The sequence below is a fragment of the Caenimonas koreensis DSM 17982 genome (assembly GCF_009646335.1).
GTDB lineage: Bacteria > Pseudomonadota > Gammaproteobacteria > Burkholderiales > Burkholderiaceae_C > Ramlibacter > Ramlibacter koreensis.
Genome location: NZ_WJBU01000001.1, coordinates 170,186 through 227,856, shown reverse-complemented (window position 1 = coordinate 227,856; position 57,671 = coordinate 170,186). Strand labels below are relative to the sequence as shown.

Here is a 57,671-nt window from a genome sequence, read left to right as displayed (position 1 = left end):
CGATGTGCTGCTGGGCGATGGCATCACGCCGGTGATTGCAGGCAACACCTACAGCGTCGCGCAACTGCAGGGCATGCTGTTTCGGCCCGGTGCGGGCGTCGTGAGTGGCACGGCCAGCTTTGCCTTCAACGTGGTTGACAGCGGCGGCACTGCCGATGGCGGCATCGACACGCTGGCGCAGGCGATCAGCGTGACGGTGACGCCAGCCAATGCCGCGCCGGTGTTGACGGGCACGAACGACCTGCCCGCGATTCTCGAGGACGCAGCGAACCCGGCTGGCATGCGAGTGTCAGACCTGATCGCGGGCCACGTGACTGACAGCGATGCAGGCGCACTCGCAGGCATCGCCGTGACAGCAGCGGCTGACCCGCACGGCAGCTGGCAGTTCAGCACCAATGGCGGCGCGAGCTGGAATGCTTTCGGCGCTGTCTCCACAACCAATGCGCGCCTGCTGGCAGCCGATGCCAACACGCGCGTTCGCTTTGTTGCCGACGCCGACTGGAACGGCACCGCCACCGGCCTGCAGTTTCGCGCGTGGGACCAGACACTCGGCACGGCCGGATCCACATTTGCCGACACCACGGCCAACGGCAGTTCCACGGCATTCAGCAGCGCAACGGCGACGGCCAGCATCGAGGTGCAGCCGGTCAACGATGCGCCTGTTCGCACGGCAGGCGCGACAGTGACTGTCGATGTTGCCGAAGGATCGGGGTCTGTCAGCCTCGGTCTCGGCGCGCTAGCTTATGGCCCGGGCGGCGGTGCACTCGAAGCCGCGCAGACGCTAGGCATCGTCGTGACCTCCGTGCCTTCCGCAGCGATTGGCGACGTGCTGCTGGCAGACGGCGTGACAGTGGTGCATGCAGGCGACACGTTCTCGCTTGCCGTGCTGCAGGGTTTGCAGTTCTGCCCGGCTGCGGGCGTTGTCTCGGCCACCACGGCGCTGGCGTGGGATGTGGTGGACAACGGCGGCACCGTGAATGGAGGCGTCGATACGCTCGCGCAGTCTCTGGCGATCACCGTGTTCCCGGCGAACGCTGCGCCCGTGCTGGCCGGTGCCAATGCACTGCCTGCCATTCTCGAAGATGCATTCGCTTCCAGCGGCATGCTTGTCGCCGACCTGGTCGCGGGCCAGGTGACTGATGCAGACGCAGGCGCTTTGGGTGGCATTGCCGTCGTCGCTGCGACAGACCCTTCGGGCAACTGGCAGTACAGCACGGACGACGGCGCGAGCTGGGCGGCCATCGGCGCGGTGTCGGGCAGTGACGCATTGCTGCTTGCTGCCGATAGCGTGACGCGCGTGCGCTTCGTGCCCGATGCGGACTGGAATGGCACGGCAGGCGGCTTGCAGTTCCGCGCCTGGGACCAGACGCGTGGCACCGCCGGCCAGACGCGTGGCGACACCACCGCCAGCGGCGGATCGCGCCCCTACAGCGCACAGACGGCGTCAACCAGTGTCGCGGTGCAAGCCGTGAATGACGCACCCGTGCTCACCACCGGCACGATCAACGACGCCACCGTTGTTGAAGCATCGGGCGCGACAAGCCTGGGCCTGGGCGCGGTGTCGTACGGCACCGGTGGCGGCACGCTCGAGAGCACGCAGACGTTGTCGGTGGTGGTGACGGTCGTACCGTCTGCTGCGACAGGCGATGTGCTGCTCGCCGACGGCACGACCGTGGTTCACGCGGGCGACAGCCTCACGGTGGCCCAATTGCAGGGCGTGCAGTTCCGCCCTGCTGCGGGCGTGGTGAGCGCCACGCAGGGCTTTGACTTCGACATCGTGGACAGCGGCGGCACCGCCAATGGGGGTGTCGACACGCTGTCGCAAAGCCTCGTGATCCATGTGGTGCCCGCCAATGCGGCGCCGGTGTTGAGCGGCACGACTGACCTGCCCTCGATCCTTGAAGACGCTGCGTCGCCGGCCGGCATACGCGTTGCCGACATGCTCGCAGGCCACGTGACGGACGCAGACGCCGGGGCGCTGGGCGGCATTGCCGTGGTGGCGGCGTCGGACCCGAATGGGGTGTGGCAGTTCAGCACGGACGGCGGCGCGACGTGGAGCAGCATGGGTGCAGTGTCCGTGACCAACGCACGGCTGTTGACGGCCGACGCAGACACGCGCGTGCGCTTTGTGGCCAACGCCGACTGGAACGGCGCGCCTGCGGGCCTGCAGTTCCGCGCGTGGGACCAGACGCGGGGCACGGCGGGCCAGACCTTTGCCGATACGACGGCCAATGGCAGCTCGACGGCCTTCAGCGCCGCGGTCGCGACGGCGAACGTGACGGTCGTCGCGGTGAACGATGCGCCCGTGCTGGTCGCAGGATCGCTGGTGGGTGCATCGGCGCAAGAGGGTGGTGCGACGGTGCCGCTGGGCCTGGACGCACTGCAGTATTCGCCCGGCGGTGGCGCCGATGAGGCGGGACAGGCATTGACGATCACCATGACGGCGCTGCCCGATCCGGCGATCGGCTCCGTGGTTCTGGCCGACGGGACGACGGTGGTCGTCGTTGGCAACACCTACACGTTGGCCGAACTGCGCGGCATGCAGTTCAAGCCCACGGCAGACGGACCCGGCGGCACTGTCGTCGTCGCGTGGACGGTGCAGGACGACGGCGGCATTGCGAATGGCGGCGCCGACACTGTCGCGAGCCAGGTGCCCGTGGATGTGGCACCAGCGCCGACGCCCGAGCCGACGCCAGCACCGACGCCAGCACCGACTCCCGAGCCAACGCCAGCGCCGACGCCTGCACCAACGCCAGCGCCGACACCCGAGCCGACGCCTGCGCCTACGCCCGCACCGACACCTGCACCGACTCCCGAGCCGACGCCTGCGCCTACGCCCGCTCCGACTCCCGAGCCAACGCCAGCGCCGACGCCTGCACCGACACCTGCACCGACTCCCGAGCCAACGCCCGCACCGACGCCCGCACCGACGCCCGCACCGACGCCTGCGCCGACGCCAGCGCCGACACCTGCACCGACGCCAGCGCCGACACCCGCACCGACACCTGCACCGACGCCTGCACCGACGCCTGCACCGACGCCAGCGCCGACACCTGCACCGACACCTGCACCGACACCTGCACCGACACCTGCACCGACACCCGCACCGACACCCGCACCGACGCCAGCGCCGACACCTGCACCGACGCCAGCGCCGACACCTGCACCGACACCTGCACCGACGCCAGCGCCGACACCCGCACCGACGCCAGCGCCGACACCCGCACCGACACCAGCGCCGACACCCGCGCCGACACCCGCGCCGACACCCGCACCGACACCCGCACCGACACCCGCACCGACACCCGCGCCGACACCCGCGCCGACACCCGCACCGACACCCGCACCGACGCCAGCGCCGACCCCTGCGCCGACACCTGCGCCGACACCTGCGCCCACGCCCGAACCAACTCCGGCGCCGACACCCGCGCCGGTTGTCGTCGATCTTTTCCCGACTGACCCGGCCGCCCCGGGCACGGGCAGCCCCTCGCCAAATCCTCCAGCGCCGCCTGCAGGCGCAACCACGCCAGACCTCGTGCCCGATGAGGCGCCCGCTGCGCCCGCGCCGCCGGCCAAACCGGCAGTGACCACTGCCAACCTGCAACTGGGCGAGCCTGATGCCCTGGGCAATCCTGCCTTGGGCAGCACCAGCAACCCGGCGCCCGGCACAGACTCGTCACCGGCAGGCCCGCTGTTCGAGCCCGTCAAGGTTGCCACTGGCACGCTGCTTGACCGCCGTGTGTTCACGATCGTGGCGTTCGACCACGCCGTGGACGTTGTCGTCACCGGCTTCAATGCCTTCACCGGCAGTGGCGCGTCCGCCTCGGTCGACGACCTGCAGCGCCACCTGCGCTCGCCCGGCTTCGTCGAGGAACTCGATCGCGCCCGCGAGAAGGTGCGCGAAGAGCTGGATGTGGATCGCTCCACCAGCATCTCGGTCGCCGGTGTGTCGCTCGGCGTCTCGGTCGCGTATGTGTTGTGGCTGATCCGCGGCGGCGTGCTGCTCAGCAGCTACCTGTCGGCCATGCCCGCGTGGCGCCTGCTCGATCCGCTGCCCGTGCTCTCGCGTGCGCAGGACGAGGACGATGACGACGACGACCTGCTCGACGGCCCCGAGCGGCGCCCCGGCGATGCCTTGCGAGGCTTCAGTTGAAACTCATCGGCACACGCACCTACATCGCGCTGGGGCTCGTCTCCATCGTCAGCACGGCGTTGATGGCGGCGTCCCTGCTCGGGCTGGTTCCGGACCGCGCCATTGCCGTGCGCGAGGGCCGCATTGCGCTCGCTGAATCCGTGGCTGCGGGTGCCACGGCCATCCTGTCCGGCTCGGACCAGCGAAAGCTCGAAGACGTGCTGCGCTTCCTGCTCAAGCGCAATGACCAGCTGCGCTCGGTGGGCCTGCGCAGCAAGGATGGTGCGCTGGTGCTCGCGGTGGGCGAACACGCCCGCAACTGGGTGCCCATGGACACCGGCGGCGCCACTGATTCGCAGATGCTGGTGCAGCTGTATGCCGACGGCAGCCCGTGGGGCCAGCTGGAAATGCGGTTCCAGCCGATGGTGTCTGCGGGCTGGCGCGGCGTGCTTGAAACACCGCTGCTGCAGCTGCTCGCTTTTTGCGCGACGCTGTGCTTCGTCGGCTTTGCTGTGTACCTGGGGCGGGTGCTGCGGCACCTGGATCCGTCCAAGGCCGTGCCCGCGCGGGTGCGTTCAGCGCTCGACTCGCTGACCGAAGGCCTGCTGGTGGTGGACCAGAAGCTGCGCGTGGTGCTGGCGAACGAGGCGCTCGTGAAGTTGCTGGGCAAGAGCAACGACCAGCTGATGGGCTCGCCCGTCTTTGCGATCCCGTGGCGCGATGCACAGGGCAACGCCCTGGCCGACACGCAGCAGCCCTGGGTGGTTGCGCTGGAACAGGGCGTCGTGCAGCGTGACTTGCAGCTCAAGCTGCTCGATACGCAGGGGGCGCTGCGCAGCTTCGTGGTGAACTGCTCGCCCGTGCTTGGCTCCTCGGGCAAGGCCGGCGGCGTGCTGATCAGCCTGGAAGACATCACGCAGCTCGAAGAAAGCAAGATCGCGCTGCAAAGCGCCAAGGACGAGGCCGAGGCCGCCAACCTCGCCAAGAGCGAGTTCCTGGCAAACATGAGCCATGAGATCCGCACCCCGATGAATGCCATCCTGGGTTTTGCGGAGCTGCTGCGGCGCGGCTATGGCCGCAACAACGAGCGCGAGTCGTCGCGCTACCTGGAGACGATCCGCCACAGCGGCAAGCACCTGCTGTCCCTCATCAACGACATTCTCGACTTGTCGAAAGTCGAAGCAGGGCAGCTCACGGTGGAGCGTGCGAGTTTTGCACCGCACCTGGTCGTGCTGGGCGCCGTGTCCGAGCTTGACGTCAAGGCCAAAGGAAAAGGCATTGCGCTTGACGTGCGCATTGTGGGCAGCTTGCCCGAAGTGGCCACGTCGGACGGCTCGCGCATCCGCCAGGTGCTGTTGAACCTGCTGAGCAACGCGGTGAAGTTCACTGACCGCGGGGGTGTGACTGTCACGGTCAGTTGCGAGCCGCAGCGCTACACCGTGTCCGTGCGCGACAGCGGTATCGGCATTGCTGCTGACCGCATCGAGTCGATGTTCGATCCGTTCACGCAGGCCGACGCATCGATCAGCCGGCGCTTTGGCGGCACGGGCCTGGGCCTGGCCATCAGCCGCAAGCTGGCGCGTGCGCTGGGCGGTGACATCACGGCGCAGAGCGTGCCGGGCGAGGGCACGACGATGACGTTTGCCTTCGATCCGGGTGACTTGTCGCAGGTTCGCTGGATCACCGCGGATGAGGCGCTTGCGGGCCAGGCCGCGCCGGAGCTCTCGCGCAAGCCGAAGTGGCGCATCCCGGCGTCGCGCGTGCTGGTGGTGGACGACGGCCCCGAGAACCGCGAGCTCGCGTCGCTCGTGCTGGCCGACCAGGGGCTGTGGATCGAGGAGGCCGAGAACGGCAAGGTGGCGCTCGACAAACTCGAAGGCAGCGCCTTCGACCTGGTGCTCATGGACATGCAGATGCCTGTGATGGATGGCTTTGCGGCCACGCGCGAGTTGCGCGCGCGCGGCATGACCGTGCCTGTGATGGCGCTCACGGCCAATGCCATGAAGGGGTTTGAAGAAGAAGTGATGGCAGCGGGCTGCACGGCGTATCTCACCAAGCCGATCGACATCGACCGGCTGCTCGAAGAGACCGCGCGCCTGCTGGGCGGCATCAGGGTGGCAGCAGACGAGGCGGCGGCCGAGACGGCGGCGGGCAGTGCGTCCGATGCTGCGACCGGGGTTGCGACCGGGGTTGCGACTGAGCGCGCAGACGAGGACGGATCACCCCAGGGCGAGATTCGCTCGCGCTTTGCGGACAACATGCGGCTCGTGCCCATTGTGCGCAAGTTTCCGGCGCGGCTGGCGCAGCAGCTCGCCACCGCACGCACTGCCGCGCTGGCGGGCGATATGGATGAGCTGGCGCGCGTCGCTCACGCCGTAGCGGGCGGAGCGGGTACGCTGGGCTACGATGCGTTCACCGACCCGGCGCGGGAGCTGGAGTCGATGGCGAAGGCCGGCGATGTGCAGGCAGCAACTCGCTTGCTGGAGCGGCTGGAGGAGATGTCGGTTCATGTCGTGATACCGGAGCTCGCGCCCACATGAACCGAACACAAAGGACAATTCGCTCATGAGCAGTAAAGCGGGCTACAACGACGCACCGGAGTCCGGCAGCACGCCGAGCAATCCGCCGGCGTATGTGTTTCCGCAGGGCAGCAGCAAGCTGGACGATGACGCGCTGCTGGCGGTGTCGCCGCGCGAGATGGGTGAAACGCACCGGTCGGCCGCGAGCCTGGCCGACTCGCTCATCATGATGGTGGACGACGAAGAGCTGAACATCGAGATGACGCAGGCCTTCCTGCAGGAAGCCGGCTACGTCAACTTCACGAGCCAGAGCGATTCGCGCCGCGCCATCGAGCGCCTGCGCGAACGCCCGCCCGCCGTGCTGCTGCTGGACTTGTCGATGCCGCACGTGAGCGGAATGGACATCCTTGACCAGATGCGTGGCGACAAGCAGTTGCGCCATATTCCGGTGATCGTGCTGACCAGCACCATCGAGCCACACGTCAAGCTGCAGGCGCTCGCGGCGGGCGCGATGGATTTTCTGTCCAAGCCGGTTGACCCGAGCGAGCTGGCGCTGCGGCTGCGCAATACGCTGGCGGCCAGCGCCTACCGCGACTTCCTGGCGCAGCATGACCCGCTCACGGGCCTGCCCAATCGCGTGGCGTATGCAAAGTTTGCTGCAGATGTGCTCCAGGCCAGCTTGCGTGCAAGGCAGTCGGGTGCGCTGGTGCATGTGGGCGTGGACAAGCTGGGCCCGATCAACGATGCGCTGGGCCGGTCGGTGGGCGACCTGATCTTGCAGCGGCTGTCCAAGCGGCTTGCAAGCTCGGTATCGACAGAGGTCGGCGGTGAGCTGGGCACGCGCCTGCACCAGCCCTCGCTGTTCCGCTTTGACGGCGACGAGTTCGCCATCGTGCTGCCGCATGTGGAGAGCCAGGAGCTGGTGGCAGACTTCATCTCCAAGGTGCTTGAGGATGCAGCCGTCGCGTTTTCGCGCGGGGGGCAGGACGTGTTTGCGACCTGCAGCATCGGCATCTCGATGTTTCCGCACGATGGCAGCGAGGCGACGGACCTGATGAGCAAGGCGAGCGCTGCCATGCGCAAGGCGAAGGAAGGTGGCAGCAACAGCTACGAATTCTTCTCCGCCAAGATCAATGAAGCGGCCGCGCAGAAGCTCAATGTGGCGGCTGAATTGCGCCGCGCATTTGCGCGCCAGCAGGTGGACTTGCGCTTTGAGGCGCGGCTGGATGCGAATACCGGTCGCATTGTGGCTGCAGAGCCTGTGCTCTATTGGCTGCACCCTAGCGGCCGCGCCATCTATGGCGACGAGTTGCTCGACCTGGCAGGCGCTACCGACGCAGGCCACATGCTGGCCGAGTGGGCGGTCGAGCAGGTGCTGCACACGCTGGAGGTGTGGCGCAAGACAGGCGTAGAGGCAGTGCCCGTGCGCGTGTCGCTGTCGCTCGCGCAGATTTCTGCGGCGGATGTGCTTGAGCTGGTGAGGCGGTCGGTCAAGCATGGGCTCGATCCGAAGCGATTCATTCTTGAGTGGCAGCAGCTGCCTGCGCTGGAAGACGTGCGGCCACGCGAACTACAGGCGATGAAGGATCTCGCGCAGATGGGATTTCCGATGGCGCTGGGCCGCTTTGGCCATGGGCAGACGTCGCTTGCATGGCTCGCGCAGCTGCCGCTGTCTGAGGTGCGGCTCGATGCGACGATGCTGCGCGATATTGATCGCGACCCCAAGCTCGCGGCGCTGCTTGAAAGCACGATAGGGTTCGTCAATAGCCTGGGCCTTGTGTGCGTTGTCTCGGGTGTCACGAGCTTGCAGCAGCTGGTGGTGCTGCGGCGCGCGGGCGCAACGAGATACCAGGGGCCGGTTGTGGACCAGCCGTTGAAGCCGAGCGACTTTGCGTTCAAGCGGCTGGTGGTCAAGCCTCGCCCGACAATTTGAGATTTATCTGATACGCATTTCAGGGCAATCCCTGAGTGATTGTTGCGCTGCGGCAGGCCTAGACTGGCCCTAGCTCTGGGAGACAAAGCTTTGCAGCGTACCGACATCTCGGATCCGGCCTATTTCCACAAGGTCGTCGATTGTCAATATGCGTGCCCGGCGCACACACCGGTTCCTGAATACATACGAATGATCGCGCAGGGTCGCTACAGCGATGCCTACATGGTCAACTGGGTCTCGAACGTGTTCCCCGGCATCCTCGGTCGCACCTGCGACAGGCCGTGCGAGCCGGCTTGCCGCCGGGGCCGTGTTGAAAAGAACAACGCGGGCGATCCGGAACCCGTAGCCATCTGCCGCTTGAAGCGCGTCACGGCCGATTTTAAGGACGACGTGCACGACCGCATGCCCAAGGTGCTGCCGCGAAACGGCAAGCGCATCGCGTGTGTGGGCGCAGGGCCGGCATCGCTCACCGTCGCGCGCGATCTCGCGCCGCTGGGCTATGAGGTGACGGTGTTCGAGGGCGACGCGAAAGCAGGCGGCTTCATCCGCACGCAGATTCCGCGCTTTCGCCTGCCTGAATCGGTGATCGACGAAGAGACGGGCTACGTGCTCGATCTTGGCGTGAAGTTCATTGGCGGCCAGCGCATCGAGTCGATGAAGGCGTTGATGAGTCAGGGCTTCGACGCGATCTTTGTCGGCTGCGGCGCGCCGCGTGGCCGCCAGCTCGACCTGCCTGGCCTGGCGCAGGCGAAGGAGCACATTCATATCGGCATCGACTGGCTGGCGTCAGTGTCTTTCGGGCACGTGACGACGATCGGCAAGCGCGTGATCGTGCTGGGCGGTGGCAACACGGCGATGGATTGCTGCCGTTCTGCGCGCAGGCTGGGCGGCGAGGACGTGAAGGTGATCGTGCGCAGCGGCTTCGAGGAAATGAAGGCCTCGCCCTGGGAGAAGGAAGACGCGATGCACGAAGGCATCCCGATCATCAACTTCCATGTGCCCAAGGCGTTCGTGCATGAGGGCGGTGTGCTCAAGGGCATGACGTTTGAAGTGGTGAAGGCGCAGTACGACGCCAAGGGCAAGCGCCAGCTGGTTCCGACGGGTGCGAGCGATGTGTTCTTCGAATGCGACGACGTGCTGGTAGCCGTGGGCCAGGAGAACGCGTTTCCGTGGATCGAGCGCGACAGCGGCATTGCCTTCGACGAGTGGGGCTTGCCCCAGCTCGGCAAGGGCACCTTCCAGTCGTCGGTGCCGAATGTTTTCTTTGGCGGCGACTCTGCTTACGGGCCGAAGAACATCATCACGGCCGTGGCGCACGGGCACGAGGCGGCGGTGTCGATTGACCGCTTGCTGCACAGCGAAGACGTTGCGGTGCGCCCGCCGCCGATGACGAACCTGATGTCGCAGAAGATGGGCATCCACGAGTGGAGCTACGACAACGACACGTCGAACGACCTGCGCTACAAGGTGCCGTGGACGAAGGCGGAGATCGCGCTGGCAAGCATCAAGGTCGAGGTGGAGCTGGGCTTTGATGCGGCGACGGCCTTCAAGGAAGCAGGGCGCTGCCTCAACTGCGATGTGCAGACGGTGTTCCTGGAGAGCGCTTGCATCGAGTGCGACGCGTGCGTTGACATCTGCCCGATGGACTGCATCTCGTTCAAGCCGAATGACGAGGAGGCGCAGTTGCGCCAGCACCTGAAGGCGCCCGCGTTGAACCTCACGCAGGCGCTCTATGTGTCGGATGAATTGAAGACAGGCCACGTGATGGTGAAAGACGAGGACGTGTGTCTGCACTGCGGCCTGTGCGCCGAACGCTGCCCGACGGGCGCGTGGGATATGCAGAAGTTTTTGCTCAACACGACGCCTGCCGGCGAGCGTTGCCGCGACAGCGCGATGCCCCGGGCGCGCTCGGCAGTGGGAGTTGCATGATGGCCAGCACCATGAAAAGAATCGAGGCGGTGAACGACTTCGTCATCAAGTTCGCGAATGTGAACGGCTCGGGTTCGGCCAGCGCGAACGAGCTGTTCGCCAAGGCCATCCTGCGCATGGGCGTGCCGGTGAGCCCGCGCAATATCTTCCCGAGCAACATCCAGGGCCTGCCGACCTGGTACGAAGTGCGGGTGAGCGAGAAGGGCTACCTGGGCCGTCGTGGCGGCGTCGACATGATGGTGGCGATGAATCCGCAGACGTGGGACGCGGACATTGCCGAGATCGGTTCGGGCGGCTACTTGTTTTATGACAGCACGCGGCCGCTGCCGCCGTCGAAGTTCCGCGACGACGTGCATGTGATCGGCATGCCGCTGACCGAAATATGCAACGCCGTCTACACGGATGCGCGGCAACGCCAGCTGTTCAAGAACATCGTGTACGTGGGCGCACTGTCGGCGCTGCTGGAGATCGAGCCGCAAGCCATCGAGAAGCTGTTCGGCGAGCAATACAAGGGCAAGGAAAAGCTGCTCGCATCGAATGTGCAGGCGCTGCACCTAGGTCGCGATTTTGCGAACGAGCATCTGCAGGTGCCCATTGGCCTGCGTGTGAAGCGCGCCGACAAGGTGGGCGAGCAGATCTTCGTGGATGGCAACAGTGCTGCAGCGCTGGGCTGTGTGTACGGCGGTGCCACAGTGGCCGCGTGGTATCCGATCACGCCGTCGTCTTCTGTGGCCGAGGCCTTCCAGAAGTACTGCTCGAAGTTCCGCGTGGATGCGGCGACGGGGCAGAACAAGTTCGCGATCGTGCAGGCAGAAGACGAGCTTGCGTCGATCGGCATGGTGGTGGGCGCTGGCTGGAACGGCGCACGTGCGTTCACGGCAACGTCGGGGCCGGGTGTGTCACTGATGACGGAGTTCATCGGCCTGGCGTACTTCGCGGAGATTCCGGTCACGATCATCAATGTGCAGCGGGGCGGCCCTTCGACCGGCATGCCCACACGGACGCAGCAGGCGGATATTCTGTCGTGTGCCTATGCGTCGCATGGCGACACGAAGCACGTGCTGCTTTTCCCGGAAGATCCGCACGAGTGCTTCGAGCACGCCGCCTGCGCGCTCGACCTGGCCGATCGTTTGCAGACGCCGGTGTTCGTGATGACCGACCTGGACATCGGCATGAACCAGCGGCTGTGCCTTCCGTTCGAGTGGGATGACGCGCGCCACTATGACAAGGGCAAGGTGATGACCGCCGAAGAGCTGGAGGCCGGCAAGGACTTTGGCCGCTACAAGGACGTGGACGGCGACGGGATTCCGTGGCGCACGCTGCCCGGCACGCATCCGACGAAGGGCTCCTATTTCACACGCGGCACGACGCGTGATTCGTATGCGCGCTACTCGGAGCGCGGCGCGGACTACATCTACAACGTCGAGCGTCTGCTCAAGAAGTTTGCGACTGCAGCCACGCTCGTGCCGCAGCCCGTGGTGCGCATGGCCAAGGACAAGACGCGGCTGGGTGTGCTGTATTTCGGCTCGACCAGCCCCGCGATGAGCGAAGCGCTCGACGTGCTCGACGAAGCGGACATCCACCTCGACGCGATGCGGCTGCGTGCGTACCCGTTCCCCCCAAGCGTGGCGCAGTTCATTGCCGATCACGACAAGGTGTTCGTCGTCGAGCAGAACCGCGATGCGCAGATGCGGTCGCTGCTCGTCAACGAATTCGATATCGACCCGGCCAAGCTGGTGCGCGTGCTGCATTTCGACGGCACGCCGATCACGGCGAAATTCATCATCGAGGCGATCGAGGCCCAGATCCGCGCAAAGGAGAAAGCGTAAGTGACGTACATCGCCAAACCACGGCTGCATCATCCATCGCTGGAGACCAACAAGGTCGGCTACACGCGCCGCGACTACGAGGGTAAGATTTCCACGCTGTGCGCGGGCTGCGGGCACGACTCGATTTCTGCCTCGATCATCCAGGCGTGCTGGGAGCTGGACATCCTGCCGCATCGCGTCGCGAAGCTGTCGGGCATTGGTTGCAGTTCGAAAACGCCCGACTATTTTCTGGGGGCCTCGCACGGCTTCAACACCGTGCATGGCCGCATGCCTTCGGTGCTGACGGGCGCGAATCTCGCGAATCGTGACCTGCTTTACCTGGGCGTGTCAGGTGATGGCGACTCCGCGTCCATCGGGCTCGGGCAGTTTGCCCACGCCATGCGGCGCGGCGTGCGCATGGCCTATATCGTCGAGAACAACGGCGTGTATGGGCTGACCAAAGGCCAGTTCTCAGCCACTGCCGACCAGGGCTCCAAGAGCAAGAAGGGCGTGGTCAACAGTGACAGCCCGGTGGACCTGGTGGCGATGGCATTGCAGCTGGGCGCGACGTATGTAGGCCGCGGCTTCTCGGGCAACAAGGAGCAGCTGGTGCCGTTGATCCGCGGCGCGCTGGCGCACGGGGGCGCGGCGTTCATCGACGTGCTGAGCCCGTGCGTGGCGTTCAACAACCATCCGGGCAGCACCAAGAGCTACGACTATGTGCGCGAGCACAACGAGAGCGTGAGCCGCATCGACTTCATCACGCCGCGCGAAGAGATCACGGCAACTGCCGCGCCGGGTGAAGTGGTCGATGTGCGCCAGCACGACGGCAGCTTGCTGCGGCTGCGCTCGCTGCATGCGGACTATGACCCGACCGACCGCTACGAGGCGATGAACTACATGCACCACCACCAGGCGCTCGGCGAGATCGTCACTGGCCTGCTGTACGTCGATCCGCTCGCGACGGACTTGCATACGGCGCTCAACACATCGGCGCGGCCACTGAACACGCTGGATTCGCCGCAGCTATGCCCCGGCGCGGGCGCGCTTGCGAAGATCAACGCGTCCTTGCGCTGAGTGGGCAGCCCGCCTATATTGAAGTTCAACGGAGGGTCACGTCATGGCCGAGCGCACCGTGTTTCAGTCCAGTTCGCAAAAGCGCGTTCTCTCGATGGGGCCGCTGGCCAGCGTGCGTGAAGCGGCGGGGGCGATGACGCGTGCCAATTGCGGCAGCGCGCTCGTGCTGGGGCTGCCTGATTCGCTGCTCGGCATCGTGACCGAGCGCGACTTGATGACGCGCGTGCTGGCCAAGGCACTTGATCCTGAAACGACGACCGTGCGCGAGGTGATGACGCCCAACCCGATCTGCGTGCCGCCGGAAATGCCTGTGTCGGACGCGTTGGTGATCATGCTGGAGCGCGGCTTCCGCCACTTGCCGATCGTGGGGCCTGACAAGCGCATCCTTGGCGTGTTCTCGATCCGCGATGCACTGCCACGCGAGATTGGCGGCGCCGTGAGCCAGGCGGAGTTCAACGAGACGGTGAACGACGCGCTGGGCTGACCTGCTGGGCGCCGGGACTTTCTCCCTCCCCCTCCGGGGGAGGGCCGGGGTGGGGGCAAGCAGCGGTAAGCCTGCTACCCACCAGCCTACGCACCCCGCTTGGCCCGCGCCCGCGCCAACGCCGCCTCAATCACCGCCCGCTTGCGGTCCGCCTCTGCGCCTTGCGCGCCATGCGTATGCGCCGGCAAGTCCGCCAGCTTTTCCAGCGCCTTGGCTTCCAGCTGCTGGTGATGTTCCAGCTCAGAGCGCGCGAGCCGGACCTTACGCTGCGTGTAACGCGCCAGCGCTTCATCGGCGAGCGGTTGCGACCAGGCTTGCCAGCCCGTGAAGTCGCCCGTCACGTTCTCCAGGCTGATGCAGTCCACAGGGCAGACGGGCACGCAGAGCTCGCAACCCGTGCAGTAACGCTCGATGACGGTGTGCATGACCTTGTTGCTGCCTAGGATGGCGTCGGTCGGGCAGGCGTCGATACACAGTGTGCAGCCGATGCACCAGGCCTCGTCAATCACTGCCACGGCGCGCGGTGCTTCAACGCCATTCACAGGGTTGAGTGGTGCCACGGGTAGCTGCGTGATTGCAGCCAGCCGCACGATGCCTTCCGCGCCGCCCGGCGGGCACTGGTTGATGGCGGCTTCGCCCGCGTCAATCGCGCTTGCGTAGCCCTCGCAGTCGGGATAGCCGCAGCGCGTGCATTGCGTTTGCGGCAATGCGGCGTGGATGCGTTCGGCCCGCGGGCTCACGTCAAGCCGCAGATGTGCGGCGCGACTGGGTCGCCTTCTTGGCTACAGGTGCCTTCTTGGCCGCAGGTGCTTTTTTAGCCGCTGCCTTCGCGGGCTTGGGCAGTGCCTTCACTTCAGCCGGCGTTTCATTGAACTGCTGGATGAAGTCGCGCACTTGCGGATAGACCTGGTCGCGCCAGCGGCGGCCGCTGAAGATGCCGTAGTGGCCCGCGCCCTTGACTTCAAGATGCTTCTGGCGTGACTTGGGCACGTTGTAGCAAAGCCCGTGCGCCGCTTCGGTCTGGCCGGAGCCGGAGATGTCGTCGAGCTCGCCTTCAATGGTGAAGTGCGCGGTGGTCGTGATGTCTTCAGGCTTCACGCGCTCGGGCTTGCCCTTGTCGTTGATCACATCCCAGTTGCCGTTCACCAGCGCGAACTCCTGGAAGACGATGCGGATCGTTTCGAGGTAGTAGTCCGCATCCATGTCGAGCACGGCGTTGTACTCGTCGTAGAACTTGCGGTGCGCTTCGGTGCTGGTGTCGTCGCCCTTGATGAGGTTCTTGAAGTAGTCGTAGTGACTCGTCATGTGGCGGTCGGGGTTCATCGCCACAAAGCCGGTGTGCTGCAGAAAGCCCGGGTACACGCGGCGGCCAGCGCCTGCGAAGTTGGTCGGAACGCGGTAGATCACGTTGTTCTCGAACCATTCATAGCTCTTGTTCATGGCCAGGTTGTTCACGGCCGTGGGCGATTTGCGAGCGTCGATAGGGCCGCCCATCATGGTCATCGTCAGCGGGGTTTTCTCGCCGCGCGAGGCCATCAGCGACACGGCAGCGAGCACCGGCACGGTGGGCTGGCACACGCTGATCACGTGGCAGTTGCCGTAGGTGGCTTGCAGGTGGCGAATGAACTCCTGCACATAGCCCACGTAATCATCAAGGTGGAACTCGCCTTTTTCCAGCGGAACCATGCGTGCGTTCTTCCAGTCGGTGATGTAGACCTTGTGGTCCTTGAGCATGGTGCGCACCGTGTCGCGCAGCAGCGTGGCGTAGTGGCCCGACAATGGTGCAACGATCAGCACGGCGGGCTGCGTCTTCAGGCGGGTGAGGGTGGCCGGGTCATCGGAAAAGCGCTTGAAGCGGCGCAGTTCGCAAAAGGGCTTGTCGATCTCGACGCGTTCATGAACGGCGATGTCAATGCCGTCGATGTCGATGGTGGTGATGCCGAACTGTGGCTTCTCGTAGTCTTTCCAGAGGCGGTACATCAGGTCGAGCCCTGCTGACGCGCGCTGGGCAAACGGGTTCTGGCCGAAGGGGGAGAGCGGATTGCTGTACAACTTGGACGCTGCTTGCGCAAAATCGGCAAACGGCTCCATCAAGCTGCGTTGTCCTTCGTAGATCTGGTAAAGCATCGAGGTGGCCTCAAGTTCTTTGTTGCAGTGCAATATAGCACCGGCTTGGGGACAACACATCGGGGTGTTAGTACCAATAGGGAGCGTAGCTCATGTATCCAAATGATTAACAGTGAATACTTTCAGACATGACAGACAGAATGCCCGTCCTGTTCCTCGGCCACGGCAGCCCGATGAACGCAATCGAAGACAACGAATACCGCCGCAGCTGGCAGTCGCTGGGCGCTGAGTTCGGCACGAGCAGGCCGCGCCCGAAGATGATCCTGTGCGTGTCGGCGCACTGGCTCACGCATGGCTGGTGGGTGACGGGCATGGACAAGCCCCGCACCATCCACGACTTCGGCGGGTTTCCGCCCGAGCTGTTTGCACAGCAATACCCGGCGCCGGGCTCACCCACCATGGCCAAGGCGATCAGCGCAGGCATTGCGCAGCCTGCAGTGGGGCTGGACACGAAGTGGGGTCTTGATCACGGCACGTGGTCCGTGCTCAAGCCGATGTTCCCCAAGGCCGACATTCCGGTGGTGCAGCTGAGCATGGACTATTCGCATCCGCCTTCAGAGCATTACGCACTGGGCAAGGAATTGAAGAAGCTGCGCGAGCAGGGCGTGTTGATCGTCGGCAGCGGCAACATCGTGCACAACCTGCGCGCCGCGCGGCGAGAGGTGGCCAACAACCAGGCGTACAGCTGGGCCGCGGAGTTTGACGGCACCATTGCAGCGCAGATCGAAAAGGGTGATCTGGCTGCGCTCGCCAATTTCGAGAAGATGGGGCAGGTCGCGCAGATGGCGCACCCGACGTATGACCACTTCCTGCCGTTGCTCTACACCGCTGGTGCTGTGGATGCGAAGGAGCCGGTGAAGTTCTTCAACGACAAGTATCAGCTGGCGTCGATCTCGATGCGGTCGGTGGTGTGGGGGTAGCCGTGCCAGCTACCCACTGACGCGGCACCGCGGAACCAGGCCTCAAAGCACCTTGGCAATCGACTCGCAAACGTAATCAATGTTCTGGCTGTTGAGCGCAGCCACACACATGCGGCCTGTGTCAGTGCCGTACACGCCGAACTCGTTGCGCAGGCGAACCATCTGGTCTTTGGTCAGGCCTGAATAGCTGAACATGCCGATCTGCTGCGTGATGAAGCTCATGTCCTGCTTCACGCCGGCGGCTTTCAGCTTCTCGACCAGCGTGACGCGCATCTGCTTGATGCGGGTGCGCATGCCGGCCAGCTCTTTTTCCCACAGCGCGCGCAGCTCGGGCGTGTTCAACACCATCGCGCAGACCTGGCCGCCGTGAGTCGGCGGGTTGCTGTAGTTCGTGCGGATCATGATCTTCAGCTGTGACAGCACGCGGCTGGTTTCTTCAGCGTCCTGGCACAGCACGGAAAGTGCACCGACGCGCTCGCCGTAGAGGCTGAAGCTCTTGGAGAAAGACGTCGACACGAAAAAGCTCAGGCCGGCAGCGACAAACTTCTGGATCACAGCGCCGTCTTCCGCAATGCCGTAGCCGAAGCCCTGGTACGCCATATCAAGGAAAGGAACGAGCTTGCGCGCCTTCACGGCGGCAATCACCTGGTCCCACTGCGCGGCAGTGATGTCATAGCCCGTGGGGTTATGGCAGCAGGCGTGCAGGACGACGATGGTGCCTTCGGCCGCTGCGTTAAGCGCGCCGAGCATGCCGTCAAAGTCGATGCCGCGCGTGGCGGCGTTGTAGTACGGGTAGCTCTCGACTGTGAAGCCGGCTTGCGTGAACAGGGCGCGGTGGTTCTCCCAGCTCGGGTCGCTGATCAGCACCTTGGCGTTCGGGTTGATCTTCTTGAGGAAGTCGGCTCCGATCTTCAGGCCACCAGTGCCGCCGAGTGCTTGCACGGTGGCGACACGGTTGGACTTGACAGGCTCACTATCGGCCCCAAATACGAGGCTCTTCACAGCCGAGTCGTAGGCCACGATGCCATCAATGGGCAAGTAGCCGCGCGCCTTGGGCGCTTCCATCATCTGCTTTTCAGCGATCTGCACGCATTCGAGCAGCGGCAGCTTGCCAGCGTCGTCGTAATACACGCCAACACCGAGGTTGACTTTGCGGGGATTCTGGTCGGCGTTGAATTGCTCGTTGAGGCCCAGGATGGGGTCGCGCGGTGCCATTTCGACGGCGGTGAACAGGGACATAGCTTCCTTGGATGACAGATGGAGGGTGAAAGTTGTCAGTAGCACGAGAGGACGGCGTTGCGGTACGCTGTCCGGTTCCTTTCGATTTTACCGTTGCCCATCCACGCTCACGCTTTCAAGCCCATGACAGAGATATCCGAAGTTGTTGATGAACAGACGAAGGGCGAATTCATCACCTTTCCTGGCTCACCGTTCGAGCTGTTCCTGCCGTATCCGCCCGCGGGTGACCAGCCCAAAGCCATCGAGGAACTGGTGGAGGGCGTGAACGACGGCGAGGTGTTCCAGACACTGCTCGGCGTGACGGGTTCAGGCAAGACATTCACGATGGCGAATGTGATTGCGCGCATGGGGCGGCCGGCCATCGTGTTCGCGCCCAACAAGACGCTGGCCGCGCAGCTCTACAGCGAATTCCGCGAGTTCTTCCCGAAGAACGCGGTCGAATATTTCGTGAGCTATTACGACTATTACCAGCCCGAAGCGTATGTGCCGCAGCGCGACCTGTTCATCGAGAAAGACAGCTCGATCAACGAACACATCGAGCAGATGCGGCTGTCAGCCACCAAGAGCGTTCTGGAGCGGCGCGACGTGATCATCGTTGCCACCGTGAGCGCCATCTACGGCATCGGCGCGCCGGAGGACTACACGAAGATGCGTTTCATCACGCGTGTGGGCGACAAGATCGGCCAGCGCGACGTGATCTCGCAGCTCATTCGCATGCAGTACAGCCGCAACGAGCAGGACTTCAAGCGCGGCACGTTCCGTGTGCGCGGCGACACGATCGATATCTTTCCAGCCGAGCACTCCGAACTTGCGATTCGCGTCGAGCTGTTTGACGACGAGATCGAATCGCTGCAGCTGTTCGACCCGCTCACCGGCCGCGTGCGGCAGAAGGTGCCGCGCTTCACGGTGTATCCGTCGAGCCACTACGTGACGCCGCGCGAGAAGGTCATGTCTGCGGTGGAGTCGATCAAGCTTGAGCTGTCGGAGCGCGTCAAGCAGCTGGTGGGCGACGGCAAGCTGGTCGAGGCGCAGCGGCTGGAGCAACGCACGCGCTTTGACCTGGAAATGCTCAGCGAGATCGGCCACTGCAAGGGCATCGAGAACTACACGCGGCATCTGTCGGGCGCGGCGCCCGGATCGCCGCCTTCCACGCTCACGGACTATTTGCCCGCCGACTCGCTGATGTTCCTCGACGAGAGCCACCAGATGATCGGCCAGCTCGGCGCGATGTACAACGGCGACCGCGCGCGCAAGACCACGCTCGTTGAGTACGGCTTTCGCCTGCCCTCCGCGCTGGACAACCGTCCGCTGAAGTTTGAAGAATTTGAAACGCGAATGCGCCAGGTCGTGTTCGTCTCGGCCACGCCTGCCGCATATGAAAATGAGCATGCAGGCAAAGTCGTGGAACAACTGGTCAGGCCGACTGGCCTCATTGACCCGGAAGTGGAAGTGCGGCCCGCGACGAACCAGGTCGACGACGTACTGCAGGAAATCCGCACCCGCTCAGAGAAGAACGAGCGCGTGCTCATCACCACGCTTACGAAGCGCATGGCAGAGCAGCTGACCGACTACCTCAGCGATAACGGCGTGAAGGTGCGTTACCTGCACAGCGATATCGATACGGTGGAGCGTGTCGAGATTATTCGCGACTTGCGTCTGGGTGCATTCGACGTGCTGGTGGGCATCAATTTGCTGCGCGAGGGCCTCGATATTCCTGAGGTGTCGCTCGTTGCCATCCTGGACGCCGACAAGGAAGGTTTTCTGCGGGCCGAGCGCTCGCTCATCCAGACGATAGGGCGTGCGGCGCGGCACTTGCACGGCAAGGCAATCCTCTATGCGGACCGCATGACGGATTCAATGGCCAAGGCAATCGGCGAAACGAATCGCCGGCGCACGAAGCAGATTGCGCACAACCTTGAACACAACATCACGCCGCGCAGCATCACGAAACACATCAAGGACCTGATCGACGGTGTGTACAGCGAAAAGACCGCCAAGCAGATGGAGAAGGATAAGTTGCAACGCGCCGCTACGCAGGATATGTCGGAGAAAGACATTGCGAAAGAAATCAAGCGGCTTGAGAAACTCATGCTTGAGCACGCGCGCAACCTGGAGTTCGAGAAGGCCGCGCGCGTGCGCGACCAGCTGGCAGTGCTCAAGGAGCAGGCATTCGGTGCTGTTGTGCATGACAGCGTCGTGGTACCGATTGATTCAGGCAAGCGCGCCTGACCCAAAAGCGCAACGAGATGACACGATCGAAACATGAATAGGCTCGCACTCATGGCGCAATGAACGCGCAAACTCTGCGCAGGTTCCTGTTCACGCATGCGGGAGCAATTGGTAGTTGCGCAGTCGCCTTACTGATTGTTTTTGCAGGGCGAATCGAACTGGGTGCAAGACACTTCTTCTTCGCAGATGACTGGGGCTGGCTGTATCTGGCCGAGTTCGCACCCGTCACGCAGATCGTTTCAATCCTGCCGCAGCAGGTCTACAACGACAGGCCCGTGGGTGCACTTTTCATCAAACTTCTCTACCGGCTATTCGGGCTGGAACCACGCGCATTCCTTTGAGTGCAGTTGCTCATCCACGCAGGCAACTGCGTTTTGCTCTACCTCATCAGCAGTAAATATGTAGGGCGGCGTGCGGCACTTGTCGCAGCTGTGCTCGCGGGCACTTGGATCGTTGCCAACAGCGCGGTGTACTGGACGGCCGCCGCTTTCGACTTGCTGGCCGCGACGCTTTGCCTTCTCACGATATGGATGTGGCAGCTGTCATTGCTGGGCAGGCCGGTCCTGTTTCAGATACTTGCCGCGATTTGTTATTTTCTTTCTATTCGAACCAAGGAATTTGCGCTGGGTTTGCCCGCGCTCGTTTTCCTGATTAGCACCCTGCTCGAGCGCCGCACAATCGTCCAGACGCTCAAGAGCATGGCCGGCATTCTTGCGGTGATGCTGCTGTTGGGCTGGAGTTATGCGCACCTGCTGTTTGCGGGCAAGCAAAAACTCGTGGGCGCCAGGACAACCTGTATGGGCTTCACCTCGGCGGCATCGGTGCCAACTTGTGGTGGTACGTCAAGCATGTGTTCTATTCCGATGTCTTTCGATGGTCCCCGCTTCTGGTGGCCGTGCCGTTGCTGGCTTATGCGGCATGGCGGTCGGCGCAGGCGCGGCGGGTCATTGCAGTCGGGTTCGCCGGGTTTGTCATCCTGCTGGGGCCTACGCTGCTGTTGTCGGCGCACCTGGAAGTGCTTTACCTGTACGCACCGCACTTCTTTGTGGCCCTGGCCGTAGCAGCGCTTCTCACGGTGCCCGGCGTCTGCCGGCTGGGCGGGGTTGCCTTTGCTGCGGCGTTGATCGTTCTTCCTGCGCAAAGCAAGTGGAACAAAACCATCATGGAGTTCAACGACGTCAAGTCTTCGATGATCCGCGACCAGTTCGAGGCGTTCGACAAACTCTCGGCCCAACTGCCGCGTGGCTCGTCCGTGTTTGTGGCGGGGCTGGAGCCGTATCACAACCCGTTCGCTTACGGCCAGGCCATGCCTTCAGGATCAGCCATCACGATGCATCGCTGCAGTTCGTGATCGAGTTGCCCGACGCGCAACTCAAGGCCCAGTTCTGCAAGGCGCCTGCGCCGCGGTTCTACGCGACGTTTCGCGGCAGCGTCGTGACCGACGATACGGCTGCGGCCGAGTTGGCATGCAAGAGCTGATCTCCATCGTCGTACCGGCCTTCAACGAGGAGGTCGTGTTGCGCCTGTTTCACGAAAAGATGACGGCCGCGTTCGACCGCCTGCCGGGCTACGACTTCGAGATCGTCCTGGTGGACGACGGCAGCACGGATCGCACGCTGGACCTGATGCGGGAGCTGGCGAGTCGCGACGCCCGCGTCTGTGTGGTGGCGCTGTCGCGCAATTTCGGCAAGGAGGCTGCGCTCACGGCAGGGCTTGACTATGCATCGGGTGATGCGGTGGCGGTCTTCGATGCTGACTTGCAGGACCCACCCGCATTGCTGATCGAGTTTGTGCGCCACTGGAAGGCGGGCTACGACGTTGTATTCGCCCGGCGCACCCATCGCGACGGCGAGAGCTGGCTCAAGAAGTCCACCGCGGCTGGCTTCTATGGGTTGATGGCGCGCATCTCGCGGGTGCTCATTCCGCGCGATACGGGCGACTGCCGCCTCATGAGCCGGCGCGCCGTGGACGCGCTGGGCAAGCTTCGCGAGCACCACCGGTTCATGAAGGGCCTGTTTGCCTGGATCGGCTACCCGAGCATCGCGGTGGACTACCGCCGCCAGGCGCGTGCGGCCGGCGACACGAAGTTCAACTACTGGAAGCTGTGGAACTTCGCGCTGGAGGGCGTGACCTCTTTCACGACGGCGCCCTTGAGGCTGGCGACGTACGTCGGCTTCGTGATCGCCTTTCTGGCGTTCGTCTTTGGTGCGTGGGTGATCGCGCGAACCCTGATCTGGGGTGACGTCGTGCGCGGCTACCCGACGCTCATGGTGACGGTGCTCTTCCTGGGCGGCATTCAGCTCTTCTCGATTGGCGTTCTGGGCGAGTACATCGGCCGCATCTTTGGCGAGTCCAAAGGCCGGCCTCTTTATCTGGTTCAATTGCATGTGCCATCGCTGGCCGCAAAGGTGCGGCACGATGGCGATGCCGTTTGAAGCCAGAAGGCAGAAGGAAGTCCGATGCAATTGCGGGTGCTGTTCGTTTGCATGGGGAACATTTGCAGAAGCCCCACGGCGGAAGGCGTGTTCCGCCACATGGTCCGCCAGTCAGACCTGGCGGGCAAGGTCCGGATCGACTCGGCGGGAACGCTGGACTATCACGTCGGCTCGCCGCCCGACCACCGCAGCCAGCGCCACGCGCGCCTGCGCGGCTATGACCTCGGCGCGCTGCGGGCCAGGCAAGTCAAGCCTTCCGACTTTGTGGACTTCGACCTCATCCTTGGCATGGACTGGCAGAACATTGTGGAGCTCGAAGCGCTCTGCCCGAAGGATCAGCGCCACAAGGTGCGCCGCCTGATGGAGTTCGCGCCACCCGGCATGGCTGACGAGGTGCCTGACCCTTACGCGGGTGGCGAGCAGGGCTTCCAGATGGTCCTTGACCAGGTCGAAGCGGCTTGCAAGGGGCTGCTCGTCCATGCGCGCCAGATGCTGGTAGCACGCTAACCCGGCGCGGCTCAGTACCTGAGCGCCGGAGTCGGCCTTCTGCTATACTTGACGGAAATACTCAAGAACAGTCCAGAACTCAAAAGCCCGCCGGAACTCTGACAGGTCAGAGTCTTGCGGAGAGGCCGGCCGAGGAGCCGGCGAATGGGCGAGACGGACCCCGTAGCGTGTGCCGCGGGGTAATTCCAGCACCGGATAAGGAGCTTCCATATGCGTCTCACTACCAAAGGCCGCTTTGCGGTCACCGCGATGATCGATCTGGCCCTGCGCCAGAACAATGGCCCGGTCACGCTGGCGGCCATCAGCCAGCGCCAGCAGATCTCCCTTTCCTACCTCGAGCAGCTGTTCGGCAAGCTGCGCCGGCATGAGCTGGTGGAGTCCACTCGCGGCCCGGGCGGCGGCTACACGCTCGCTCGCAAGGCTGGCGAGATCACTGTCGCCGACATCATCGTGTCGGTGGACGAGCCGATCGATGCCACGCAGTGCGGCGGCAAGGAAAACTGCCAGGGCGATGGCGGCCGTTGCATGACGCACGAGCTGTGGGCCTCGCTCAACCAGCGCATGGTCGAGTTCCTTGATTCGGTCACGCTGCAAAAACTGGTGGAAGACCAGATCGCCAAGGGCGTCACCATCGAAGACAAGCCGGCCATCAAGCGTGCGATTTCCGCGCAGCCCGTGGTCAAGCCGATCCGTGTGAACGCGCCCAATTCCGTGTTTGCCCTTGGCAACTCGTTTGCCAAGTCGTAAGGACGGCAAATCCCCGTTTCGATTCAGCCAGCAGCACGCCAGCATGGACACCACTCCGCACTTCCCGATTTACCTGGACTACGGCGCAACGACGCCGGTGGACCCGCGCGTTGTCGACGCGATGATCCCCTGGCTGCGCGAGCACTTCGGCAACCCCGCTTCGCGCAGCCATGCGTGGGGCTGGGAGGCAGAAGCCGCCGTCGAGAAAGCCCGTGACCAGGTCGCGGACCTGATCGGCGCCGACCCGCGCGAGATCGTCTGGACTTCCGGCGCGACCGAATCGAACAACCTCGCCATCAAGGGCGCGGCGCATTTCTACAAGAGCCGCGGCAAGCACCTGATCACCGTCAAGACCGAGCACAAGGCGGTGCTCGACACGATGCGTGAGCTCGAGCGCCAGGGCTTCGAGGTGACCTACCTCGACGTCAAGGAAGACGGCATGCTCGACCTGGAAGTGTTCAAGGCAGCGCTGCGGCCCGACACGATCCTGGCGAGCGTCATGTACGTCAACAACGAGATCGGCGTCATCCAGGACATCGTGGCGTTGGGCTCGATTTGCCGCGAGAAGAACGTGATCTTCCACGTCGATGCGGCGCAGGCCACGGGCAAAGTCAACATCGATGTGAAGAAGCTGCCTGTGGACCTGATGAGCCTCGCGTCGCACAAGACGTACGGCCCCAAGGGCATTGGCGCGCTGTACGTCTGTCGCAAGCCGCGTGTGCGCCTTGAAGCGCAGATGCATGGTGGCGGCCATGAGCGCGGCATGCGTTCAGGCACGCTGCCCACGCACCAGATCGTCGGCATGGGCGAGGCTTTCCGCATCGCCAAGGCCGAGATGGCGCAGGACAACGCGAAGGCGCATGCGCTGCAAAAGCGCCTGCTCGATGGGCTGAAAGACGTCGAGCAAGTCTTCATCAACGGCAACCTCGAACACCGGGTGCCGCAGAACCTGAACATCAGCTTCAATTTTGTCGAAGGCGAGTCGCTGATCATGGGCATCAAGGGGCTGGCGGTGTCGTCGGGCTCGGCCTGCACGTCGGCGTCACTGGAGCCAAGCTATGTGCTTCGCGCGCTGGGCCGCAGTGATGAGCTTGCGCACAGCAGCCTGCGCATGACGATCGGCCGCTTCACGACCGAAGAAGAGATCGACTACGCCGTCGACACGATCAAGAAAAACGTCGCGCGCCTGCGCGAGCTGAGTCCGCTCTGGGAGATGTACCAGGACGGCGTCGATATCTCGACGATCCAGTGGACAGCGCATTGAAGAGGTTGAGCGTTGAGCGTTGGGCGTTGGGCGTGAAGCCCCATGAAGCCCGCTTGACGCCCAACGCCTAACGCCAAACCAGGAGTTCAAAATGGCCTATTCCGAAAAAGTCGTTGATCACTACGAAAACCCCCGCAATGTCGGCTCGTTCGACAAGGGTGACGAGTCCGTTGGCACCGGCATGGTGGGCGCGCCCGCCTGCGGCGACGTGATGAAGCTGCAGATCCGCGTGAATCCGCAGACGGGCATCATTGAAGACGCACGTTTCAAGACCTACGGCTGCGGCTCGGCCATTGCATCGAGCTCGCTCGTGACCGAATGGGTCAAGGGCAAGACGCTCGATGAAGCGGCTGCGCTCAAGAACAGCGTGATTGCCGAAGAACTGGCCTTGCCGCCCGTGAAGATCCACTGCTCGATCCTCGCGGAAGACGCGATCAAGGCAGCCGTGGCCGACTACAAACAGAAGCACGTCAAGCACTAGCCCTCGCCATGGCCATCTCGTTAACAGAAGCAGCAGCGCGGCACGTTTCACGCTACCTCACCAAGCGCGGCAAGGGTGTCGGCGTGCGGCTGGGCGTGAAGACGACGGGCTGCTCGGGCCTGGCGTACAAGCTTGAATACGTCGATGACGTCGCGCCCGAAGACATCGTGTTCGAAGACCACGGTGTCAAGGTGCTGATCGACCCCAAGAGCCTGGCCTACATCGACGGCACGCAGCTCGACTTCGTGCGTGAGGGCCTGAACGAAGGCTTCAAGTTCAACAACCCCAACGAGCGTGACCGCTGCGGCTGCGGGGAATCGTTCCGCGTGTGAGCATCGCCTTGAACCTGCAGTCGAATGACTTTGCGTTGTTCGGTCTGCCTGAGCGCTTCGAGCAGGACCGCGCCGCGATCGACGCACGCTGGAAAGAGCTGCAGCGCGAAGCCCACCCCGACAAGTTCGCGGGGCAGGGAGCCGCAGCACAGCGCGTGGCGATGCAATGGTCGGTGCGTATCAATGAGGCCTACCAGCGATTGAAGGACCCTGGCAAACGCGCTGCCTACTTGTGCGAATTGCGCGGTGCGCCCATCGAGGCCGAGAACAATACGGCTATGCCCGCAGAATTCCTGATGGAGCAGATGGAGTGGCGCGAAGCACTTGATGAGGCCAAGGGCGAAGAAGACCTTGACACGCTGGCCGGGCAATTGATGCGCACGCGCCGCGACACGCTCGCGCGGATTGCGCAATTGCTCGATAGCGCGAACGATGCCGCTGCTGCCGCGGGCCAGGTCAGGGCGCTCATGTTCATCGAGCGTTTCGACCACGACGTGCAGCAGCGCTACGAGCAACTGGGACAATAAAGCCGCGCTATGGCACTCCTCCAAATTTCAGAACCCGGCCAGTCGCCCGACCCGCACCAGCGGCGCATCGCAGTCGGCATCGACCTGGGCACAACTCACTCGCTCGTCGCATCGGTGCGCAATGGCGTTGCCGAATGCCTGCCTGATGACAACGGCCGCGTGATCCTTCCTTCCGTCGTTCGCTTCCTGGAGAACAACGGCCGCCAAATCGGCTTCGACGCGCAGGCTGCGCAGGCGCAAGACCCGCTCAACACGATCGCATCGGTCAAGCGCTTCATGGGGCGCGGTCTTGCAGACATCGCCAATCGCGCGAAGCTGCCGTACCAGTTTGTGGATCGCCCCGGCATGGTGACGCTGCAAACGCGCGCGGGTGAGAAGACACCTGTCGAGATCAGCGGCGAGATTCTGGCGACGCTGCGTTTTCGTGCAGAAGACACGTTCAACGACGACCTGTATGGCGCCGTGATCACGGTGCCTGCGTATTTCGACGATGCGCAGCGCCAGGCCACGAAGGACGCAGCGAAGCTCGCGGGCATCAACGTGCTGCGGCTGATCAGCGAGCCGACGGCTGCGGCAATTGCCTACGGTTTGGATAACGGCAGCGAGGGCGTCTATGCGGTTTTCGACCTGGGCGGCGGCACATTCGATATCTCGATCCTGCGGTTGACGCAGGGCGTGTTCGAGGTGATTGCGACGGGCGGTGATTCCGCGCTGGGCGGTGACGACTACGACCGCGTTCTTGCAGAGCTGATGCTGGCCAAGGCGGGCCTGCATGCGCAGGCGGCAAGCGACAAGGCACGCATCAAGATGGCTGCGCGCGACGCGAAGGAGCAGCTCTCGGCGCGTGAATCCATTGACGTTTCCATCGAGGTCGGCGGCGCTTCGAAGGGCGTGCCAATCACGCGCGAGGAATTCGAGTCCGCCACTGCCGACCTCACAGCGCGCACGATGGCCGCTGTGCGCAAGGCATTGCGTGATGCGCGCCTGGCCAAGGACGACATCAAGGGTGTCGTGATGGTGGGCGGCTCCACGCGCATGCCGCAGGTGCAGCGCGCGGTGCACGAGTTCTTTGGCAAAGAGCCGCTCACCAATCTCAACCCCGATGAAGTCGTGGCGCTTGGCGCGGCGATCCAGGCGAACCAGCTCGCGGGCAACAACGCCAGTGGCGATTTGCTGTTGCTCGATGTGATTCCGCTCTCGCTCGGTGTTGAAACGATGGGCGGCCTGGTCGAGCGCATCGTGCCGCGCAACGAGACGATTCCCACCGCCAAGGCGCAAGACTTCACCACGTACAAAGACGGCCAGACGGCGCTTGCGCTGCATGTTGTTCAGGGCGAGCGCGACCTGGTGGCTGACTGCCGCAGCCTCGCGCGCTTCGAGCTGCGCGGCATCCCGCCGATGGCGGCTGGCGCAGCGCGTATCCGCGTGACGTTCACCGTCGATGCGGACGGCCTGCTGAGCGTGAGCGCGAAGGAGCAGGGCAGTGGCGTCGAGGCGCGCATCGACGTCAAGCCGTCCTATGGCCTTTCGGACGAGCAGGTCGCGAAGATGCTGCAAGACAGCTTTGCGACGGCAGAACAAGACATCAAGTCGCGCGCATTGGTCGAGTCTCGCGTTGAGGCCGACCGCATGCTGATCGCCACGCAAAGCGCACTCGATGCCGACGGTGCCTTGCTGGGCGCCGACGCGCGAGCCCAGATCGACCAGCTGATGGACCAGCTGCGCAAGACGGCGCAAGCCAGTGACGATGCAGCGGTGATCGAAGCAGCGACCAAGGCGCTCGCGCAGGCGACGGAAAGCTTCGCGGCGCAGCGAATGAACGAGAGCATCCGCACGGCACTTGCGGGCAAAACACTGGAAAGTATCTGAGCATGCCCGTCATCAAAATCTTGCCTCACCCCGAGTACTGCCCGCAGGGCGCGCAAGTGAGCGCGCCGGCAGGCACGTCGATCTGCGAGGCGCTGCTGGAGCACCATATCGAGATCGAACATGCGTGCGACATGAGCTGCGCGTGTACGACGTGCCACATCATCGTGCGCGAGGGGTTCAACTCGCTCAACGATATGGAAGAGGAAGAAGAAGACCTGCTCGATCGCGCGTGGGGCCTGGAGCCGAACTCCCGCCTGTCGTGCCAGGCGATCCTGGCGCAAAAAGACCTGGTGGTCGAGATTCCGAAGTACTCGATCAACCACGCCAAGGAGAAGCATTGAAGAGGTTGGGCGTTGAGCGTTCAGCGTTTGGCGAGGAATTCGCGCTCAACGCCGAACGCCCGACGCTCAACCTAGAATCGCGTCATGCGCCAGATCGTCCTCGACACTGAAACCACCGGCCTCTCCGCAGAAGGCGGCGACCGCATCATCGAAATTGGCTGCGTTGAACTGGTGGGGCGCAAGCTCACTGGCAACAACAGGCACTTCTACCTGAACCCCGAGCGCGACAGCCACGAAGACGCGCTCAAGGTCCACGGCATCAGCAACGAATTCCTGCGCGACAAGCCGCTTTTTTCCGCCGTTTGCGACGAGCTGATGGAGTACCTGGCCGGCGCGGAAATCATCATCCACAACGCTGCATTCGACGTGTCCTTCCTCGACAAGGAACTCGAGCGCGTGGGGCGGCCCGCTTTCAAGACGTTCGTGGCCTCGGTGACCGACACGCTCGTGATGGCCAAGGAGATGTACCCCGGCAAGCGCAACAGCCTCGATGCGCTGTGCGACCGGCTCGGCGTCGACAACTCCTCTCGCACGCTGCACGGCGCGTTGCTGGACGCAGAACTGCTTGCCGACGTGTACATCAACCTCACGCGCGGCCAGGACGCCTTGCTGATCGACATGGGCACGTCGGACAACTTCGGCGGCATCGTCACGCGTGTGGACCTCACCACTTTCACGCTGCCTGTGCTGGTGGCGAACGAGCAGGAAGCCGCCGCGCACGAAGAAGTGCTCAAGCAGCTGGATAAGGCCAGCGGCGGCAAGACGCTGTGGCGCATTGGCTCATCCGGCGCTGTGGCATAATTGTGGGCTGTCTCGCGGTGATTCTTCACCGCCAGAACGGGCGATTAGCTCAGCGGTAGAGCACTGCATTCACACTGCAGGGGTCACATGTTCGATCCATGTATCGCCCACCAAAATTCAAAGCCCCGTCAATCTCAGGTTGACGGGGCTTTTGTCTTTTCAGGCTTCGCCACTTCAGCGACGATGGTCCACCACGAAGGAGACACCATGCCCCAATACTCAACACTCTCTGCCGAGCGGCTACCGGACGCACCGGGCGTAGGCCGTATCCTGTTCACCCGCCCGGAAAAGCTCAATGCCATCGGCCCCGATACGCCGGAGGAAATCCGCGCCGCGGTCGCGTGGATGGAGGCGCAGGATGACGTGCATGTGGTCCTGGTCGAAGGCGCGGGCCGGGCTTTTTGCGCGGGCTACGACATGGACCTGTACGCCGAGGGCGAGGGTGACCACCCCTGCAAGCAGGAGGGCAAGCCGTGGGACCCGATGGTGGACTACGCGTTCATGAAGCGCAGCACCGAGAACATCATGTCGCTCTGGCGCACGTCCAAGCCGACCATCGCGAAGGTGCAGGGCTATGCGGTTGGCGGCGGCAGCGACATCGCGCTGTCTTGCGACCTGCTCGTGATGAGCAACGACGCGCGCATCGGCTACATGCCTACGCGTGTCTGGGGTTGCCCGACCACGGCGATGTGGACGTACCGGCTCGGGCCGGCGCGCGCCAAGGAGGTGATGTTCACCGGTAACATGATTGACGGCGCGCAGGCCGCGGCGTGGGGGCTGGCCAATCGCGCCGTACCTGCTGACCGGCTGGATGCGCAAGCGTTGGAGCTGGCGCAGCGCATCGCGGGCGTGCCCAAGTCGCACTTGGCCATGCACAAGATGGTGGTGAACCAGGTGATGCTCACGGCAGGGCTGGAACAAACGCAGATGATGGCCACCGTGTTTGACGGTATTACGCGGCACAACCCCGAAGGCATGTGGTTCAGGCGTTACGCTCAGGTCAATGGATTCAAGAAAGCAGTTGAATGGCGCGACAGCGGCCGGCACATCCCCGAGGGCGATGAGGCTCGCCAGGCCATTGCCGATCTTGAGCGGCAGCTTGCGGGCCAGTAGCTGCAGGCTTCACCCGGACGGCAGGCATGGACCGCGTTGATGCCATCGTGATCGGCGCGGGCGCCGTGGGCCTCGCGGTGGGCCGTGCGCTGGCGCTCGCGGGCCACGAGACGATCGTTGTCGAATCTCAGGCGGCCATCGGCCAGGGCGTGAGTTCGCGCAACAGCGAAGTGATTCATGCGGGCCTGTATTACTCGCCCGGCTCAGTCAAGGCGCGCGTTTGCGTGCGTGGCAAGCAGCTGCTCTACGAGTTTTGCGCCAGCCACGGCGTGGAGCATCGCAACTGCGGCAAGCTGGTCGTCGCGACCAGCGAAGGCGATCTGGCAGCGCTTCGCACATTGGCCGATCGCGCGACCGCAAATGGTGTGCCCGTTGAATGGCTCGACGCCAATGAAGCGCGCGCGCTCGAGTCCGCATTGACTTGCGTGGCTGCGCTCTCCTCTCCAACGACGGGCATCGTCGACAGCCACGGCTTCATGCTTGCGCTGCAAGGCGATCTGGAGAGCGCTGGCGGCCTGGTGGCGCTGGGGTCTCCGGTCAACTCCGCCGTGCTCGGTGGCAGCGGTGGCAGCCACATCGTGCGCATGGCGGACGGCACGGAAATCGAAACACGTGTGCTCGTCAACTCCGCATCGCTTCACGCTTGCGCACTGGCGCGCCAGTTTGAAGGGCTCGCGCTGCAGTTCGTGCCGCACGAGGGTTTTGCCAAGGGCAGCTACTACTCGCTCGCAGGTCGCGCGCCGTTTTCGCGGCTGATTTATCCGGCGCCTGCTGACGCGTGGCTGGGCGTGCATCTCACGCTCGATCTGGGTGGGCAGGCGAAGTTCGGGCCCGACCTGGAGTGGCTCGATGTTGAGGCGGCAGATGCCATCGACTACCGGGTGGATCCGGCGCGTGCCGACGCGTTCTATGCCAGCGTGCGCCGGTACTGGCCCGCCTTGCCAGACGGCGCACTGCAGCCCAGCTACAGCGGCGTGCGACCCAAGATCCACCGTGCCGACCAACCTGCGCCGGACTTCCGCATCGACGGGGCCGGCGTGCACGGTGTCGAGGGCCTCGTGAACCTGTTTGGCATCGAGTCGCCAGGGCTGACCAGCGCCTTGGCCATTGCGGAAGATGTCGCGCAGCTTGTTGCGCGCGGCACGGCATGAAGCAGCTCGGCATGCTGGCTTGGGTGGCGTTTGCGCTGCCGGCGCCGGCGCTGGCGCAGACAGCAGCGCTGGAGCCAGTGACTGTGACGGCAACGCGAACAGAAGCGGCACCGTTCGACGTTCCTGCAGCCGTCGATGTGATCGGCACCGAGCGAATTCGCGGTGCAGGCCGGCCCGAGGTCAACCTGTCGGAGAGCGTAGGGCTGATCCCTGGCGTCACGGCGCGTGACCGCCAGAACTACGCGCAGGACTTGCAGCTGTCCATACGCGGCTTCGGTGCCCGGTCGACTTTCGGTGTGCGCGGCGTGCGCCTCTACGTCGATGGCATTCCGGCGACGATGCCCGATGGGCAGGGCCAGCTGTCCCACATCGACCTCGCATCGGCTGCGCGCATCGAGGTGCTGCGTGGCCCGTTTTCGGTGCTGTACGGCAATTCGTCCGGTGGCGTCGTGCAGGTGTTCACGCAGCAGGGCGAGGGCGCGCCTGTGGCGGCTTCCACGTTCACGAGCGGCAGCGATGGCTTGCGCCGCCCTGGTGTGCGCGTGAGCGGCTCGACGCCGGGCCTTCGCTATGCCATCAGCGCCAATCGTTTTGAAAGCCAGGGCTGGCGCGACCACAGTGAAGCGTCGCGCGACGTGATGAATGGGCGGCTGGATTTCGAGCGCGGTGAAGGCAGCGAATGGACGCTGGTGGCAAACAGCCTGCGAATGCGGGCCGACGATCCGCTGGGCCTCACGCGGGCGCAGTTCGAAGCAGCGCCGAGACAGGTCGACGCAGCGGCGCAGCAGTTCGACACGCGCAAGACGGTGCAGCAAGACCAGATCGGCGTCGTGCACGATCGCAGCCTGGGTGCAGGGCAGAGCTTGCGCTTGATGGTGTACGCCGGCCAGCGCGCGACCACACAGTTCCAGTCGATCCCGGTCGCGACGCAGGCGAACGTGTTGCACCCCGGCGGCGTGATCGGGCTGGGCCGCCGCTACGCGGGCACCGACTGGCGCTGGACGTCCCGTCGCACGACGGCCCATGGCGACATCGAATGGGTCGCGGGCATTTCCTACGACATGCTCATCGAGCACCGCCAGGGTTGGCAGAATTTTGCGGGCGCCGCATTGGGGGTTCAAGGCGCACTACGGCGCGACGAAGACAACCGCGTATCGAATGTGGATCCCTATGCGCAACTCGTCTGGAAGCTCGCACCCCGCTGGACGCTGACGGCCGGCGTGCGGCACAGCAGCGTGCGGTTCGGCTCGCGCGATCATTTCATCTCCGGCGCCAATGGCGACGACAGTGGTGGCGTGCGCTATGGCGCGACATTGCCCGTCGCCGCGCTGATGTTCGCGCTGTCGCCGGATGTGCATCTGTACGCCTCTGCCGGTCGCGGCTTTGAGACGCCGACTTTCAATGAACTCGCGTATCGCGCAGGCGGGCTGACCGGCCTGAACTTCACGCTGAAGCCTTCAGACAGCACGAACGTGGAGCTGGGCGTCAAAGGCCGCACTGCCTGGGGCGATGCGGTCCGCACCGAATGGAATGCGACGGCCTTCCAGACGACGACGGCCAACGAGCTTGTCACGCAGACCAATGTTGGCGGCCGCAGCACATTCCAGAATGCAGGCGCCACACGCAGGCGCGGCGTGGAAGCATCCTGGACAGCGTTGCTGGGCCGGGCATGGCGCGTGCAGTTCGCCCAGGCGTGGCTCGACGCGACGTACCGCGACGGCTTCCTCACCTGCGCTTCCACGCCATGCGCGGCGGCTGCGCTGCCGATCCCGGCGGGCAACCGCATTCCCGGCACGGCGCATTCGGTAACGGCGGCGGAGCTGGCGTGGCAGCCCGATCAGGGATGGCGCGGTGGCATCGAGGCACGCCGGTCCAGTGAGGTGTTTGCGAACGATGCGAATACCCAAGCGGCTCCCGCCTTCACGACCTTTGCGTTGAACGGCGGCTATGTGCTGGACGTGCAGCGATGGAGCCTCGCCGCAACCGCACGCATCGACAACGTGTTCAACCGCCGGTACGTGGGCTCTGTCATCGTCAATGAAGGCAACGCGCGCTTCTTCGAGCCTGCACCCGGCCGCACCTGGGTGGTGAAGCTTTCGGCCAGCTACAACTTCTGACGCGCGCTGGAATCAGGCGCCAGCGTTCCAAGGCAGGTGCAGCCGCTTGATGGCGCGCGCTGCTTCCTTCACGAGCGCAGGGCCGCGATAGATCAGGCCCGTGTAGATCTGCACCACGTCGGCCCCGGCGCGAATTTTCGACACGGCATCATCCGCGCTCATCACGCCGCCGACGCCAATGATCGGAAAGCGCTTGCCGAGCGCGGCGCGCAGTTGTGCGATCACGCGATTGCTCGCGTCCAGCACGGGCGCGCCGCTGAGGCCACCTGCTTCTTCGGCATGCGGCATGCCTTTGACGGCCTCGCGGTTGATCGTGGTGTTCGTTGCGACAACGCCATCCATGCCGTGCTTCTTGAGCGCCGCGGCGATGACCTGCACTTGCGCCTCGTCGAGGTCGGGCGCGATTTTCACGAAGATCGGCACGCGCCGGCCATGTTGCCTGGCGAGCTTTTCGCGCTTGTCTGCGATAGCGCCAAGCAGCCCATCGATCGCCGCGTCGCTTTGCAGCGCGCGCAGGTTGGCGGTGTTGGGGCTGGAGATATTGACCGTCACGTAGTCCGCGTGCGGATAGACGCCTTCCAGGCAGATCAGATAATCGGATGTCGCGCTCTCGATCGGTGTCGTCGCGTTCTTGCCGATGTTCAGGCCGAGGATGCGGCCCTTGGAGCGGAAGGTCGAGCGCTTGACGTTCGTGATGAAGGCGTCGAGGCCGTCGTTGTTGAAACCCAGGCGGTTGATCAGCGCGTTGGCCTGCACCAGCCGGAACATGCGCGGCTTCGGATTTCCGGGCTGCGCCTTCGGTGTGACGGTGCCGACTTCCACAAAGCCGAAGCCCATGGCGCCCAGGCCATCGATGCAGCGTGCGTTCTTGTCCAGCCCTGCGGCCAGGCCCACGCGATTCGGGAACGTCAGGCCCGCCAGCGTCACAGGGTCGTCGACCATGCCGCTCGCATACGCAAGCCGCAGCGGCGTGCCTTGAAGGCGCGCCAGCGAGTGCATCGTCAGTTCATGCGCGGTTTCCGGGTCCAGGCCGAAGAGGAAGGGGCGGGCGAGCGAGTAGGGCAGCAGTGACATTGGATAATCCGGGGCAACGAATGGATTGTGACAAATGAATCAAGATGAATTGAAGGCGCTCGTCGGCCAGGCGGCATTGCAGTATGTGGTGCCCGGCGAGATTGTCGGTGTCGGCACCGGCTCCACGGTCAACAAGTTCATTGATGCACTGGCCTCGATGAAGGACCGGATTGCAGGCGCCGTATCGAGTTCAGTCGCTTCGACGGCGAGGTTGCAGGCACTTCATATCCGCGTCTTCGATGCGAACGACGTCGACCAGATTTCCGTGTACATCGACGGCGCCGACGAGATTGATCCTGCGGGCCACATGATCAAGGGCGGCGGCGCAGCGCTGACGCGCGAGAAGATCGTCGCGGCGCAATCCACGCGCTTCATCTGCATCGCCGATGAGTCGAAGCTGGTCACGACGCTCGGCGCCTTCCCGGTGCCGGTCGAAGTGATCCCGATGGCGGCGCGTCGCATCGAGCGTCAGTTCGCGGCAATGGGCGGCACTGCAAAAGTGCGCATGAAAGACGGCGTGCCGCTCGTGACGGACAACGGGCAGTGCATCCTCGATGTGTCCGGGCTGGCCATCAAGGACCCGCTGGCTTTCGAGTCTGAAGTGAACCAGTGGCCGGGGGTGGTCACGGTGGGCGTCTTCGCACACCAGAAGGCCGCCGTGTGCCTGCTGGGCACACCCAGCGGCGTCAAGACGCTGACGTTCTGATAGCGCCCAGGCGCGCCTAGAAGCGAATGCCCGCAGGATTTTCTGCGGCTGCAGGTGCGCGCGGCGCAGCGCCGGGTGCGGCCGCTTGCGCCGCCGGCGCAGAAGCTGGCGTTGCCGGTGCCTGCACGGCGACGACCGGCCCGGCAGGCGCCTGCCGGTAGTTGGGTGGCAGCATTGACGTCTTGGGGTAGCCCGCTGCGTCGAGGAAGTCGTTCCATTCCGACTCGTTGAAGCCCTTGAGCTGCTGGCCGCCGATCGTGAGCAACGGCAGTGCCGCAGAGCCGCCTTGCAGGCGCTTGAGCGCGTCCAGGTCTTCAACGGTGGTCACTGTCTTTTCGCTGAACGGAATGCCGCGGGCCGAGAGGCTGGTGCGGCCCCTGCTGCAGGGGTCGCAGTTCGCGCCGGTGTACATCGTGACAGGGAAGCGGCTCATCGCATTGCGCAGCTCGACAGCAAGCGCGGGTCCATCCGAGCCGGCTGAGCTGCGCACGGAGGTCGAGGATGCGCTCTTGCCGGGCACGACTGCAGCCGGCGGCTGATCAGAAAAAGTGACCTTGCCATCGGGCCCGATGATGCGGTAGATCTGTTGCGCGGATGCGTCGCCGCCGATGAAGGCGGTCACCCCGAGCAAACCCATGAGGCCCGTAGCGAGCAGTTGGCGCGCAGTCGACATACTTTTCCTGACTCCGTGTCTTTGTGGTTACTTCAGGCCATGCCCTGGTGTCGCAGCAAGGCGTCCAGCGTGGGTTCACGGCCACGGAACGCCTTGAACGACTCCATTGCAGGACGGCTGCCGCCGCTCTCCAGGATGGCCTCGCGGTATTTTCTACCCGTTTCGATGCTGGGCAACCCATTTTTACCCGCTGTCTCTTCGAATGCGGCGTAAGCATCAGCACTCAATACCTCAGCCCACTTGTAGCTGTAGTAGCCGGCCGCGTAACCACCTGCAAAAATGTGACTGAACGTGTGTGCCGTTCGGCTGAAAGCCGGCGGCTTGATCACGGACACTTCCTCGCGCACTTGCGCGAGCAGCGGCATGAAGTCCCGCGCGGGGTCGTGCTCGGTGTGCATGAGCATGTCGAACAGGCCGAACTCGATCTGCCGCAGCGTGCCCAGCCCGCTCTGGAAGTTCTTGGCCGCCAGCATTTTGTCGAACAGCTCGCGCGGCAGCGGCGCGCCAGTATCGACGTGCGAGGTCATGTGCTTGAGCACATCCCACTCCCAGCAGAAGTTCTCCATGAACTGGCTGGGCAGCTCGACGGCATCCCACTCCACGCCGCTGATACCGGACACATCGCGTTCGTTCACGCGCGTGAGCATGTGCTGCAAGCCGTGGCCGAATTCGTGGAAGAGGGTGATCACGTCGTCGTGCGTGAGCAGGGCCGGCTTGCCTTCGACGGCCTGCGCGAAATTGCAGACGAGATAGGCGATGGGCGTTTGCAGCTGCCCGTTGTCCGGTCGCAGCCAGCGTGAGCGGGCGTCGTCCATCCACGCGCCGCCACGCTTGCCGGTGCGCGCCGTGGTGTCGAGGTAGAACTGGCCGACGAGCTCGGGCGCCGAGCCTTGGCTGCCGCCCTGCGCCGACCGCTCGATGCGGTAGAACTCCACGCCTTGCGTCCACACCGGCGCCGTGTCGCGGCGCAGCGTGACTTCAAACAGTGTCTCGATGATCTTGAACAAGCCCGCCAGCACCTTGGGCGCAGTGAAGTATTCCTTGACCTCCTGCTCGCTGAACGCATAGCGGTCTTCCTTGAGCTTCTCGCCGATGTACGGCCAGTCCCAGGCTTGCGGGTCTTTCAGGTTGAGCTTGTCTGCAGCGAACGCGCGCATGTCCGCCAGGTCTTTTTCGGCATAGGGCCTGGCGCGGCTGGCGAGGTCACGCAGGAAGGTGATGACCTCTTTGGGTGAATCCGCCATCTTCGGCACGACCGACACTTCGCCGAAATTGTTGTAGCCCAGCAGTTGTGCTTCTTCCTTTCGCAGCTGCAGGATCTCCTGGATGACGGCCGTGCTGTCGAACTTCGGATCACCCTGGTCGCTGGCGCGCGTGACGTAGGCGCGGTACATGCGCTCGCGCAGGGGGCTGCTGTGCGCAAACTGCATCACCGGCAGGTACACGGGCATCTTCAGCGTGAGCTTGTAGCCTTCCTTGCCGTCCGCCTGGGCGGCAGCGCGGGCGCTTTGCACGACGTCGTCGGGCACGCCGGCCATCTCTGCCTGTGTGGCGTAGTAGGCATAGGCGTCCGTCGCGTCGAGCGCGTTCTCGCTGAACTTTTGAGCCAGTGCAGCCGACTTTTCCTGGATCGCGGCGAACCGTTCTTTGGCGGCGCCCTGCAGCTCTGCACCGCCGAGGACGAAATTGCGGATCGCGTTCTTGTGGGCTTGCAGCTGCTCGGCGTTGAGTGTTGCCGGATCGATCGCCTTGTACTTGGCGTAGAGCCGCTCATCACTGCCAAGGCGCGTCCAGAACTCGGTGACTTTAGGCAGCGCTTCGTTGTAGGCCGCTCGCAGCTCGGGTGTATCGGCAACACCGTTGAGGTGGCTCACGACGCTCCAGGAACGGCCGAGGCGCTCGGTGGACACGTCGAGCACCCTGGCGATGTCGCTCCAGCGGGCGGGGAAGTCGGGTTGCGTCACCTTCTCGAGCGCTGCATTCGCATCGGCGAGCAGTGTGTCGATCGCAGGGGCTACATCAGCCGGCTGGATCTGGTCGAAGGCGGTGAGGCCGGTGAAGTCGAGAAGGGGATTGCTCATGACGCTTATTTTGCGTCATGCGAGCCGATTTCAATGGCGCTTCACTGGCCGGCAGTGGCTGTCTCGGCAGCTTCCAGCGTATTGGCGAGCAGCATGGCACGCGTCATGGGCCCGACGCCTCCCGGCACAGGCGTGATCCAGCCCGCCACTTGCGACACGCCCGCAAAATCCACGTCACCGCAGAGCTTGCCTTCGTCGTTGCGGTTCATGCCGACGTCGATCACGACGGCGCCCGGCTTGACCATATCGGCCGTCAGCACATTGCGCTTGCCGACGGCGGCAACCACGACATCGGCATTGAGCGTGAACGACTTGAGATCGCGCGTGCGGCTGTGGCAAATGGTGACTGTGGCGTCTTTCGCGAGCAGCATCATCGCCATGGGCTTGCCGACGATATTGCTGCGGCCGATGACCACGGCGTTCTTGCCGCGCAGGTCATAGCCGATCGATTCGAGCATCTTCATGCAGCCGTACGGCGTGCAGGGCCAAAAGCCGGGGCGGCCCACCATCAGCGCGCCGGCGCTTGCGACGTGGAAGCCATCGACGTCTTTCGCGGGCGAGATGGTTTCGATCACCTTTTGTGCGTCGAGGTGCTTGGGCAGGGGCAGCTGCACGAGGATGCCGTGCACGGCCGGGTCCTGATTCAGTTCGTGGATGCGCTTGACCAGCGCGGCTTCGGTCATGTCGGCGGGGTAGCGCTCCAGCGTTGCGGCCAGGCCCGTCTCGGTGCTGTCGTTGACCTTGTGCTTCGTGTAGACCTGGCTTGCCGGGTCTTCGCCCACGAGGATGATCGACAACGCGGGCTGGATGCCGCGAGCCTTCAGCGCTGCAGTGCGGCCCGAAACTTCGGCGCGGATTTTCGCGGCAAGCGCGTTGCCGTCAATGATGTGCGCGGTCATCAGGTTTTTGGCGCGTTCTGGCCGAGGGCGATCTTGAGCAGGTCAGCCACGGTGTTCGCGTTGAGCTTTTCCATGATGTTGGCGCGGTGCGCCTCCACCGTCTTGATGCTGATGCCCAGGTCATCGGCGATCTGCTTGTTCAGCCGGCCAGCCACGATGCGTTCGAGCACTTGCGCCTCACGCGAGGTGAGTTTGGAGAGCAGGGCGTCGCGGCTGGCGGCGCTCTGGTAGTCGGCGAAGGCGTCCTTGGCGTGTTCGAGCATGCGCTCGACCAGGCTCACCAGCTCGTCTTCCTTGAAGGGCTTCTGGATGAAATCCATGGCGCCTTTCTTCATCGTGTTCACGGCCATCGGCACGTCGCCGTGGCCGGTGATGAAGACGATGGGCAGTGGTGACTTGCGCTCGATCAGGCGGTCTTGCAGCTCCAGCCCCGTCATGCCGCCCATGCGGATGTCGACGATGAGGCAGGCGACTTCACGCGGGTCGTAGCGGGAGAGAAATGACTCGGCGGAATCGAAGCAGCGGACGCGGTAGTCCTTGCCTTCGAGCAACCACTGGAGCGAATCGCGCACGGCCTCGTCGTCGTCGACAACGTAAACCGTGCCCTTCTTCGGAATAAGACTCATGCAATAACCCCAGCGTCTTTATTTGCTATCGAATTTGAAGCGCCCGACAGCGGTATCCAGAAGGAAAAACGGCACCCGGCGATCTCCGCGCCATTGTAGATGTTCTCCGCCTGCATCCGCCCCTGGTGCGACTCGACGATCGTGCGGCACAGATTCAGGCCGATGCCCATGCCCTCGACCTTGGTGGTGAAGAAGGCCTCGTACACGCGCTCCATCACTTCGGGCGCAAGCCCGGAACCGGTGTCGAGCACTGAAAATTCGATCACGGGCTGCTCGTCCAGCTGCGTGGGGATCACGCGCAGTTCGACACTGCGCCGCGACACGGGCCGCTGCGCATGCTCGATCGACTCGGCGGCGTTCTTCAGCAGGTTGACGAGCACCTGCTCGATCAGGATCGGGTCGACCATCAGCTTGGGAATGCGCGCGGCGACGTAGTGCGACAGGCGCACATTGCGGCGGCGCAGCTCGATACCGGCGAGCTCGACGGCTTCGGTCACCATCGTGTTCACATCCGACAGCGTGCGGTTCGGCTCGCTGCGCTTCACGAACGAGCGAATGCGCTGGATGATCTGCCCCGCGCGCTGTGCCTGCCGCGCCGTCTTGTCGAGTGCCGCGAGCAAGTCCGCTTCGTTGATCTGCTTGCCCTTGATGCGCGACACGAGCCCATTGCAGTAGTTGTTGATCGCCGTGAGCGGCTGGTTCAGCTCGTGCGCCACGCTCGACGCCATCTCGCCCATGGTGATCAACCGGCTGGCGGACTGCGCGCGTTCAGCCTGTGCGGCTGAGAGCTCTTCGGCGTGACGGCGCGGCGTGATGTCGGTGGCGATCACCATCTGCGCGAGCCGCCCGTCCACCCAGTTCAGGTAGCGCGAGCGCACTTCGAGCCACTTGCCCAGCTCCGGCACAAAAATTTCGGCGTTCTCGGACTGCGCTGCCGTCAGCGTGCCGGTGGGCAAGCCGACCAGCGAGTCGACGTCATCGAGCGACTCGTCGTTGCGCGGATGCTCGGGCACGCCCGCCTGCGCAACCATCTGCAAGTGGCCACCGGTCTGCACGCCGAACCACAGCCGGTACAGCTTGTTGGCAAACAGCAGTTCCTCGCTGCCGAGCGGTGCGACGGACACGGAGGCATCAAGCGCTTCCAGCACGGTGGTGAAGCGCTCGTACGAGGCCGAGAGCTGCTCGCGAATGCGGTTTGGCTCGGTGATGTCCGTCATCGACGTCATCCATCCGGTCTGGTGGCTCTTGGCGTCGATCAGGGGCGACACGTAAAGGCGCGCATCGAACAGCGTGCCGTCCTTGCGCTTGACGCGCACCTGGAAGCCGCCCGACGTCGTGCGGCCCTGCAGTTCGTCGTCCAGCCGCGCTGCGAGCTGTTCGCGGTCGTCTTCGGGCCAATAGGGAAAGGGCGGTGTGCGGCCCACGAGTTCTGATTCGGCCCAGCCCGTCATCTGGCAGAACGCGGCATTCACGTACGTGATGCGCCCCTGCAAATCCAGCGCCCGCATGCCCGTGAGCATCGAGTTTTCCATCGCGCGGCGGAAGTTGGTTTCCGCGACCAGGGCTTGCTGCGCCTGCATGCGCCGGCGGGTGTGGCGCCAGTTGCCGATCAGCATCCACGCCGTCATCGCGCTCAGCGCAATCACCAGCCAGAAGAGCCCGCTGCCGATCACGCCCAGGCCCGTGCGATAAGCCTGGCCACGCAACACCAGGCTATTGCCCACAGGTGAGACGGGCACCTCGAATTCATTGGGTTGCGCGGCCCACGGCAGCAGCTGCGTCGCGGGGTTGCGCGGCGGGACCGCGGTGCCAGCCAGGATGCGCCCCTTGGCGTCGAGCAGCGTCATGGCGTACTTCGCGGAGACATCGGTGGGCACGCCATAGCGAAGCAGGCCGTCGATGGAATATTCGCCCAGCAGCACGCCCGAAAAGCGTGCACGCTCCGCCAGCGGAATGTGCAGCTGCAAGATACCGGCGGCATCACCCGTGGCGCCGGGCTGCGAATACACAGGCTGCTGCAGGTCACGCGCCAGACCAAAGGTGCTTTCGGTTTCGCCCACCCGCAGCACTTCACCTGCGACGCGGATCTGCGCGCTCGGCAGGCTGGGCGTTGCATAACTTGCCTTGAGGCGGCGGCGCGCGTCGATCCAGCTCAGCGCCTGCAGCTCCGGGTACTGGACAACGAGCGACTCGGCCCGTCCCATGAACTCTTCGGCATCGACTTCCTTGTTCCCGATGTCGCGCGCGATCCGCATGATCTGCTCTTGCCGCTCCAGCAGGCGCAGGCGAACGCGTTGCTGCGCGTACTCGACATCGCGCTTGACTGCCTCCTGCTCGCGGTCCATTTCCTCGAGGCGCAGGTACCAGAAAGCCGACACGATGGCTGCAAGAAAGAGCACCACGGCTGCAAGTGGCGCAAGCATGGCGAAGCGGTCCTGGTGGCCAGGTGTCTGGCGCCTCCACCAACGTCGCCACCAGGCGACGGCAGGGTGGGCGTCCACTGGTTCAAGGGCGCGCTCGGGGTTCTGCATGAGGAGTGAGTGTAGGTGTTGAGCGCTGTTGAGCGTGTCATATTGTGAAATGGCGATGCACCATTTGAAATGCTGAAAATTCTGTGCGACACTTGCGTCACGGTACGGGTGCGCCGTACTAAATTGCGAACAAACAAGGAGACAAAGCATGTCAGTACAGCCTGAGAACCTGTTCGGCTCGGCCGCGAACGACGCGGACCAGCAGGAAACCCGTGAATGGATTGACGCGCTCTCCGCTGTCATCCAGACCGAAGGCCGCGAGCGCGGCCACTTCCTTCTCGAGCAACTGCTCGAACAGGCGCGCCAGGAGGGCATCGACCTGCCGTTCTCCGCGACGACAGGCTATGTCAACACCATCGAGCCCGCTGACGAAGAGCGCTGCCCCGGCAACCTCGATATCGAAGAGCGCCTGCGCGCCTATATGCGCTGGAACGCGATGGCGATGGTGGTCAAGGCCAACCGCCTGCACCCGGCGGACGGTGGCGATCTGGGCGGGCACATCAGCTCGTTTGCCTCGGTCGCGACGATGTTCGGCGCCGGCTTCAATCACTTCTGGCATGCGGAGAGTGAAGGCCACGGCGGCGATTGCCTCTATATCCAGGGGCATTCATCACCCGGCGTTTATGCGCGCGCCTACCTTGAAGGCCGCCTGACCGAAGAGCAGCTCCTCAACTTCCGCCAGGAGGTCGATGGCAAGGGCATTTCGAGCTACCCGCACCCCAAGCTCATGCCCGAGTTCTGGCAGTTCCCCACGGTGTCGATGGGCCTGGGCCCGCTGATGGCGATCTACCAGGCGCGCTTCCTGAAGTACCTGCATGCACGCGGCATTGCCAACACCGAGAACCGCAAGGTGTGGGTGTTCTGCGGCGACGGTGAAATGGACGAGGTCGAGTCGCTGGGCGCTATCGGCATGGCCGCTCGCGAGAAGCTCGACAACCTCGTGTTCATCGTGAACTGCAACTTGCAGCGGCTCGACGGCCCCGTGCGCGGCAACGGCAAGATCATCCAGGAGCTCGAAGGCGAATTCCGCGGCGCAGGCTGGAACGTGATCAAGCTGATCTGGGGCAGCTACTGGGATCCGCTGCTCGCGCGCGACAAGGACGGCGTGCTGCGCAAGATCATGATGGACACGCTCGATGGCGACTACCAGGCCATGAAGGCCAATGACGGCGCCTTCGTTCGCAAGAACTTCTTCGGCCAGCATCCCAAGGCGCTCGAGATGGTCGCCAAGATGAGCGACGAAGACATCTGGCGCCTGCAGCGCGGCGGCCATGACCCGCAGAAGGTGTACGCGGCGTATCACAAGGCCGTGAACCACAAGGGCCAGCCCACGGTGCTGTTGATCAAGACCGTCAAGGGCTTCGGCATGGGCAAGAGTGGTGAAGGCAAGAACACCGCGCACCAGACCAAGAAGCTCACGGATGACGACATCCGCGCCTTCCGCGACCGCTTCAACATTCCGGTGCCCGATGAGCAACTGGCAGAAGTGCCTTTCTACAAGCCGGCTGACCACACGCCGGAAATGCAGTACCTCCACGCGCGCCGCCAGGCGCTCGGCGGCTACTTGCCCAAGCGCCGCGCGAAGGCCGACGAGCATTTGACGGTGCCCCCACTCGAAGCCTTCAAGGCGGTGTTGGAGCCCACGGCAGAAGGCCGCGAGATCAGCACGACGCAAGCCTACGTGCGCTTTCTGACGGCGCTGCTGCGCGACAAGGAACTCGGTCCGCGTGCCGTGCCCATCCTGGTTGATGAAGCACGCACGTTCGGCATGGAAGGCTTGTTCCGCCAGATCGGTATCTACAACCCGGCTGGCCAGCTCTACACGCCGCAAGACAAAGACCAGGTTTCCTACTACAAGGAAGACAAAGCTGGCCAGATCCTGCAGGAAGGTATCAATGAAGCTGGCGGCATGGCCAGCTGGATAGCAGCTGCAACGTCGTATAGCACGAGCAACCGCATCATGGTGCCGTTCTATATTTACTACTCGATGTTCGGCCTGCAACGCGTGGGCGACTTGTGCTGGGCTGCCGGCGACATGCAGGCGCGTGGCTTTCTGCTCGGCGGCACCTCAGGCCGCACGACGCTCAACGGTGAAGGCCTGCAGCACGAAGACGGCCACAGCCACATCCTGGCCGGCACGATCCCGAACTGCGTGAGCTATGACCCGACGTTCGCGCATGAAGTCGGCGTGATCATGCATCATGGCTTGAAGCGCATGGTCGAGAAGCAGGACAACGTTTACTACTACCTGACGCTGCTTAACGAGAACTACGCCATGCCTGGTTTGCAGCCCGGCACCGAAGAGCAGATCATCAAGGGCATGTACATGTGCAAGCCCGGCGCCCCATCGAAGGCCGGCGCGCCGCGTGTACAGCTGCTTGGTTCCGGCACCATTCTTCGAGAGTCACTCGCCGCGCAGGAACTGCTCAAGAACGACTGGGGCATCGACGCCGATGTGTGGAGCTGCCCGAGCTTCAACGAGCTCACGCGTGAAGGCCAGGACTGCGAGCGCTTCAACTTCCTGCATCCGACCGAGGCGCCGCGCGTGTCGTTTGTCGCTCAGCAGCTTGAAAAGCATGCCGGCCCGATCGTCGCGTCCACCGACTACATGAAGGCATACGCCGAGCAGATCCGTCCTTTCATCCCGAAGGGGCGTACCTACAAGGTGCTGGGCACGGATGGCTTTGGCCGCAGCGACTTCCGCAGCAAGCTGCGCGAACACTTCGAGATCAACCGCCACTACATCGTGCTGGCCGCGCTCAAGTCACTGGCCGACGACGGCGTCATCCCCGCCGCCAAAGCTGCCGAGGCGATCCAGAAGTACGGCATCAAGACAGACAAGATCAACCCGCTGTACGCCTGAACGCGAACAAGAACACCGGAGACAGAACAACATGGCAGCAATCGAAGTGCAAGTCCCCGACATTGGAGACTTCGACGAGGTTTCGGTGATCGAAGTGCTCGTGAAGGTCGGCGACACAGTCAAGGCCGAGCAGTCGCTCGTGACCGTCGAATCCGACAAGGCCTCGATGGAAATTCCGTCGTCGGCAGCGGGTGTGATCAAGGAGCTGAAGGTCAAGCTTGGCGACAAGGTGAAGCAGGGGACGGTGTTGCTGGTCTTGGAAGCCCAGGGCGTTGAGCGTTCGGCGTCAAGCGTTGAGCGGGAACAGCCCAAGACCGCGCCATCGCCACAGGCTGGACCCGACGCTCAACGCTCAACGCCTAACGCGCAACCTGTTGAATTGCGCATCCCCGACATCGGCGACTTCAAGGATGTCGCCGTGATCGAAATCCTCGTCAAGCCGGGCGACGCGATCAAGGCTGAGCAGTCGCTCATCACCGTCGAGTCCGACAAGGCTTCGATGGAGATTCCCGCCAGCGCAGCCGGCGTGCTCAAGACGCTGACAGTGAAGATTGGCGACAAGGTCAATGTGGGCGATTTGATCGGTTCGCTCGAAGGCAGTGGTGCTGCCTCAGCGCCCGCGGTTGCAGCGCCGCCGCCAGCTGCTGCACCAGCAGTGGCAAGCGCACCCGTGGCCGTGGCGGAGCGCACAGCGCCGACGGCTGCACTGCCGCCTCACGAGCCATCAACGCCGACAGGCGCGCTGCCTCATGCCTCGCCGTCGGTTCGCAAGTTCGCACGCGAACTCGGCGTGCCGCTCGAAGAGGTGAAGGGCACCGGTCCCAAGGCTCGCATCACGCACGAAGACGTCCAGTCGTTTACGCGTTCAGTGATGCAAGGCGAAGCGACGACCAAGGCAGCAGCTGCGAAAGCACCTGCCGGCGGTGGCGGTGGCGAGGGCCTTGGCCTGCTTCCGTGGCCCAAGGTGGACTTCGCGAAGTTCGGGCCGTTCGAGCGCAAGGAGATGGGCCGCATCAAGAAGATCAGCGGCGCCAACCTGCATCGCAACTGGGTGATGATCCCGCACGTCACGAACCATGACGACGCCGACATCACCGAGCTTGAAGCGTTCCGCGTGCAGCTCAACAAGGAAAACGAAAAGTCGGGCGTGAAGGTCACGATGCTCGCCTTCCTCATCAAGGCCTGCGTGGCGGCGCTGAAGAAATTCCCGGATTTCAATTCATCGCTCGACGGCGACCAGCTCGTGCTCAAGCAGTACTTCCATATTGGCTTTGCGGCTGACACGCCCAATGGCCTGGTCGTGCCGGTCATCAAGAACGCCGACCAGAAGGGCATCCTGCAGATCAGCACCGAGATGGGTGAGCTCGCCAAGAAGGCGCGCGACGGCAAGCTGGGGCCCGCCGACATGCAGGGTGCCTGCTTCACGATCTCGTCGCTGGGCGGCATTGGCGGGCGCTACTTCACGCCGATCATCAACGCGCCGGAAGTGGCGATTCTGGGCGTATGCAAGAGCCAGATGGAGCCGGTGTGGGATGGCACCCAGTTCCAGCCACGGCTGATGCTGCCGCTGTCACTGTCGTGGGATCACCGCGTGATCGATGGTGCCTCGGCAGCCCGTTTCAACGCCTATCTGGGCGCTATCCTCTCTGACTTCCGCCGCACGATGTTGTGATGAGCGGAGCGATGCTCGAGAGGCAACGATGACAACAGTAGTTGTGGTGAGAAAAGGCGGCCAGGTTGCCATTGCAGCCGACACGCTTGTGACGTTCGGCGACACGCGGCTGGGCAACCGCTTCGAGAGCAACACGAAGATTTTCGTGGCGGAAACAGACGCCGGGCCGAGTTATATCGGCATGGCCGGCACCGTCGCTCACTTCCCCGTGTTGCGCAAGGCAATCGGCTCGATGCCGCGCGAGTTGCTCAAGCTCGGGAGCAAGGATGAAGTCTTCGACACCTTCACCAAGCTCCATCCCTTCCTGAAGGAAAACTTCTTCCTGCAGACCAAGGAAGAAGACAGCGACCCGTACGAGTCGAGCCAGTTCAGCGTGGTGATTGCAAATGCCACCGGCATCTATGGCCTGTACAGCTATCGCGAAGTGTTCGAGTTCAAGCAGTTCTGGGGCATTGGCTCGGGCCGCAGTTTCGCGCTCGGCGCCATGCACGCGCTGTACGACAAGGCCAAGACGGCAAAGGAGCTGGCCGAAGCCGGCATTGCGGCCGGTTGCGAGTTTGATCGCAACTCGGCAGCGCCTGCGGATGTGTTCACGCTCAAGATCAAAGAAACAAAGTGAAAGAGTGAGATGAAAAAGAGGGACAACTCATGAGCCTGGTCGAAGTCAAAGTGCCGGATATCGGCGATTTCGCGGAAGTGTCTGTGATTGAAGTGCTGGTCAAGCCCGGCGACGCAATCAAGGCCGAGCAGTCCCTCATCACCGTCGAGAGCGACAAGGCATCGATGGAGATTCCGTCGTCGCACGCAGGCGTGGTGAAAGAGATGAAGGTGAAGGTCGGGGACAAGGTCAAGGAGGGGAGCGTCGTGCTCGTGGTGGAGAGCGCCGAGGCGGTGGTTGCTGCTGCTGCGCCGGCAGCCCCTGGCGCTGCTGTGCCCCCGCCCCCACCTGTACCCCAAGGAGCAAGCTCCTCGGGGGCCCCGCAAGCCTCTGCCGGTGGGGCAGCGAGCAAGACGGCGATGGCTCCCGTCGCATCGACATACGCCGGTGGCGCCGACATCGAGTGCGACATGCTCGTCCTTGGTGCGGGCCCCGGGGGTTACTCCGCTGCGTTCCGCGCGGCGGACCTTGGCATGAAGACGGTGATCGTCGAGCGTTATGCGACGCTGGGTGGCGTGTGCCTGAACGTCGGCTGCATTCCTTCGAAGGCGCTGCTGCACGTGGCCGCAGTGATGGACGAGGTGAGCCACTTCGAGTCGCTTGGCATCTCATATGGCAAGCCCGCTGTCGATCTCGACAAGCTGCGCGCGCACAAGTCAAAAGTGGTGGGCAAGCTCACCGGCGGCCTGGCCGCGATGGCCAAGATGCGCAAGGTGACCGTGGTGCGGGGCCTCGGTTCGTTCATGGACGCGAACCACCTCGAAGTCGAAGAGACGAGCGGCACCGCGCAGGAAAAGACGGGCAAGAAGCAGACGATCAAATTCAAGTACTGCATCATCGCGGCGGGCTCGCAAGCGGTGCACCTGCCGTTCATGCCGGCTGACCCGCGCGTGGTCGATTCGACCGGCGCGCTTGAACTGGGCGGCAACCCCAAGCGCATGCTCATTCTCGGTGGCGGCATCATCGGCCTGGAGATGGGCACGGTCTATTCCACGCTCGGTGCGCGGCTCGATGTGGTCGAGATGCTTGATGGCCTGATGCAGGGCGCCGACCGCGACCTGGTGCGTGTCTGGCAGAAGATGAACACCCCGCGCTTTGACAACATCATGCTCAAGACAAAGACCGTCGGCGCGCAGGCCACGAAGGACGGCATTCTCGTGAGCTTCGAGGGCGAGCAGGCGCCCAAAGAGCCGCAGCTCTATGACCTGGTGTTGCAGGCCGTGGGCCGCAGCCCCAACGGCAAGAAGATCGGTGCGGAAAAGGCGGGCGTTGCCGTGAGCGATCGCGGCTTCATCCCGGTGGACATCCAGATGCGCACCAACGTGCCGCACATCTTCGCGATTGGTGACATCGTGGGCCAGCCCATGCTCGCGCACAAGGCCGTGCACGAGGCGCACGTCGCCGCTGAAGTGGCCTGCGGCGACATGACGGGCGATGCAGAGCTGAAAAGTGCGGCCTTCAACGCGCGCGTGATTCCAAGCGTCGCCTATACCGACCCCGAGGTGGCGTGGGTCGGCCTGACGGAAGACCAGGCAAAAGCTGAAGGCATCGCGATCAAGAAGGGGCACTTCCCCTGGACGGCGTCAGGCCGGGCGATCGCGAACACGCGTGACGAGGGCTTTACCAAACTGCTGTTCGACGCGAAGACGCATCGCATCCTGGGCGGCGGAATCGTCGGCACGCATGCGGGCGACATGATTGGCGAGGTGGCGCTCGCCATCGAGATGGGTGCCGACGAAATCGACATCGGCAAGACGATTCATCCACATCCGACGCTCGGCGAGAGCATCGGCATGGCGGCTGAGATCGCACATGGCACGTGTACGGACGTGCCGCCTGCGCGCAAGTAGCCCCGCCAGCGCCCTGCCGGCGTTCAGGGCGCGAACGTGCCTGTGATGTCGAGCATCGTGCGGCAGGTGGCCGGCAGGTCGTTGATCAACGCGCGCGACGCCGTGTCCGCGATCGCGACGCCGCAGTCCCAGCGGGCGATCTGCCGGTTTGCCACCGTGCCTGGCTTGCCCTGTTCGATGGCTGCATTGCCGCTCGCATCAAAAGGCTTGAGGTAGAGGTGCAGCCCGTTCGTCGCAGCGTCCATGTTCTGTACCGTCAGCTGGACTTCGCCATGCTGCGTGGTCCGGATGCCGCCTACATATTTGCTCGTGGCAGACGACGATTCGCAGCCAAAGTTGCCGGCCCCCGGAATGCTCCGGCCCGACGCCCAGACGTCAGTCACCTGCGACCTGCAGCCTGACGCCGCGAGAATCAGCTCGGTCAAGGTGAAACCGCGCTGTTGTTTCATGGCTGGACCGGCCGCGATGCGCACTCAGGGTTGCGCAGGTTGTCCGGGATTTGAGTGGGCGGATTGGGTTGCCTGGATCGAGGCGGGCATGTTCACCATCACGCGGCGGGCACCGTCAAAGCGCTGCTTCCAGTAGCTCTGGCCCATGTCCTCGACACGCACCTGGGCGCCGGGCTTGGGGGAGTGAATGAATTTGCCTTCACCAACGTAAATGCCCACATGGCTGAAGGCGCGCCGCATGGTGTTGAAGAACACCAGATCGCCCGGCTGCAGGTCCTGCTTGTCGATGGACTGTGTGGCTGCGGCCTGTTCCTTGGCCTGCCGCGGAAGGACCAGGCCGACCGTGCGCTCATACATGGAGCGCACGAAGCCGCTGCAATCGAAGCCTGCGTCATTGCTGCCGCCACGGCGGTAGGGAACGCCCAGGAAGCCCATCGCCGTGATGACGAGTTCGGACGCGCGATCGCTGACGGTGTTGCTCACCTGCTCCAGCCGGGTCATCAAGCCTTTGTCGGCGATCAGGCGGCTGAGGTCGTCTTCTGCGGACGCCGGGGCTGCCTGCGCACCGGTGCAGGCGAGCGCCACCAGCAAAGAGGCGAAGAAAGATGACAAAGGTTGACGCATTGGGCGCGAGGGTAACCGTCTTGTGAATGAGAAGTCAAGTGAGGATTCGTTTGTAAGTGATTGATTCATATTGGGAAGAGCAGGGGTTTGCCTGAAATGACTGCGTTGCGGACAGAATGTGGGCATGCAAATGGATTCTTTTCACCTCATTCGCCGTAGCCTCCACGCCGCCGTCGCGTCGGTGGTCTGTGCCTTGTCTGCTCTCACAGGTTCGGCCTCGTGGGCGCAAGACTTGAAGACCGTGGACGTGGCGACTGGCCTGGTGCGCCCGTGGGCCGTGGCGTTCCTGCCGCAGGGACGATTCCTGGTGACCGAGCGGCCGGGCCGCATGCGGGTGGTGGAGGCCGACGGCAAGCTGGGGGCGCCGCTGGCGGGCCTGCCGTCCGTGGCCGCGGCCGGGCAGGGCGGTTTGCTCGACGTCATTGCCGATTCAGCCTTCGAGTCCAATCGCACGATCTATTTCTGCTTTTCTGAACCGGGTCCCGGCGCGACCAACAGCACAGCCATGGCCCGGGCCCGGCTCTCGGCAGACTCGACGCGGCTGGAAGACGTGAAGGTCTTGTTCAGCCAGAAGCCCAAATTCGAGAGCCGGCTGCATTTCGGCTGCCGCATTGTCGAAGCGGCCGACGGCAACCTCTTTCTCACGCTGGGCGACCGCTTCTCTCGCATGGAAGACGCGCAGACGCTCGACACGCATCACGGCAAAGTCGTGCGCATCACCAAGGACGGTGCCCCTGCACCCGGCAACCCCCTCATAGGCACGGCGGGCGCGTTGCCGGAGATATGGAGTTACGGCCATCGCAATTCGCAAGGCGCGACGCTCGCGCCCGACGGCACCTTCTGGATGCATGAGCACGGCCCGCAAGGCGGCGACGAGATCAACGTGCCGCAAGCGGGCCGCAACTACGGCTGGCCCGTGATCACCTTCGGCGAGAACTACGGTGGCGGCCCGATCGGCAAGGGCATCACGGCCATGGCCGGTATGGAGCAGCCGCTGCACTACTGGGTGCCGTCCATCGCGCCGTCAGGCATGGCGTTCCTGACGAGTGGGCGGTACGGGGCGGCCATGAAGGGGAATCTTTTCATCGGCTCCCTCAAGTTCGGCTACCTGGCCCGGCTGGAGCTGGACGGCCGAAAGGTCGTGCGCGAGCACAAGCTGCTTCAAGGCCTGGAGCGCGTTCGCGACGTGCGGCAAGGCCCGGACGGGCTGCTGTACCTGTTGACCGACGTCGAGCGCGGCCGCCTTCTACGCGTGCTGCCGCCCTGAGCCCTCAGGGCTTGATGAGGCCTTTGCGCACGGCATACAGCGTCAGGCTGGCGATGTCACTGAGGTGCAGGCGCTCCATGATGCGGGTGCGGTGCACGTCCACAGTCTTGGGCGACAAGCCCAGCTCATACGCAATTTCCTTGGAGGCGCGGCCCTGCGCGATCAGCTTCAGGATCTCGATCTGGCGGTCGGTGAGCTCATCGTTGATGGTGGGCTCCGATGGCTGGAGCAGGCGCTGGGCAATCGACGGGCTGAAATAACTGCCTGTGGCCATCACGCTGCGAATCGCCTGCTCGAGCTCGAAGGGAGGCGCGTCCTTCATGAGGTAGCCGCAGGCGCCGTTGGCGACGGCTCGCTTGACGAAGTCCACGGTGTCGTACATCGACAGCACCAGAAGCCGCACTTGCGGATGCGTCGAGTGAATCTCGGCAATGGCGGTGATGCCGTCCATCACAGGCATCGAGATGTCCGTCATCACGATATCGGGCAGGAGGTCGCCCGCGAGCTGGACGAGCTCCGCGCCATTGCGTGCCTCGGCTATGACCTCGACGTTCTCCACCATCGAAAGCAGTGCCTTGATGCCCGAGCGGACCAGGTCGTGATCATCCGCAAGGACCACCCTGACTGGCTTGACTGGTGCTGTGTTCTTCATGGTGACCCCGATTTGTTCTAAAGCACCGCTCGCACCCGGACACCTTTGCCGGGCCGGGTGCGGATCTGCAGGCGGCCGCCGGCGAGTTCCGTGCGCTCGATCATTCCACGAAGCCCCATATTGCGCTCACTGGTTTCGCCCCCGAGCATCGCGAGCTTGTCGAATCCGACGCCGTCGTCCACCACCAGCAGCCCGATTCGCTCGTTATCAAGAAAGCGGATGCGCACCGTCACATGGCTTGCCTTCGCGTGGCGCACGATGTTCGTCAGCGCCTCCTGGACCAGCCGCAGCACCACGGCTGCCGCGACGCCCGGTTTTTCAGGCTCATCGCCTCGCCAGCTCACCTTGAACGCGAGCTGCGCCGGCTCTGCAATTCGTTGCACGGCCCACTGCGTGGCAGCCACCAGGCCCAGCAGGTCGAGCTGGGGCGGACGCAAGGAGAACGACAGCGTCTTGACTTGCTCGACGGCGCCCTGTGCCATCTCCATTGCGGTGTCGGTGTGTTTGCGCGCGACCTCGGCGTTGTCCGTGCGCTGCGCAGCATGAAGGTGAATCACCATGCCGGTGAGTGTCTGGCCCAGCTGGTCGTGCAGTTCGCGCGAGATCAGGTCTCGCTCGCGCTCTTGCGCAACGACAAGCCGCGCCGACAGCGTCTTCAGGCGGCGGTAGGCGGCTTCGAGTTCGAGCCCCATGCGCTCCTGGTCGCGTGCTCGCTGGCGCTCGTTCATGACGCGCTCGATGATCTGCGGCAGCGTGCCGAGCTTGTCTTTGGTGAGGTAGTCCTTGGCACCGCAGCGAAGCACATGCACGGCTGCCTCTTCGCCGATGGCACGTGTCACAACAATGAGCGGAATGCCCGATTGCCGCGACATCAGAATCTGCAGCGCCGCATAGGGCGAAAAGCGCGGCATGTTGAAGTCGCACAGGATCACATCGAACTGGCCTTCGAGCGCGTGCGCGAATCCGGCAGCGTCGTCAACGCGGGTCAGCTCGTAGTGCCGCAGCGGATCAGCGCGCTCGAGTGCGATCGCCATCAGCTCGACGTCGTCTGCGTTGTCCTCAACGCAAAGCAGTCTGATCGTGGCGGGTTCGCTGGGCTGACTCACTGCAATCCCTCGTGATGTTTGCCGGGCAGTTTAACGTCGTGCGGCGCTCCACAGGGGTTGCCGCACAACGCAATGCAGCGCAAACGGCGTCTGGTGGTGCGGCTAAGCCGATTCCCTAGGCGGCCCCGGCGTTATCCCTACCGGGCGCCAGCGCGGCGGTGGTCTGATTCGTGATACCGGCAAACCATCGGCTCCAGCAGAAGGGGACACACCATGACCACAGATTTCCAGCCCACACGAATCCAGCCGCATGGCGGCGGCTCGACCAGCCTGGCGCATCTGGCAGCGGCAGCGGCGTCACATGCCGTGCGTGACTTGGCCTGCCATGTCGGCGTGAGCCTGGGCCTGCTCAAGGGTAATGAAGAGCGCAGTTGCATGGATACGGCCACTTCGCTCTATAACAAGAACGGGCTGATCGCTTACGGCGACAAGTTGCTGGCCGACTGCGAAGCCCACCACCGCGAGATGAGCGTGGCCGTGTTCGACTTCACGGACCTGGTTGAAGTGCGCAGGATCTACGGCAAGCGCATGGTGCAGGGCCTGACCGGCGTGATCGTCGAAAAGCTCCTGCGGCTCGCCGGAGGCCACGGCTTTGCGGCGCGAACCGGTCCTACCGAGTTCACCGTCGTCATGCCGGCGATGGGCCATGACAAGGCACTGGCTGCCGTCCAGCGTGTGCTCGGCAGGCCGACGCGCATCGAGTACGAAGAGCAAGGGTGCGAGGTGGTGCTGGTGCCGGCCTTTGCGCTGGAGACGACCGGGCCGGACATTGAATCTGTCGAAGAGCTCTATCGCGAAGTCAGGCGCAGCATTGATGAGTTCCAGCGCGAGGAGCAGCGCCACCGTGAGCACGCCCAGCGCGCGCACGAGCGGCACTCCCATCCGATGTCGCTCAATGGGCTGATGGTGGACCATCCGGTCACCGAACGTGTGCTGCATGTGGAGATCTGTCCCACGGTTCCGGCGCCTTTGCAGTCCGCCGCCTGACACTGGCTGCGTCGCACGGCAGTGGAGGCTGGAATAATCGGGCGCATGCTGCTCGACACCGATGACTCCCAACTGGTACTGGTTGACTACCAGTCACGCCTGATGCCCTCCATCCACGAGGGCGACCTGGTCTTGCAGAACGCGATGCGTCTCGCCCGCATGGCACGGCTGCTGGAAGTGCCGGTATGGGGCACGCAGGAGAACCCGGCGGGCCTGGGTGAGAACCCTGCCGAGATGAAAGCGCTGTGCCGCAAGACCCTCGACAAGATGTCGTTCAGTGCGGTTGCAGACGGCCTGGTTGAATGGCTGCGGCCGCCGGCGCGCCCGCAAGGCGGCAATGCCCGCAGCCTGCCCCGGCACTTGCAAAAACCAACGCCAGCCGAGGGCCTGCAACGCAACGCCATCGTGATGGCGGGCTGCGAGGCGCACGTGTGCCTGATGCAGACATCACTGGACCTGCTGGAAGAAGAGTTTGAAGTGTGGGTCGTGACGGACGCCTGCAGCTCGCGCAGCGAACGCAATCGCGATGCAGCCTTTGACCGGCTGGCGGGTGCAGGCGCCGAGCTTGTGACGACCGAGATGGTCGCCTTCGAGTGGCTGCGCGGTGCGGATCACCCGAATTTCAGGGAAGTCTTGACGCTGATCAAGTAAGCGCGCCACGCGCGGTGCGAGCGTGTCAGCTGGCGGCAAGCCCCGTGACCACAATGTCGGGCAGCCCAAGGAGACAACATGACAGGATTCGCTGACTTCCACCGCCGCTCGCTCGAAGACCGCGAAGGTTTCTGGAAGGAGCAGTCGCAGCTCATTGGCTGGCACAAGCCGCCCGTGCAGATCTGTGACTACTCCAACCCACCGTTCACACGCTGGTTTGTCGGCGGCCAGACCAACCTGTGCCACAACGCCGTGGACAGGCACCTGCTCACGCGGCCCGACCAGCCCGCCCTGATCTTCGTTTCGACCGAAACGGGCGTTGAGCGCACCTACACATTCCATGAACTGCACCGTGAAGTGCAGCGTGCTGCGGCAGCACTGCTGGCGCTGGGCGTCAAGCGCGGTGACCGCGTGCTGATCTACATGCCGATGATTGCCGAAGCTGCATTCGCCATGCTGGCGTGTGCGCGGATCGGCGCGATTCATTCGGTCGTGTTTGGCGGCTTTGCCTCCGTGTCGCTCGCCTCGCGCATTGAAGACGCAACGCCGAAAGCGATCGTCAGCGCCGATGCCGGCTCACGCGGCGGCAAGGTGATGCCGTACAAGCCGTTGCTTGACGAGGCGATCCGCCTGTCGAAGCACAAGCCGGAATCGGTGCTGCTGGTCGACCGGGGGCTCGCGCCCATGGAGCGGGTGGCAGGTCGCGACCACGACTGGGCCGAATCGGTTGCCCGCCAGGATGGGGTGCAGGTGCCCTGCGTGTGGCTGGAGTCCACGGACATCAGCTACACCATCTACACGAGCGGCACGACGGGCCTGCCCAAAGGTGTGCAGCGCGACGTGGGCGGCTATACGGTGGCGCTGGCGGCCAGCATGAAGCACATCTTCCTGGGCGAGCCGGGCGAGACGTTCTTCTCGACCAGCGATATTGGCTGGGTTGTGGGCCACAGCTACATCGTCTACGGGCCACTCATCGCAGGCATGGCCACCATCATGTATGAGGGCGTGCCGATCCGCCCCGATGCGGGCATCTGGTGGAGCCTGGTCGAGAAGTACAAGGTCAGCGGCATGTTCAGCGCGCCGACGGCCGTGCGGGTGCTCAAGAAGCACGACCCCGCGTTCCTGGCCAAGTACGACCTGTCGAGCCTGAAGGCGCTGTTCCTGGCGGGCGAACCGCTGGATGAGCCCACGGCGCGCTGGATCAGCGACGGGCTGGGCGTGCCGATCATCGACAACTACTGGCAGACCGAGAGCGGCTGGCCGATCCTCACGATTGCCAACGGCGTCGAGAAAAAGCCAAGCAAGTTCGGCAGCCCTGGCGTGCCGATGTACGGCTATGACGTGAAGATCGTCCACGAGAACACGGGCGAGGAGCTCACGGGTGCCAACGAGAAGGGCGTGGTGGTGATCGAAGGGCCGACGCCGCCGGGCTTCATGCAGACCGTGTGGGGCGACGACGCGCGCTTCGTGCGCACCTATTGGCAGACGGTTCCCGGCAAGCTGGTCTACAGCACCTTCGACTGGGGCATTCGCGATGCCGATGGCTACTACTACATCCTGGGCCGCACCGACGACGTGATCAATGTGGCCGGTCACCGCCTGGGCACGCGCGAGATTGAAGAGAGCATCTCCAGTCATTCGGGCGTGGCCGAAGTGGCGGTGGTCGGCGTTGCCGACCAGCTCAAGGGGCAGGTCGCGATGGCCTTCGTTGTGCCGCGTGACAGTGCGGCCATGGTCAACACCGCGTCCCGGCTCAAGCTGGAAGGCGAGATCATGAAAGTCGTCGATGAGCAGCTCGGCGCGGTTGCGCGGCCTTCGCGCGTGCACCTCGTCCATGCGCTGCCCAAGACGCGCAGCGGCAAGCTGCTGCGCCGGGCGATCCAGGCGGTGGCAGAAGGCCGCGACGCAGGTGACCTGACAACGATCGAAGACCCGTCAGCCCTGCAGCAGATCAAGGATTTGATGGCACCCTGAACGCGGCCTGGGCAGCGCGAGCTAACCGAAAGGTGGCACAATTGCGTTCGCTACCCAGGTCCTTCCGACCCACAGTCGCATCCGCCAACCGGTTCAGCCGTGCCGCGGAAGGTTCTCACAACCAGCCAATGCCTCCTGCAGGGAGGCGGAAAGTCAGCGAAGCATGAGCGATCCAGGCTCCGTCTATACGGCCTATCAAGGCAACTCCTACCTTTTTGGCGGCAACGCCCCGTACGTCGAAGAGAT

49 protein-coding genes and 1 tRNA gene (2 of these 50 running past the window's edge) are annotated in these 57,671 nt (G+C 64.0%); 36 read left to right on the top strand and 14 right to left on the bottom strand.

Features of this window, described 5'->3' with window-relative positions:
* From GHT07_RS21600 to GHT07_RS00990, 7 genes are all read left to right on the top strand, one after another.
* Nucleotides 1–4,153, top strand: the 3' portion of a protein-coding gene (locus GHT07_RS21600; RefSeq protein ID WP_153583188.1) for a beta strand repeat-containing protein. It extends 3,605 nt beyond the left edge of the window; the window shows 4,153 of its 7,758 coding nt (coding positions 3,606–7,758); the start codon falls outside the window, past its left edge; it ends in the stop codon at nucleotides 4,151–4,153.
* Nucleotides 4,150–6,672, top strand: coding sequence for a PAS domain-containing sensor histidine kinase (locus GHT07_RS01015; protein ID WP_153583187.1), 2,523 nt, complete (start codon nucleotides 4,150–4,152; stop codon nucleotides 6,670–6,672). Before GHT07_RS21600 ends, GHT07_RS01015 begins: the two co-directional genes overlap by 4 nt.
* 25 nt (nucleotides 6,673–6,697) lie before the next feature.
* Nucleotides 6,698–8,584 (top strand): EAL domain-containing protein, encoded by a 1,887-nt coding sequence (locus GHT07_RS01010; RefSeq protein WP_153583186.1) that lies wholly within the window; start codon nucleotides 6,698–6,700, stop codon nucleotides 8,582–8,584.
* A 90-nt stretch (nucleotides 8,585–8,674) separates the two neighbouring features.
* Entirely contained in the window at nucleotides 8,675–10,513 is a 1,839-nt protein-coding gene (locus GHT07_RS01005; RefSeq protein ID WP_153583185.1) for an FAD-dependent oxidoreductase, read from the top strand.
* Between the two features lie 11 nt (nucleotides 10,514–10,524).
* On the top strand, nucleotides 10,525–12,342 hold the full coding sequence (locus GHT07_RS01000) for a 2-oxoacid:acceptor oxidoreductase subunit alpha (protein ID WP_153583184.1): 1,818 nt from the start codon (nucleotides 10,525–10,527) through the stop codon (nucleotides 12,340–12,342).
* Complete coding sequence (locus tag GHT07_RS00995; RefSeq protein WP_323740725.1) at nucleotides 12,343–13,398, top strand: 2-oxoacid:ferredoxin oxidoreductase subunit beta; 1,056 nt, start codon at nucleotides 12,343–12,345, stop codon at nucleotides 13,396–13,398.
* Between the two features lie 43 nt (nucleotides 13,399–13,441).
* Nucleotides 13,442–13,882 carry a CBS domain-containing protein gene (locus GHT07_RS00990; RefSeq protein WP_153583183.1) on the top strand — a complete coding sequence of 147 codons (441 nt, stop codon included), beginning with the start codon at nucleotides 13,442–13,444 and terminating at the stop codon, nucleotides 13,880–13,882.
* Nucleotides 13,883–13,968: 86 nt separating this feature from the next.
* Here the strand turns inward: GHT07_RS00990 and rsxB are convergent, their stop codons facing one another.
* On the bottom strand, nucleotides 13,969–14,622 hold the full coding sequence (gene rsxB, locus GHT07_RS00985) for an electron transport complex subunit RsxB (RefSeq protein WP_323740724.1): 654 nt from the start codon (nucleotides 14,620–14,622) through the stop codon (nucleotides 13,969–13,971).
* Between the two features lies 1 nt (nucleotide 14,623).
* Nucleotides 14,624–16,009 (bottom strand): polyhydroxyalkanoate depolymerase, encoded by a 1,386-nt coding sequence (locus GHT07_RS00980; protein WP_153583181.1) that lies wholly within the window; start codon nucleotides 16,007–16,009, stop codon nucleotides 14,624–14,626.
* 128 nt (nucleotides 16,010–16,137) lie between these two features.
* Between GHT07_RS00980 and ygiD the strand changes: the two genes are divergently transcribed.
* The gene (gene ygiD / locus GHT07_RS00975; protein WP_153583180.1) at nucleotides 16,138–16,929 is read left to right on the top strand and encodes a 4,5-DOPA-extradiol-dioxygenase; all 792 of its coding nucleotides are present in this window, start codon (nucleotides 16,138–16,140) and stop codon (nucleotides 16,927–16,929) included.
* A gap of 42 nt (nucleotides 16,930–16,971) precedes the next feature.
* On the opposite strand, the gene GHT07_RS00970 is transcribed toward ygiD, so the two are convergent.
* Nucleotides 16,972–18,168, bottom strand: a complete 1,197-nt coding sequence (locus tag GHT07_RS00970; RefSeq protein ID WP_153583179.1) for an amino acid aminotransferase — start codon at nucleotides 18,166–18,168, stop codon at nucleotides 16,972–16,974.
* Nucleotides 18,169–18,291: 123 nt separating this feature from the next.
* On the opposite strand from GHT07_RS00970, the gene uvrB reads away from it, so the two are divergent.
* Nucleotides 18,292–20,397: an excinuclease ABC subunit UvrB gene (gene uvrB, locus GHT07_RS00965; RefSeq protein ID WP_153583178.1), complete on the top strand. Its 2,106-nt coding sequence runs from the start codon at nucleotides 18,292–18,294 to the stop codon at nucleotides 20,395–20,397.
* A 59-nt stretch (nucleotides 20,398–20,456) separates the two neighbouring features.
* A complete protein-coding gene (locus tag GHT07_RS00960) occupies nucleotides 20,457–20,738 on the top strand; it encodes a hypothetical protein (RefSeq protein WP_153583177.1) in 282 nt (93 codons plus the stop codon).
* A gap of 201 nt (nucleotides 20,739–20,939) precedes the next feature.
* Here the strand turns inward: GHT07_RS00960 and GHT07_RS00955 are convergent, their stop codons facing one another.
* Complete coding sequence (locus tag GHT07_RS00955; protein WP_153583176.1) at nucleotides 20,940–21,167, bottom strand: hypothetical protein; 228 nt, start codon at nucleotides 21,165–21,167, stop codon at nucleotides 20,940–20,942.
* A gap of 59 nt (nucleotides 21,168–21,226) precedes the next feature.
* Here GHT07_RS00955 and GHT07_RS00950 point away from each other — a divergent pair, with 59 nt between their 5' ends.
* From GHT07_RS00950 to GHT07_RS00880, 16 genes are all read left to right on the top strand, one after another.
* Complete coding sequence (locus GHT07_RS00950) at nucleotides 21,227–21,748, top strand: hypothetical protein (RefSeq protein WP_153583175.1); 522 nt, start codon at nucleotides 21,227–21,229, stop codon at nucleotides 21,746–21,748.
* A complete protein-coding gene (locus GHT07_RS21595; protein WP_267237547.1) occupies nucleotides 21,745–21,876 on the top strand; it encodes a hypothetical protein in 132 nt (43 codons plus the stop codon). Before GHT07_RS00950 ends, GHT07_RS21595 begins: the two co-directional genes overlap by 4 nt.
* A complete protein-coding gene (locus GHT07_RS00945; protein ID WP_153583174.1) occupies nucleotides 21,864–22,832 on the top strand; it encodes a glycosyltransferase family 2 protein in 969 nt (322 codons plus the stop codon). The genes GHT07_RS21595 and GHT07_RS00945 overlap by 13 nt, the downstream gene beginning before the upstream one ends.
* 24 nt (nucleotides 22,833–22,856) lie before the next feature.
* The gene (locus tag GHT07_RS00940; protein WP_153583173.1) at nucleotides 22,857–23,339 is read left to right on the top strand and encodes a low molecular weight protein-tyrosine-phosphatase; all 483 of its coding nucleotides are present in this window, start codon (nucleotides 22,857–22,859) and stop codon (nucleotides 23,337–23,339) included.
* Between the two features lie 210 nt (nucleotides 23,340–23,549).
* The gene (iscR, locus tag GHT07_RS00935; protein ID WP_153583172.1) at nucleotides 23,550–24,086 is read left to right on the top strand and encodes a Fe-S cluster assembly transcriptional regulator IscR; all 537 of its coding nucleotides are present in this window, start codon (nucleotides 23,550–23,552) and stop codon (nucleotides 24,084–24,086) included.
* Between the two features lie 43 nt (nucleotides 24,087–24,129).
* Nucleotides 24,130–25,350, top strand: coding sequence for an IscS subfamily cysteine desulfurase (locus GHT07_RS00930; protein ID WP_153583171.1), 1,221 nt, complete (start codon nucleotides 24,130–24,132; stop codon nucleotides 25,348–25,350).
* A gap of 91 nt (nucleotides 25,351–25,441) precedes the next feature.
* Nucleotides 25,442–25,831: a Fe-S cluster assembly scaffold IscU gene (gene iscU / locus GHT07_RS00925; RefSeq protein ID WP_153583170.1), complete on the top strand. Its 390-nt coding sequence runs from the start codon at nucleotides 25,442–25,444 to the stop codon at nucleotides 25,829–25,831.
* Nucleotides 25,832–25,839: 8 nt separating this feature from the next.
* Nucleotides 25,840–26,163, top strand: coding sequence for an iron-sulfur cluster assembly protein IscA (gene iscA, locus GHT07_RS00920; RefSeq protein WP_153583169.1), 324 nt, complete (start codon nucleotides 25,840–25,842; stop codon nucleotides 26,161–26,163).
* Between the two features lie 8 nt (nucleotides 26,164–26,171).
* Complete coding sequence (hscB, locus tag GHT07_RS00915) at nucleotides 26,172–26,690, top strand: Fe-S protein assembly co-chaperone HscB (protein WP_153583369.1); 519 nt, start codon at nucleotides 26,172–26,174, stop codon at nucleotides 26,688–26,690.
* A 9-nt stretch (nucleotides 26,691–26,699) separates the two neighbouring features.
* Nucleotides 26,700–28,559, top strand: coding sequence for a Fe-S protein assembly chaperone HscA (hscA, locus tag GHT07_RS00910; protein WP_153583168.1), 1,860 nt, complete (start codon nucleotides 26,700–26,702; stop codon nucleotides 28,557–28,559).
* Nucleotides 28,560–28,561: 2 nt separating this feature from the next.
* Nucleotides 28,562–28,900, top strand: a complete 339-nt coding sequence (fdx, locus tag GHT07_RS00905; protein WP_153583167.1) for an ISC system 2Fe-2S type ferredoxin — start codon at nucleotides 28,562–28,564, stop codon at nucleotides 28,898–28,900.
* Nucleotides 28,901–28,984: 84 nt separating this feature from the next.
* The gene (gene dnaQ / locus GHT07_RS00900; RefSeq protein WP_153583166.1) at nucleotides 28,985–29,701 is read left to right on the top strand and encodes a DNA polymerase III subunit epsilon; all 717 of its coding nucleotides are present in this window, start codon (nucleotides 28,985–28,987) and stop codon (nucleotides 29,699–29,701) included.
* Nucleotides 29,702–29,739: 38 nt separating this feature from the next.
* Nucleotides 29,740–29,814, top strand: a tRNA-Val gene (locus tag GHT07_RS00895).
* Between the two features lie 94 nt (nucleotides 29,815–29,908).
* Complete coding sequence (locus GHT07_RS00890) at nucleotides 29,909–30,814, top strand: crotonase/enoyl-CoA hydratase family protein (RefSeq protein ID WP_153583165.1); 906 nt, start codon at nucleotides 29,909–29,911, stop codon at nucleotides 30,812–30,814.
* Between the two features lie 26 nt (nucleotides 30,815–30,840).
* Complete coding sequence (locus GHT07_RS00885) at nucleotides 30,841–31,965, top strand: NAD(P)/FAD-dependent oxidoreductase (protein ID WP_153583164.1); 1,125 nt, start codon at nucleotides 30,841–30,843, stop codon at nucleotides 31,963–31,965.
* Complete coding sequence (locus tag GHT07_RS00880) at nucleotides 31,962–34,082, top strand: TonB-dependent receptor family protein (protein WP_153583163.1); 2,121 nt, start codon at nucleotides 31,962–31,964, stop codon at nucleotides 34,080–34,082. The genes GHT07_RS00885 and GHT07_RS00880 overlap by 4 nt, the downstream gene beginning before the upstream one ends.
* A 12-nt stretch (nucleotides 34,083–34,094) precedes the next feature.
* On the opposite strand, the gene GHT07_RS00875 is transcribed toward GHT07_RS00880, so the two are convergent.
* Nucleotides 34,095–35,156, bottom strand: coding sequence for a quinone-dependent dihydroorotate dehydrogenase (locus tag GHT07_RS00875; RefSeq protein WP_153583162.1), 1,062 nt, complete (start codon nucleotides 35,154–35,156; stop codon nucleotides 34,095–34,097).
* Nucleotides 35,157–35,190: 34 nt separating this feature from the next.
* On the opposite strand from GHT07_RS00875, the gene rpiA reads away from it, so the two are divergent.
* Nucleotides 35,191–35,862, top strand: a complete 672-nt coding sequence (rpiA, locus tag GHT07_RS00870; RefSeq protein WP_153583161.1) for a ribose-5-phosphate isomerase RpiA — start codon at nucleotides 35,191–35,193, stop codon at nucleotides 35,860–35,862.
* 16 nt (nucleotides 35,863–35,878) lie between these two features.
* Here the strand turns inward: rpiA and GHT07_RS00865 are convergent, their stop codons facing one another.
* The 5 genes from GHT07_RS00865 to GHT07_RS00845 are packed head-to-tail and all read right to left on the bottom strand — an operon-like array spanning nucleotide 35,879 to nucleotide 42,672.
* Nucleotides 35,879–36,535 (bottom strand): DUF4124 domain-containing protein, encoded by a 657-nt coding sequence (locus GHT07_RS00865; protein WP_153583160.1) that lies wholly within the window; start codon nucleotides 36,533–36,535, stop codon nucleotides 35,879–35,881.
* A gap of 32 nt (nucleotides 36,536–36,567) precedes the next feature.
* Nucleotides 36,568–38,616, bottom strand: coding sequence for a M3 family metallopeptidase (locus GHT07_RS00860; protein WP_153583159.1), 2,049 nt, complete (start codon nucleotides 38,614–38,616; stop codon nucleotides 36,568–36,570).
* A gap of 41 nt (nucleotides 38,617–38,657) precedes the next feature.
* The gene (folD, locus tag GHT07_RS00855; RefSeq protein ID WP_153583158.1) at nucleotides 38,658–39,515 is read right to left on the bottom strand and encodes a bifunctional methylenetetrahydrofolate dehydrogenase/methenyltetrahydrofolate cyclohydrolase FolD; all 858 of its coding nucleotides are present in this window, start codon (nucleotides 39,513–39,515) and stop codon (nucleotides 38,658–38,660) included.
* A complete protein-coding gene (locus GHT07_RS00850; protein ID WP_153583157.1) occupies nucleotides 39,515–40,141 on the bottom strand; it encodes a response regulator transcription factor in 627 nt (208 codons plus the stop codon). Before GHT07_RS00850 ends, folD begins: the two co-directional genes overlap by 1 nt.
* A complete protein-coding gene (locus GHT07_RS00845) occupies nucleotides 40,138–42,672 on the bottom strand; it encodes a PAS domain-containing sensor histidine kinase (RefSeq protein WP_153583156.1) in 2,535 nt (844 codons plus the stop codon). Before GHT07_RS00845 ends, GHT07_RS00850 begins: the two co-directional genes overlap by 4 nt.
* Before the next feature lie 148 nt (nucleotides 42,673–42,820).
* Between GHT07_RS00845 and aceE the strand changes: the two genes are divergently transcribed.
* From aceE to lpdA, 4 genes are read left to right on the top strand one after another with little or no spacing between them, the layout of a single operon-like run.
* On the top strand, nucleotides 42,821–45,535 hold the full coding sequence (gene aceE / locus GHT07_RS00840) for a pyruvate dehydrogenase (acetyl-transferring), homodimeric type (protein WP_153583155.1): 2,715 nt from the start codon (nucleotides 42,821–42,823) through the stop codon (nucleotides 45,533–45,535).
* Nucleotides 45,536–45,566: 31 nt separating this feature from the next.
* A complete protein-coding gene (gene aceF / locus GHT07_RS00835) occupies nucleotides 45,567–47,207 on the top strand; it encodes a dihydrolipoyllysine-residue acetyltransferase (protein WP_153583154.1) in 1,641 nt (546 codons plus the stop codon).
* A gap of 28 nt (nucleotides 47,208–47,235) precedes the next feature.
* Entirely contained in the window at nucleotides 47,236–47,826 is a 591-nt protein-coding gene (locus GHT07_RS00830) for an Ntn hydrolase family protein (protein WP_153583153.1), read from the top strand.
* 29 nt (nucleotides 47,827–47,855) lie between these two features.
* On the top strand, nucleotides 47,856–49,715 hold the full coding sequence (gene lpdA / locus GHT07_RS00825) for a dihydrolipoyl dehydrogenase (RefSeq protein ID WP_153583152.1): 1,860 nt from the start codon (nucleotides 47,856–47,858) through the stop codon (nucleotides 49,713–49,715).
* A 23-nt stretch (nucleotides 49,716–49,738) separates the two neighbouring features.
* On the opposite strand, the gene GHT07_RS00820 is transcribed toward lpdA, so the two are convergent.
* The gene (locus GHT07_RS00820; RefSeq protein ID WP_153583151.1) at nucleotides 49,739–50,164 is read right to left on the bottom strand and encodes a pilin; all 426 of its coding nucleotides are present in this window, start codon (nucleotides 50,162–50,164) and stop codon (nucleotides 49,739–49,741) included.
* 24 nt (nucleotides 50,165–50,188) lie between these two features.
* Nucleotides 50,189–50,788 (bottom strand): C40 family peptidase, encoded by a 600-nt coding sequence (locus GHT07_RS00815; RefSeq protein WP_153583150.1) that lies wholly within the window; start codon nucleotides 50,786–50,788, stop codon nucleotides 50,189–50,191.
* Nucleotides 50,789–50,912: 124 nt separating this feature from the next.
* On the opposite strand from GHT07_RS00815, the gene GHT07_RS00810 reads away from it, so the two are divergent.
* Nucleotides 50,913–52,055 (top strand): PQQ-dependent sugar dehydrogenase, encoded by a 1,143-nt coding sequence (locus GHT07_RS00810; protein ID WP_228488109.1) that lies wholly within the window; start codon nucleotides 50,913–50,915, stop codon nucleotides 52,053–52,055.
* A gap of 4 nt (nucleotides 52,056–52,059) precedes the next feature.
* On the opposite strand, the gene GHT07_RS00805 is transcribed toward GHT07_RS00810, so the two are convergent.
* Together GHT07_RS00805 and GHT07_RS00800 are read right to left on the bottom strand one after the other, a co-directional pair.
* Nucleotides 52,060–52,707: a response regulator transcription factor gene (locus GHT07_RS00805; protein WP_153583149.1), complete on the bottom strand. Its 648-nt coding sequence runs from the start codon at nucleotides 52,705–52,707 to the stop codon at nucleotides 52,060–52,062.
* A 17-nt stretch (nucleotides 52,708–52,724) separates the two neighbouring features.
* Nucleotides 52,725–53,813 (bottom strand): ATP-binding response regulator, encoded by a 1,089-nt coding sequence (locus GHT07_RS00800; RefSeq protein WP_153583148.1) that lies wholly within the window; start codon nucleotides 53,811–53,813, stop codon nucleotides 52,725–52,727.
* Nucleotides 53,814–54,026: 213 nt separating this feature from the next.
* Here GHT07_RS00800 and GHT07_RS00795 point away from each other — a divergent pair, with 213 nt between their 5' ends.
* The 4 genes from GHT07_RS00795 to GHT07_RS00780 form a co-directional block, all read left to right on the top strand.
* Complete coding sequence (locus tag GHT07_RS00795) at nucleotides 54,027–54,800, top strand: GGDEF domain-containing protein (protein WP_153583147.1); 774 nt, start codon at nucleotides 54,027–54,029, stop codon at nucleotides 54,798–54,800.
* A 45-nt stretch (nucleotides 54,801–54,845) separates the two neighbouring features.
* On the top strand, nucleotides 54,846–55,451 hold the full coding sequence (locus GHT07_RS00790; RefSeq protein WP_153583146.1) for an isochorismatase family protein: 606 nt from the start codon (nucleotides 54,846–54,848) through the stop codon (nucleotides 55,449–55,451).
* A gap of 78 nt (nucleotides 55,452–55,529) precedes the next feature.
* The gene (locus GHT07_RS00785; RefSeq protein ID WP_153583145.1) at nucleotides 55,530–57,425 is read left to right on the top strand and encodes a propionate--CoA ligase; all 1,896 of its coding nucleotides are present in this window, start codon (nucleotides 55,530–55,532) and stop codon (nucleotides 57,423–57,425) included.
* Nucleotides 57,426–57,588: 163 nt separating this feature from the next.
* Nucleotides 57,589–57,671, top strand: the 5' portion of a protein-coding gene (locus GHT07_RS00780; protein WP_153583144.1) for a 2-oxoglutarate dehydrogenase E1 component. The gene runs 2,788 nt beyond the window's last position; only the first 83 of its 2,871 coding nucleotides appear in the window; it begins with the start codon at nucleotides 57,589–57,591; its stop codon lies off the right edge, out of view.

Excerpts from the sequence above, each read along its gene's own strand:
- GHT07_RS00860 (WP_153583159.1), bottom strand. The coding sequence starts at position 38,616 with ATGAGCAATCCCCTTCTCGACTTCACCGGCCTCACCGCCTTCGACCAG.
- GHT07_RS00815 (WP_153583150.1), bottom strand. The coding sequence starts at position 50,788 with ATGCGTCAACCTTTGTCATCTTTCTTCGCCTCTTTGCTGGTGGCGCTC.
- GHT07_RS00880 (WP_153583163.1), top strand. The coding sequence starts at position 31,962 with ATGAAGCAGCTCGGCATGCTGGCTTGGGTGGCGTTTGCGCTGCCGGCG.
- GHT07_RS00820 (WP_153583151.1), bottom strand. The coding sequence starts at position 50,164 with ATGAAACAACAGCGCGGTTTCACCTTGACCGAGCTGATTCTCGCGGCG.
- hscA (WP_153583168.1), top strand. The coding sequence starts at position 26,700 with ATGGCACTCCTCCAAATTTCAGAACCCGGCCAGTCGCCCGACCCGCAC.
- GHT07_RS01010 (WP_153583186.1), top strand. The coding sequence starts at position 6,698 with ATGAGCAGTAAAGCGGGCTACAACGACGCACCGGAGTCCGGCAGCACG.
- GHT07_RS00810 (WP_228488109.1), top strand. The coding sequence starts at position 50,913 with ATGCAAATGGATTCTTTTCACCTCATTCGCCGTAGCCTCCACGCCGCC.
- GHT07_RS00875 (WP_153583162.1), bottom strand. The coding sequence starts at position 35,156 with ATGTCACTGCTGCCCTACTCGCTCGCCCGCCCCTTCCTCTTCGGCCTG.
- rpiA (WP_153583161.1), top strand. The coding sequence starts at position 35,191 with ATGAATCAAGATGAATTGAAGGCGCTCGTCGGCCAGGCGGCATTGCAG.
- aceF (WP_153583154.1), top strand. The coding sequence starts at position 45,567 with ATGGCAGCAATCGAAGTGCAAGTCCCCGACATTGGAGACTTCGACGAG.
- fdx (WP_153583167.1), top strand. The coding sequence starts at position 28,562 with ATGCCCGTCATCAAAATCTTGCCTCACCCCGAGTACTGCCCGCAGGGC.
- iscA (WP_153583169.1), top strand. The coding sequence starts at position 25,840 with ATGGCCATCTCGTTAACAGAAGCAGCAGCGCGGCACGTTTCACGCTAC.
- GHT07_RS00865 (WP_153583160.1), bottom strand. The coding sequence starts at position 36,535 with ATGTCGACTGCGCGCCAACTGCTCGCTACGGGCCTCATGGGTTTGCTC.
- dnaQ (WP_153583166.1), top strand. The coding sequence starts at position 28,985 with ATGCGCCAGATCGTCCTCGACACTGAAACCACCGGCCTCTCCGCAGAA.
- GHT07_RS00970 (WP_153583179.1), bottom strand. The coding sequence starts at position 18,168 with ATGTCCCTGTTCACCGCCGTCGAAATGGCACCGCGCGACCCCATCCTG.
- GHT07_RS00845 (WP_153583156.1), bottom strand. The coding sequence starts at position 42,672 with ATGCAGAACCCCGAGCGCGCCCTTGAACCAGTGGACGCCCACCCTGCC.
- lpdA (WP_153583152.1), top strand. The coding sequence starts at position 47,856 with ATGAGCCTGGTCGAAGTCAAAGTGCCGGATATCGGCGATTTCGCGGAA.
- uvrB (WP_153583178.1), top strand. The coding sequence starts at position 18,292 with ATGACAGAGATATCCGAAGTTGTTGATGAACAGACGAAGGGCGAATTC.
- GHT07_RS00850 (WP_153583157.1), bottom strand. The coding sequence starts at position 40,141 with ATGAGTCTTATTCCGAAGAAGGGCACGGTTTACGTTGTCGACGACGAC.
- GHT07_RS00805 (WP_153583149.1), bottom strand. The coding sequence starts at position 52,707 with ATGAAGAACACAGCACCAGTCAAGCCAGTCAGGGTGGTCCTTGCGGAT.
- GHT07_RS00980 (WP_153583181.1), bottom strand. The coding sequence starts at position 16,009 with ATGCTTTACCAGATCTACGAAGGACAACGCAGCTTGATGGAGCCGTTT.
- GHT07_RS00890 (WP_153583165.1), top strand. The coding sequence starts at position 29,909 with ATGCCCCAATACTCAACACTCTCTGCCGAGCGGCTACCGGACGCACCG.
- iscU (WP_153583170.1), top strand. The coding sequence starts at position 25,442 with ATGGCCTATTCCGAAAAAGTCGTTGATCACTACGAAAACCCCCGCAAT.
- GHT07_RS00795 (WP_153583147.1), top strand. The coding sequence starts at position 54,027 with ATGACCACAGATTTCCAGCCCACACGAATCCAGCCGCATGGCGGCGGC.
- GHT07_RS00785 (WP_153583145.1), top strand. The coding sequence starts at position 55,530 with ATGACAGGATTCGCTGACTTCCACCGCCGCTCGCTCGAAGACCGCGAA.
- GHT07_RS00945 (WP_153583174.1), top strand. The coding sequence starts at position 21,864 with ATGCAAGAGCTGATCTCCATCGTCGTACCGGCCTTCAACGAGGAGGTC.
- GHT07_RS00790 (WP_153583146.1), top strand. The coding sequence starts at position 54,846 with ATGCTGCTCGACACCGATGACTCCCAACTGGTACTGGTTGACTACCAG.
- folD (WP_153583158.1), bottom strand. The coding sequence starts at position 39,515 with ATGACCGCGCACATCATTGACGGCAACGCGCTTGCCGCGAAAATCCGC.
- aceE (WP_153583155.1), top strand. The coding sequence starts at position 42,821 with ATGTCAGTACAGCCTGAGAACCTGTTCGGCTCGGCCGCGAACGACGCG.
- ygiD (WP_153583180.1), top strand. The coding sequence starts at position 16,138 with ATGACAGACAGAATGCCCGTCCTGTTCCTCGGCCACGGCAGCCCGATG.
- GHT07_RS00990 (WP_153583183.1), top strand. The coding sequence starts at position 13,442 with ATGGCCGAGCGCACCGTGTTTCAGTCCAGTTCGCAAAAGCGCGTTCTC.
- iscR (WP_153583172.1), top strand. The coding sequence starts at position 23,550 with ATGCGTCTCACTACCAAAGGCCGCTTTGCGGTCACCGCGATGATCGAT.
- GHT07_RS00930 (WP_153583171.1), top strand. The coding sequence starts at position 24,130 with ATGGACACCACTCCGCACTTCCCGATTTACCTGGACTACGGCGCAACG.
- GHT07_RS00885 (WP_153583164.1), top strand. The coding sequence starts at position 30,841 with ATGGACCGCGTTGATGCCATCGTGATCGGCGCGGGCGCCGTGGGCCTC.
- GHT07_RS00830 (WP_153583153.1), top strand. The coding sequence starts at position 47,236 with ATGACAACAGTAGTTGTGGTGAGAAAAGGCGGCCAGGTTGCCATTGCA.
- GHT07_RS00940 (WP_153583173.1), top strand. The coding sequence starts at position 22,857 with ATGCAATTGCGGGTGCTGTTCGTTTGCATGGGGAACATTTGCAGAAGC.
- GHT07_RS00960 (WP_153583177.1), top strand. The coding sequence starts at position 20,457 with ATGAACGCGCAAACTCTGCGCAGGTTCCTGTTCACGCATGCGGGAGCA.
- GHT07_RS01000 (WP_153583184.1), top strand. The coding sequence starts at position 10,525 with ATGAAAAGAATCGAGGCGGTGAACGACTTCGTCATCAAGTTCGCGAAT.